61 protein-coding genes, 1 tRNA gene, 1 other RNA gene and 1 pseudogene (1 of these 64 cut by a window edge) are annotated in these 55,252 nt (G+C 68.1%); 36 read left to right on the top strand and 28 right to left on the bottom strand.

Going from position 1 to position 55,252, the window contains the following annotated elements; all coding sequences use genetic code 11:
• The 3 genes and pseudogenes from ACWF9G_RS27270 to ACWF9G_RS27260 form a co-directional block, all read left to right on the top strand.
• Window positions 1-651 (top strand): annotated as a pseudogene (locus tag ACWF9G_RS27270) (DNA-processing protein DprA); its annotated part reaches 90 nt to the left of the window's first position; the annotation flags it as partial.
• A gap of 20 nt (window positions 652-671) precedes the next feature.
• Window positions 672-902, top strand: coding sequence for a DNA-processing protein DprA (locus tag ACWF9G_RS27265; RefSeq protein ID WP_452518797.1), 231 nt, complete (start codon window positions 672-674; stop codon window positions 900-902).
• 29 nt (window positions 903-931) lie between these two features.
• The gene (locus ACWF9G_RS27260; protein ID WP_452518766.1) at window positions 932-1,390 is read left to right on the top strand and encodes a DUF3085 domain-containing protein; all 459 of its coding nucleotides are present in this window, start codon (window positions 932-934) and stop codon (window positions 1,388-1,390) included.
• 604 nt (window positions 1,391-1,994) lie between these two features.
• Here the strand turns inward: ACWF9G_RS27260 and ACWF9G_RS27255 are convergent.
• From ACWF9G_RS27255 to ACWF9G_RS27245, 3 genes are all read right to left on the bottom strand, one after another.
• On the bottom strand, window positions 1,995-2,288 hold the full coding sequence (locus ACWF9G_RS27255) for a hypothetical protein (RefSeq protein WP_452518765.1): 294 nt from the start codon (window positions 2,286-2,288) through the stop codon (window positions 1,995-1,997).
• 63 nt (window positions 2,289-2,351) lie between these two features.
• Window positions 2,352-2,777, bottom strand: a complete 426-nt coding sequence (locus tag ACWF9G_RS27250; protein WP_452518764.1) for a hypothetical protein — start codon at window positions 2,775-2,777, stop codon at window positions 2,352-2,354.
• A 104-nt stretch (window positions 2,778-2,881) separates the two neighbouring features.
• Window positions 2,882-3,199, bottom strand: coding sequence for a hypothetical protein (locus ACWF9G_RS27245; protein ID WP_452518763.1), 318 nt, complete (start codon window positions 3,197-3,199; stop codon window positions 2,882-2,884).
• 54 nt (window positions 3,200-3,253) lie between these two features.
• Here ACWF9G_RS27245 and ACWF9G_RS27240 point away from each other — a divergent pair, with 54 nt between their 5' ends.
• The 3 genes from ACWF9G_RS27240 (at window position 3,254) to ACWF9G_RS27230 (ending at window position 4,321) form a co-directional block, all read left to right on the top strand.
• On the top strand, window positions 3,254-3,523 hold the full coding sequence (locus ACWF9G_RS27240; protein WP_452518761.1) for a DUF6374 family protein: 270 nt from the start codon (window positions 3,254-3,256) through the stop codon (window positions 3,521-3,523).
• A gap of 269 nt (window positions 3,524-3,792) precedes the next feature.
• Window positions 3,793-3,993 carry a hypothetical protein gene (locus ACWF9G_RS27235; RefSeq protein WP_452518759.1) on the top strand — a complete coding sequence of 67 codons (201 nt, stop codon included), beginning with the start codon at window positions 3,793-3,795 and terminating at the stop codon, window positions 3,991-3,993.
• Window positions 3,994-4,060: 67 nt separating this feature from the next.
• Window positions 4,061-4,321: a hypothetical protein gene (locus tag ACWF9G_RS27230; protein WP_452518757.1), complete on the top strand. Its 261-nt coding sequence runs from the start codon at window positions 4,061-4,063 to the stop codon at window positions 4,319-4,321.
• 9 nt (window positions 4,322-4,330) lie between these two features.
• Here the strand turns inward: ACWF9G_RS27230 and ACWF9G_RS27225 are convergent, their stop codons facing one another.
• The 3 genes from ACWF9G_RS27225 to ACWF9G_RS27215 all read right to left on the bottom strand — a co-directional run bounded on the left by ACWF9G_RS27225 (window position 4,331) and on the right by ACWF9G_RS27215 (window position 6,156).
• Entirely contained in the window at window positions 4,331-4,555 is a 225-nt protein-coding gene (locus tag ACWF9G_RS27225) for a hypothetical protein (RefSeq protein WP_452518756.1), read from the bottom strand.
• An 839-nt stretch (window positions 4,556-5,394) separates the two neighbouring features.
• Entirely contained in the window at window positions 5,395-5,682 is a 288-nt protein-coding gene (locus tag ACWF9G_RS27220; RefSeq protein WP_452518754.1) for a hypothetical protein, read from the bottom strand.
• A 159-nt stretch (window positions 5,683-5,841) separates the two neighbouring features.
• A complete protein-coding gene (locus ACWF9G_RS27215) occupies window positions 5,842-6,156 on the bottom strand; it encodes a hypothetical protein (RefSeq protein ID WP_452518753.1) in 315 nt (104 codons plus the stop codon).
• Between the two features lie 528 nt (window positions 6,157-6,684).
• Between ACWF9G_RS27215 and ACWF9G_RS27210 the strand changes: the two genes are divergently transcribed.
• From ACWF9G_RS27210 to ACWF9G_RS27200, 3 genes are all read left to right on the top strand, one after another.
• Window positions 6,685-6,945 carry a hypothetical protein gene (locus ACWF9G_RS27210; protein ID WP_452518751.1) on the top strand — a complete coding sequence of 87 codons (261 nt, stop codon included), beginning with the start codon at window positions 6,685-6,687 and terminating at the stop codon, window positions 6,943-6,945.
• A 69-nt stretch (window positions 6,946-7,014) separates the two neighbouring features.
• Entirely contained in the window at window positions 7,015-8,271 is a 1,257-nt protein-coding gene (locus ACWF9G_RS27205; RefSeq protein ID WP_452518750.1) for a ParB/RepB/Spo0J family partition protein, read from the top strand.
• Window positions 8,214-8,738: a hypothetical protein gene (locus tag ACWF9G_RS27200; RefSeq protein ID WP_452518748.1), complete on the top strand. Its 525-nt coding sequence runs from the start codon at window positions 8,214-8,216 to the stop codon at window positions 8,736-8,738. The genes ACWF9G_RS27205 and ACWF9G_RS27200 overlap by 58 nt, the downstream gene beginning before the upstream one ends.
• A gap of 173 nt (window positions 8,739-8,911) precedes the next feature.
• On the opposite strand, the gene ACWF9G_RS27195 is transcribed toward ACWF9G_RS27200, so the two are convergent.
• Complete coding sequence (locus ACWF9G_RS27195) at window positions 8,912-9,202, bottom strand: hypothetical protein (RefSeq protein ID WP_452518746.1); 291 nt, start codon at window positions 9,200-9,202, stop codon at window positions 8,912-8,914.
• 392 nt (window positions 9,203-9,594) lie between these two features.
• On the opposite strand from ACWF9G_RS27195, the gene ACWF9G_RS27190 reads away from it, so the two are divergent.
• The 9 genes from ACWF9G_RS27190 (at window position 9,595) to ACWF9G_RS27150 (ending at window position 20,510) form a co-directional block, all read left to right on the top strand.
• Entirely contained in the window at window positions 9,595-10,332 is a 738-nt protein-coding gene (locus ACWF9G_RS27190; RefSeq protein ID WP_452518744.1) for a hypothetical protein, read from the top strand.
• Entirely contained in the window at window positions 10,316-10,756 is a 441-nt protein-coding gene (locus ACWF9G_RS27185; RefSeq protein ID WP_452518742.1) for a hypothetical protein, read from the top strand. The genes ACWF9G_RS27190 and ACWF9G_RS27185 overlap by 17 nt, the downstream gene beginning before the upstream one ends.
• 120 nt (window positions 10,757-10,876) lie before the next feature.
• Window positions 10,877-11,446: a single-stranded DNA-binding protein gene (locus tag ACWF9G_RS27180; RefSeq protein ID WP_452518740.1), complete on the top strand. Its 570-nt coding sequence runs from the start codon at window positions 10,877-10,879 to the stop codon at window positions 11,444-11,446.
• A gap of 81 nt (window positions 11,447-11,527) precedes the next feature.
• On the top strand, window positions 11,528-12,694 hold the full coding sequence (locus ACWF9G_RS27175; protein ID WP_452518739.1) for a hypothetical protein: 1,167 nt from the start codon (window positions 11,528-11,530) through the stop codon (window positions 12,692-12,694).
• A 183-nt stretch (window positions 12,695-12,877) separates the two neighbouring features.
• Window positions 12,878-13,018, top strand: a complete 141-nt coding sequence (locus ACWF9G_RS27170) for a hypothetical protein (RefSeq protein ID WP_452518738.1) — start codon at window positions 12,878-12,880, stop codon at window positions 13,016-13,018.
• Window positions 13,019-13,204: 186 nt separating this feature from the next.
• On the top strand, window positions 13,205-14,755 hold the full coding sequence (locus tag ACWF9G_RS27165; protein ID WP_452518736.1) for a hypothetical protein: 1,551 nt from the start codon (window positions 13,205-13,207) through the stop codon (window positions 14,753-14,755).
• Between the two features lie 419 nt (window positions 14,756-15,174).
• Window positions 15,175-15,999, top strand: a complete 825-nt coding sequence (locus tag ACWF9G_RS27160; protein WP_452518734.1) for an MmyB family transcriptional regulator — start codon at window positions 15,175-15,177, stop codon at window positions 15,997-15,999.
• 877 nt (window positions 16,000-16,876) lie between these two features.
• Complete coding sequence (locus ACWF9G_RS27155) at window positions 16,877-17,968, top strand: tyrosine-type recombinase/integrase (protein WP_452518733.1); 1,092 nt, start codon at window positions 16,877-16,879, stop codon at window positions 17,966-17,968.
• 1,411 nt (window positions 17,969-19,379) lie between these two features.
• Window positions 19,380-20,510, top strand: coding sequence for a site-specific integrase (locus ACWF9G_RS27150; protein ID WP_452518731.1), 1,131 nt, complete (start codon window positions 19,380-19,382; stop codon window positions 20,508-20,510).
• Window positions 20,511-20,578: 68 nt separating this feature from the next.
• Here the strand turns inward: ACWF9G_RS27150 and ACWF9G_RS27145 are convergent.
• The 7 genes from ACWF9G_RS27145 to ACWF9G_RS27115 all read right to left on the bottom strand — a co-directional run bounded on the left by ACWF9G_RS27145 (window position 20,579) and on the right by ACWF9G_RS27115 (window position 27,124).
• Window positions 20,579-20,654, bottom strand: a tRNA-Ala gene (locus ACWF9G_RS27145).
• A 183-nt stretch (window positions 20,655-20,837) separates the two neighbouring features.
• Window positions 20,838-21,578 (bottom strand): DsbA family protein, encoded by a 741-nt coding sequence (locus tag ACWF9G_RS27140; RefSeq protein ID WP_452518729.1) that lies wholly within the window; start codon window positions 21,576-21,578, stop codon window positions 20,838-20,840.
• Between the two features lie 70 nt (window positions 21,579-21,648).
• On the bottom strand, window positions 21,649-22,983 hold the full coding sequence (locus tag ACWF9G_RS27135; protein ID WP_452518727.1) for an MFS transporter: 1,335 nt from the start codon (window positions 22,981-22,983) through the stop codon (window positions 21,649-21,651).
• The gene (gene pgm, locus ACWF9G_RS27130; protein ID WP_379309490.1) at window positions 22,980-24,617 is read right to left on the bottom strand and encodes a phosphoglucomutase (alpha-D-glucose-1,6-bisphosphate-dependent); all 1,638 of its coding nucleotides are present in this window, start codon (window positions 24,615-24,617) and stop codon (window positions 22,980-22,982) included. Before pgm ends, ACWF9G_RS27135 begins: the two co-directional genes overlap by 4 nt.
• A gap of 47 nt (window positions 24,618-24,664) precedes the next feature.
• A complete protein-coding gene (gene crcB, locus ACWF9G_RS27125) occupies window positions 24,665-25,054 on the bottom strand; it encodes a fluoride efflux transporter CrcB (RefSeq protein WP_452518725.1) in 390 nt (129 codons plus the stop codon).
• 37 nt (window positions 25,055-25,091) lie between these two features.
• Entirely contained in the window at window positions 25,092-25,514 is a 423-nt protein-coding gene (crcB, locus tag ACWF9G_RS27120) for a fluoride efflux transporter CrcB (RefSeq protein ID WP_379309488.1), read from the bottom strand.
• A 110-nt stretch (window positions 25,515-25,624) separates the two neighbouring features.
• On the bottom strand, window positions 25,625-27,124 hold the full coding sequence (locus ACWF9G_RS27115) for an MFS transporter (protein ID WP_452518723.1): 1,500 nt from the start codon (window positions 27,122-27,124) through the stop codon (window positions 25,625-25,627).
• Window positions 27,125-27,255: 131 nt separating this feature from the next.
• On the opposite strand from ACWF9G_RS27115, the gene ACWF9G_RS27110 reads away from it, so the two are divergent.
• From ACWF9G_RS27110 to ACWF9G_RS27095, 4 genes are all read left to right on the top strand, one after another.
• Window positions 27,256-27,933 carry a TetR/AcrR family transcriptional regulator gene (locus ACWF9G_RS27110; protein WP_189026967.1) on the top strand — a complete coding sequence of 226 codons (678 nt, stop codon included), beginning with the start codon at window positions 27,256-27,258 and terminating at the stop codon, window positions 27,931-27,933.
• A gap of 60 nt (window positions 27,934-27,993) precedes the next feature.
• A complete protein-coding gene (locus tag ACWF9G_RS27105; protein ID WP_452518722.1) occupies window positions 27,994-29,295 on the top strand; it encodes a D-arabinono-1,4-lactone oxidase in 1,302 nt (433 codons plus the stop codon).
• A gap of 132 nt (window positions 29,296-29,427) precedes the next feature.
• Window positions 29,428-29,841 carry an arsenate reductase ArsC gene (locus ACWF9G_RS27100; RefSeq protein ID WP_452518720.1) on the top strand — a complete coding sequence of 138 codons (414 nt, stop codon included), beginning with the start codon at window positions 29,428-29,430 and terminating at the stop codon, window positions 29,839-29,841.
• A 55-nt stretch (window positions 29,842-29,896) separates the two neighbouring features.
• The gene (locus ACWF9G_RS27095; RefSeq protein WP_379309484.1) at window positions 29,897-30,295 is read left to right on the top strand and encodes a VOC family protein; all 399 of its coding nucleotides are present in this window, start codon (window positions 29,897-29,899) and stop codon (window positions 30,293-30,295) included.
• Here the strand turns inward: ACWF9G_RS27095 and ACWF9G_RS27090 are convergent.
• Complete coding sequence (locus ACWF9G_RS27090) at window positions 30,271-30,759, bottom strand: NUDIX hydrolase (protein WP_452518718.1); 489 nt, start codon at window positions 30,757-30,759, stop codon at window positions 30,271-30,273. The genes ACWF9G_RS27095 and ACWF9G_RS27090 overlap by 25 nt on opposite strands.
• Before the next feature lie 122 nt (window positions 30,760-30,881).
• Window positions 30,882-31,577: a DUF6597 domain-containing transcriptional factor gene (locus ACWF9G_RS27085; protein WP_452518717.1), complete on the bottom strand. Its 696-nt coding sequence runs from the start codon at window positions 31,575-31,577 to the stop codon at window positions 30,882-30,884.
• Window positions 31,578-31,688: 111 nt separating this feature from the next.
• On the opposite strand from ACWF9G_RS27085, the gene ACWF9G_RS27080 reads away from it, so the two are divergent.
• Entirely contained in the window at window positions 31,689-32,144 is a 456-nt protein-coding gene (locus tag ACWF9G_RS27080; RefSeq protein ID WP_452518715.1) for a YiiD C-terminal domain-containing protein, read from the top strand.
• A gap of 135 nt (window positions 32,145-32,279) precedes the next feature.
• Entirely contained in the window at window positions 32,280-33,119 is an 840-nt protein-coding gene (locus tag ACWF9G_RS27075) for a DUF1266 domain-containing protein (protein ID WP_452518713.1), read from the top strand.
• Here ACWF9G_RS27075 and ACWF9G_RS27070 read toward each other — a convergent pair.
• Window positions 33,097-33,978 carry a hypothetical protein gene (locus ACWF9G_RS27070; protein WP_452518711.1) on the bottom strand — a complete coding sequence of 294 codons (882 nt, stop codon included), beginning with the start codon at window positions 33,976-33,978 and terminating at the stop codon, window positions 33,097-33,099. The genes ACWF9G_RS27075 and ACWF9G_RS27070 overlap by 23 nt on opposite strands.
• A 126-nt stretch (window positions 33,979-34,104) precedes the next feature.
• Between ACWF9G_RS27070 and ACWF9G_RS27065 the strand changes: the two genes are divergently transcribed.
• Complete coding sequence (locus ACWF9G_RS27065) at window positions 34,105-35,256, top strand: serine hydrolase domain-containing protein (protein ID WP_452518710.1); 1,152 nt, start codon at window positions 34,105-34,107, stop codon at window positions 35,254-35,256.
• A gap of 86 nt (window positions 35,257-35,342) precedes the next feature.
• A complete protein-coding gene (locus tag ACWF9G_RS27060) occupies window positions 35,343-35,555 on the top strand; it encodes a DUF5302 domain-containing protein (RefSeq protein ID WP_452518708.1) in 213 nt (70 codons plus the stop codon).
• Between the two features lie 49 nt (window positions 35,556-35,604).
• Here the strand turns inward: ACWF9G_RS27060 and ssrA are convergent.
• Window positions 35,605-35,976: a transfer-messenger RNA gene (ssrA, locus tag ACWF9G_RS27055) on the bottom strand.
• 225 nt (window positions 35,977-36,201) lie between these two features.
• Here ssrA and ACWF9G_RS27050 point away from each other — a divergent pair.
• The gene (locus ACWF9G_RS27050) at window positions 36,202-37,500 is read left to right on the top strand and encodes an ABC transporter substrate-binding protein (RefSeq protein WP_379309472.1); all 1,299 of its coding nucleotides are present in this window, start codon (window positions 36,202-36,204) and stop codon (window positions 37,498-37,500) included.
• 4 nt (window positions 37,501-37,504) lie between these two features.
• Here the strand turns inward: ACWF9G_RS27050 and ACWF9G_RS27045 are convergent, their stop codons facing one another.
• The 8 genes from ACWF9G_RS27045 to ACWF9G_RS27010 form a co-directional block, all read right to left on the bottom strand.
• Window positions 37,505-38,368: an EamA family transporter gene (locus ACWF9G_RS27045; protein ID WP_452518706.1), complete on the bottom strand. Its 864-nt coding sequence runs from the start codon at window positions 38,366-38,368 to the stop codon at window positions 37,505-37,507.
• Window positions 38,365-38,838 (bottom strand): SsrA-binding protein SmpB, encoded by a 474-nt coding sequence (gene smpB, locus ACWF9G_RS27040; RefSeq protein ID WP_280346910.1) that lies wholly within the window; start codon window positions 38,836-38,838, stop codon window positions 38,365-38,367. The genes ACWF9G_RS27045 and smpB overlap by 4 nt, the downstream gene beginning before the upstream one ends.
• A gap of 55 nt (window positions 38,839-38,893) precedes the next feature.
• The gene (locus ACWF9G_RS27035; RefSeq protein ID WP_452518704.1) at window positions 38,894-39,835 is read right to left on the bottom strand and encodes an acyl-ACP desaturase; all 942 of its coding nucleotides are present in this window, start codon (window positions 39,833-39,835) and stop codon (window positions 38,894-38,896) included.
• Between the two features lie 152 nt (window positions 39,836-39,987).
• Window positions 39,988-40,527 carry a YdcF family protein gene (locus ACWF9G_RS27030; RefSeq protein WP_452518702.1) on the bottom strand — a complete coding sequence of 180 codons (540 nt, stop codon included), beginning with the start codon at window positions 40,525-40,527 and terminating at the stop codon, window positions 39,988-39,990.
• A 278-nt stretch (window positions 40,528-40,805) separates the two neighbouring features.
• Window positions 40,806-41,042 carry a hypothetical protein gene (locus ACWF9G_RS27025; protein ID WP_379309468.1) on the bottom strand — a complete coding sequence of 79 codons (237 nt, stop codon included), beginning with the start codon at window positions 41,040-41,042 and terminating at the stop codon, window positions 40,806-40,808.
• A gap of 162 nt (window positions 41,043-41,204) precedes the next feature.
• A complete protein-coding gene (gene recQ, locus ACWF9G_RS27020) occupies window positions 41,205-43,181 on the bottom strand; it encodes a DNA helicase RecQ (protein ID WP_452518700.1) in 1,977 nt (658 codons plus the stop codon).
• 96 nt (window positions 43,182-43,277) lie between these two features.
• Window positions 43,278-44,063, bottom strand: coding sequence for a histidinol-phosphatase (gene hisN / locus ACWF9G_RS27015; protein ID WP_379309466.1), 786 nt, complete (start codon window positions 44,061-44,063; stop codon window positions 43,278-43,280).
• 156 nt (window positions 44,064-44,219) lie between these two features.
• Complete coding sequence (locus ACWF9G_RS27010) at window positions 44,220-44,810, bottom strand: NADPH-dependent FMN reductase (protein ID WP_452518698.1); 591 nt, start codon at window positions 44,808-44,810, stop codon at window positions 44,220-44,222.
• A gap of 141 nt (window positions 44,811-44,951) precedes the next feature.
• On the opposite strand from ACWF9G_RS27010, the gene ACWF9G_RS27005 reads away from it, so the two are divergent.
• From ACWF9G_RS27005 to ftsX, 6 genes are all read left to right on the top strand, one after another.
• Window positions 44,952-45,809: a helix-turn-helix transcriptional regulator gene (locus ACWF9G_RS27005; RefSeq protein WP_379309464.1), complete on the top strand. Its 858-nt coding sequence runs from the start codon at window positions 44,952-44,954 to the stop codon at window positions 45,807-45,809.
• Window positions 45,810-45,875: 66 nt separating this feature from the next.
• A complete protein-coding gene (gene prfB, locus ACWF9G_RS27000; protein ID WP_379309463.1) occupies window positions 45,876-46,994 on the top strand; it encodes a peptide chain release factor 2 in 1,119 nt (372 codons plus the stop codon).
• Between the two features lie 140 nt (window positions 46,995-47,134).
• Window positions 47,135-47,992 (top strand): mechanosensitive ion channel family protein, encoded by an 858-nt coding sequence (locus ACWF9G_RS26995; protein WP_379309462.1) that lies wholly within the window; start codon window positions 47,135-47,137, stop codon window positions 47,990-47,992.
• On the top strand, window positions 47,979-48,128 hold the full coding sequence (locus tag ACWF9G_RS26990; RefSeq protein ID WP_365034010.1) for a hypothetical protein: 150 nt from the start codon (window positions 47,979-47,981) through the stop codon (window positions 48,126-48,128). Before ACWF9G_RS26995 ends, ACWF9G_RS26990 begins: the two co-directional genes overlap by 14 nt.
• Before the next feature lie 72 nt (window positions 48,129-48,200).
• Window positions 48,201-48,890 carry a cell division ATP-binding protein FtsE gene (gene ftsE / locus ACWF9G_RS26985; protein ID WP_379309461.1) on the top strand — a complete coding sequence of 230 codons (690 nt, stop codon included), beginning with the start codon at window positions 48,201-48,203 and terminating at the stop codon, window positions 48,888-48,890.
• Window positions 48,890-49,792 carry a permease-like cell division protein FtsX gene (gene ftsX / locus ACWF9G_RS26980; protein ID WP_452518695.1) on the top strand — a complete coding sequence of 301 codons (903 nt, stop codon included), beginning with the start codon at window positions 48,890-48,892 and terminating at the stop codon, window positions 49,790-49,792. Before ftsE ends, ftsX begins: the two co-directional genes overlap by 1 nt.
• Here ftsX and ACWF9G_RS26975 read toward each other — a convergent pair.
• Window positions 49,777-50,202 carry a MerR family transcriptional regulator gene (locus tag ACWF9G_RS26975; RefSeq protein ID WP_452518693.1) on the bottom strand — a complete coding sequence of 142 codons (426 nt, stop codon included), beginning with the start codon at window positions 50,200-50,202 and terminating at the stop codon, window positions 49,777-49,779. The genes ftsX and ACWF9G_RS26975 overlap by 16 nt on opposite strands.
• A 60-nt stretch (window positions 50,203-50,262) precedes the next feature.
• On the opposite strand from ACWF9G_RS26975, the gene ACWF9G_RS26970 reads away from it, so the two are divergent.
• Window positions 50,263-51,024 carry an alpha/beta fold hydrolase gene (locus ACWF9G_RS26970; RefSeq protein ID WP_452518691.1) on the top strand — a complete coding sequence of 254 codons (762 nt, stop codon included), beginning with the start codon at window positions 50,263-50,265 and terminating at the stop codon, window positions 51,022-51,024.
• Here the strand turns inward: ACWF9G_RS26970 and ACWF9G_RS26965 are convergent.
• Window positions 51,021-52,439 (bottom strand): glycosyltransferase family 39 protein, encoded by a 1,419-nt coding sequence (locus ACWF9G_RS26965; protein ID WP_452518689.1) that lies wholly within the window; start codon window positions 52,437-52,439, stop codon window positions 51,021-51,023. The genes ACWF9G_RS26970 and ACWF9G_RS26965 overlap by 4 nt on opposite strands.
• 130 nt (window positions 52,440-52,569) lie before the next feature.
• Between ACWF9G_RS26965 and ACWF9G_RS26960 the strand changes: the two genes are divergently transcribed.
• Complete coding sequence (locus tag ACWF9G_RS26960; protein WP_379309456.1) at window positions 52,570-53,964, top strand: acyl-CoA dehydrogenase family protein; 1,395 nt, start codon at window positions 52,570-52,572, stop codon at window positions 53,962-53,964.
• A gap of 31 nt (window positions 53,965-53,995) precedes the next feature.
• Window positions 53,996-55,213, top strand: coding sequence for an acyl-CoA dehydrogenase family protein (locus ACWF9G_RS26955; protein ID WP_189026904.1), 1,218 nt, complete (start codon window positions 53,996-53,998; stop codon window positions 55,211-55,213).
• Window positions 55,214-55,252: the final 39 nt, after the last annotated feature.

Genomic DNA, 55,252 nt, shown 5'->3' with positions numbered 1-55,252 from the left:
GAGGACTCCATCGACCATGGATCCGTACAGTTCCGCCGCCGAGCGCGCCCGACGGTTGGCGTGGGCGATCCTGGCCCGCGCCGCCCTCACCCACCGCGGCACGGTGGCGGTGCTGCTCGCGGCCCATGGACCCGTCGGCGCCGCCGACATCCTCGCCCACGCCACACCCGGTCTGACGGTGCGTGCCGGAGCCGACGTCTGCGACGCGAACAGGATCGGTCCAGGTTGGTCACCCCCGAGGACCCCGAGTGGCCCCGCCGACTCACCGAGTTCGACGACCCCGACACCGATCGCTTCGGGCCGGTGGCGTTGTGGGCGCGCGGAGCCGGATGCCTCAACACCGTCGGTGAGCGCAGCGTGGCGGTCGTCGGGGCGCGGGCCTGTACCGAGCACGGATACGCCGCCACCTGCGAGCTCACCACCACCGCGGCCGGGCAGGGGTGGACGATCGTGACCGGCGGCGCCTACGGCATCGACACCACAGCGCTCGAGGCCACCCTCGCCGTGGACGGGTCTGCGGTCGCGGTCACCGCCAGCGGCTTGAGTCACGCCTATCCCGCCACCAATCGCGACCTGTTCGAGCAGGCCACCCGGCGAGGGCTGCTGGTCTCGGAATACCCGCCGTTCGACTGTCCGACCCGTGATCGGTTTCTGCACCGCAACACAGGGTCATCGCCGCCCTCGGTCGGGCGGGGATGGTGGTGCCCGAGGCCGGGATCCGCAGCGGCACCCTCAACGCCGTCAGCCGGGCCCACCGACTCGACCGACCCGTGTTCACCCTCCCGACCCCGACACCGACCGCCCCCGCGTGGACCGGTTGCGCGGCCATGGTCGACGACGGACGCGCCCGCCTGGCCACCGACACCAGGCAACTGCGGGCCGCACTCGCGGCCGAGCACTGAATCCGTCACCGACAGAAAGGGATCGACCGATGAGCGTACGGATGGGCAGTTTCGAGCTGTTCTTCCCGCTGGGGCAGGTCAGCGTGATCGCCGAGCACGCGATGGCCGCGACCGAGCATTCCTGGCCCGACTGGGCCAGCGACAAATCCGACCCGGTTCCGCCGGCGTTGGTGTGGGCCAAGGACCAGGGCACCTACCTACTGTCCAACGGCGGGCCACGCCTGCTGGCCGACCCCGCCGACCCCGAAGGCTCCTCACAGGTGGTGTACGCGGCCGGCTACGACAGCTACTTCGACTTCTCCGCCACCGCGGTCGGCGGCGACGACTTCGCCGAATACATCTCCCTCACCGAAGACCACGAAGGCACCACGTTGATCGACATGATCCGCCACCACGCCGCTGTCGGCGGCATCCTCATCGTGTCCGTGTATCCAGACGGCTTCTACGGCATCGAGTTCAGCTCAGCCGCTCCATCATTGGACCGATAGCCACCCGACGGGCCCACCGCTTCAGATGTGGCAGTCGTCTCGGCTTCCTGCACGGTGGCGACACGCGCAGCACCGGCCGATTCACGCCGGTCAACGACGGACGCCGCCTTCGCGGGGCCTAACCGCGAAGAACCTCTGCCGGCCGTGGATCGTCAGGCTGCAACCGGGGCCATTCCAGACAGACCATGGCGATGAGGGCCTCGGAGCAGCTGCGGGCGAGGGCGACCTCCATCCGGCAGATCTGCCGGATGCACCGCCCACTTGATCAGCGACTCCACGGGATGACCCGGATCGTACGGGCATACAGTTCCTCTGCCACACCGGATTCCAGCGGGACCCGTCGAAGCCAGGTCTATCCGCGTGACCCGAGGATCGGGCGGATCCGGTCCAGACCGGCAGGCGCATCGGTGATCGTGATCGTGCAACGGACCCGACACAGCCATCGGCGCACCGCGAACCGCACAGATGCCTGCACTGGGATCGGCCTCTCGAACACATCCCCCACCAAGGAGGAAGAATACGTGGCCCGCCTGGAATCCAGCCAGCTCTAGGACACACCTGTCGCGGGCTCGTCCTCGAGCGCAGACCGGCAGCCAGCGGTTCGTCACCTGCCCCAGTCATCATCAGGCAACTCTTGGTGCTCGGCCACCACGCCGCTCTCGGTGCCATCCTGACCGTGTCCGTGTATCCGGACGGCTTCTACGGCGTCGTAGTTCAGCTTGGCCGCCTCACCATTGGACCGATTGTCCTCCAGCGCGTCCGAATCGATACAAACAGCTCCGGCGGTCGCGCGGCGAATCCAGCTGCGGCGGAGTAGATTCCCGACTCGTCGGATCCGGATGAGCCGGTCAGGGCGGGATTCGACATCGCCGACGTGCAGGCCTCTGTCGGGATGCATGCTCCGCACACGTCCTGGTCGGCCGAACCCGCCCCGTCAGGCCCCGGCCGACCGGGACCATCTTCACGGCCGGCGGTGAAAGTGCAACGCACTGCCCGACACCGCAGTGAAACCGAGCGCTTCGAAGAACCGTCGTCGGCCCCACCGCCCCTGGGGATCGGTGTCGAGCACCACCGTCACCTCATCGGCACCCGCCGCCTGGGCTCGTTCGATGAACCCGTGTACAAGTGCCGACCCGACACCGCATCGAGGTTGCAGGAGTCCGACCAACGCGAGATGGCCGGTATATGGGTTGCCGGCGAGGAACCCTTCAGTCTGACCTTCGCGGTGGGCGAGCAGCCGGATCGAGTCCGGTTCACCGATGCCGGTCACCCGCGTCGGTGCGGCGAAGACACTGTCACGTAGCCGGTGGAGCTCGTCGAGGGATGCCAGCAAGCGCGGGAGCACCGCGTGCTCACCATCGATCTGCTCGACCTCGATCCCGTCCACATTGCCCACGCTGCCACACCGGTACGGCCGTACAGAAATACCCGGTGAGCCGAGCTGCCGACCGCCTCGCGCATCCCGCCGTACCGCAGCGCACGGGCCAACCGCTACTCCGCCGGGCTGAGCGCGTGCGCGGGGCACCACTGGTGTAGCTGGAGTTGCCCGTGCCCGTTGCCGGTCACCAGGGTGAAGGTGCACAGGCCCATCCAGGTTCCATCGGCGAGCAAGACCCAGGCATATAGCCATCCGGGAACGTTGTCGGCGAGCCGGAGCCCGCCCAGCTTCACCCGCATCGCCAACTTGTCCTGACGGAAGTGTTTGGGCTTGGTCGCGATCGCCAAATGGGCGGCGACCATCACCTTCTGTGGCGGGTCAATGATCCGCCATGGCGAGGGAGTGAAGGTCACCGGCCAGTTTTCGAACACACCGGCGAACCTACATGGATCGAATATATGTTCGATAACACGTAGGGTGCCCCTATGCCAGAGATGCCTCGCCCCGCTGCGACAGCGGCGACGCTGGCCATGGTCCGCCGCCAGCTTCTCGACACCGCTGCGTTCGGCAATCCCCTTCTGCCCGACCAGCTCGAATACCTCGCGGCACGGATCACAGAAGTGCTGCGCGGCTACGCCACCACCGATACCCGGATCCATCCGCGCCTGCGCCGACCGCTGCAACCGCATTCAGCCTGGACTGTGTGCCCCTACTTCCACGGTCCAAGGCCACACCCCGAGCATCCGACCTCGTAGCGGCGAGTACGGATGCTGGCCGCATATGGTGCCGCTGGCCGGGTCTGTCGGCAACCAGGCAAGCCTGGCCCACAACTGCCATACTGCCCAGATCATCGACACACGCGGGGCCAGCCGATATGAGCCGGCCGCCACCACGGCCCACAACAACAACGGGACAGGACAACCACATCAGTGAAGTCGTCACCCGACCCCAGCGGCGCGCGCAACCCGCGCGAGGGCGACTGGTTCGCTGATCCGGTCCTACGCAGGTCGAGCTGGCGAATCGCATGAGCGGCCCTCATGACGATCCCGATGTGGCTCAAGCTCGGGAATTCCTCGAGATGCTCACCGCCCAGGCGGCGGGACTCGAGACCGATGCTGCGATGGCCACGTCGCCGCTACAACGTGCCGCACGACTATCGGACCTGCGTCACGTGCAAGGCTTCATCAAGGCGTTGCGCCGCCGGTTCCCTGACTTGGCCGACTAGCGACCAGACCGCCACGTCGATCGGCGAATACATCCCAGCGTGATGTTGTGGCCCTACCGTGTTGCCCATGCCGCAATTCGCACTCGGAGAGGAAGTCGGCTGGACGACGCTGCACCGTGGGACCGATGGCTCCCACTGGGACATCCTGGTCGAACTGCAAGGCCAGATCATCGACATCGGCTGTGACCGGGAATCCGGCGAAGTCCGTGACTACCTGATCGAGGCCACGATCCGTGGACGCCCGGTCGGTTCAGTCCGCATCCCCGCCGCCGAAGCCTCTGCGCTCTCGACGCCGCCGACGACCATCTGGTGCGCCGAGTTCACATGACTGGCCCGCCTAGTCGCTGGTGCGTCGGGTGACCTGTTCGTCCTCGCGAAAGTAGAACCGGTCCTGCGGGCCTTCGCCCACAGCCGGAGTCGTACCGGCGGGCAGCTCCACGAGCGGCCCGATGAAGGCATACATCTCGAGTCGACCATCGGCCTCGCTGGTACTCGGCGCGAGGTCGAAGGCGATCTCGCGCACTCGCCGCCAACTGCCACCGCTGAGCGGATCGGCGATCACGTCCCCGAGTCGAACCTCGTTCACGGGTACTGATTCGGTGCCCATCATTCAAGGATTCCACACGATCTGAGCCCGCAACAGAGCCGAGCACCTGCTGACGCCTCTCACGCATGCGCTTGTGAATTGGTCGCCGATCTTGTGCCCATGCGGGCATCTCGAGAGTTCATCTGTGACTGCCTGCACCGTAGAAGTCCGGTCGACCGAGCTCCACATTCCGGTGATGCCCGCGCCGGCGGTCTCGGAAAGCGCGCCCTCCAACGCCGCCCCGACTACCTCACACGCGGGATCGTTCAGGCCGGATCAGGAACGACGTGGATCGACGGTTGCCGGAGCGACTCGCTGTCAGGCCCCAGCTTGCCTGAGGGCCTCACACCCCCGACACCGGCAACCGCCGGACCGCTGATCCGGAAGAACTGTCATCCCGTCCCCGCGGTATGGGTCCCGACCCGTGTGGATCACTGACCCGCTGAAATATTACCCAGGTCCGACCATGCCGAACAGCCGCGATGCGCTTTCGCAAGCAGTCATCGGTCGGCCGCCGGTCCACCCGAGCCGGGAAGACGCGATGTGTTCCATCGGCCGCACCGGACTGCGCGCGTCTGGGCGAGACGATGCGGATTCGAGATCGCCGCCATAGTCCTGAGCTGGCCACCGGCAGTGGTTCACTTCGATTCTCGTTCCGTGTCTCACAGCATGGTGTGCCTCGACCAACCTGGCTCGGCGGCACTGCCGATGACACGCTGAACCGATTCCAAGCCACGCTGGAAGTGGACGGGTTCGACCAGCAGCAAGCAGACCGCGCCGGTCGGTACCCACCGGAGCATTCCTCATCAGCCCTGCTACAGGCGCGGATCGTGCACGAGCCGGAAGTCGTGCAGCGGCTCGTCCTCGCCGCCGGCAGCGGTGAACTCGCGGTCGATGACTTCCCCCGCTGGGATATCGCAGTCTCGGCCGATGACGGCCGCTGACAGGACCAGCGGGGCCGCGTGTGTGTGCCACGGCGTGACACAGTGCGCGTCGCCGCCGACGGTGAGCAGCACCCACAACGGAACCCGTCCATCGGGCAGCATCTGGTAGTCGTGGCCGGTGCCGGGTGCGTCGAGATAGATCGGGTAGTCGTCGCTCATAGTTTCCATTCCTGCCAGATAGTCGGTCGGTGCGCACGCGTCGGCGTCGGACCGTCACGGGTCACCGATGACTGCGAGGTTGCGGCCGTCGAACTTGTTGCATGACGGGCCCCGTGATGACGTTCACGGGCGACCCGTACAGCTCGCCGCGCACCGCTCCTACAACGGTGCCGCACGCAGGTGCGAGGCTGCCCACACGCCGAGTGCGGTCGAGCCGAGGACGTGAAGCAGGTAAGTCGCCGACACCACCACGATGCCGTAGTCGCGCATCCATTCCCCCAGCGGTAGCAGCAACACAGCGTCGACGCCGAGCATCAATCCTGACAGCAGCAGCGACGGGCCAGCCAGCGGCCGCGGCGATGCCAGTCCTGATTGCGCCCCTGACAGCACCTGGTCGGCAACAGCGGCCGACACCGCACGGGTGGCCCCGTCCTCGTCGAAAGCGCCCTGCCGCGCATATGGGTCGGCGACCATCTGTTTCTTCCCCTGGCGACGCGAGCCGGGCTCCCGCGAACTTCCCGGACTGGAATAGCGGTTGGTTCGAACCTGATTGAGCGATCATCCTGACCTGCGGCACCGATCAGCATCGGCAAACACCCCGCCGCGTTCAGTGATCTGTCGGGTATTCGATTCAACGGAATGACCCCGATGGGTCGGGGCCGCCCAGCTGAGGTTCGCGCCGGGCGACCACACCGTTCGCCCGCCTTGCCCCGTGCTCACGGACACGGACACGGAACTGACGCGATGACACCGATCTGCCGGGATCGCTACTTCGATCGGCGATCTTGCCGCGACGGTGCCGCGCCCCGGGCCCGAACGCTGCGTGTACCGGTCAACACGGGGAAAGCCGTCTACACCGTCGGCCCGCCACGGCCGCGACGCCATCGAAGCAACCCACCATCAGCCTCGCCGAACCCGACCAGCGCGGCCACCGCGGAAGCACCCGCAATACATGGCATCCCCTGTCCAGACCCACCACCGACACCACAACAGGAGCACCCCATGTCCGCCTCCCCCACCGTTGTCCCCGACCAGACCGCCGACGTTGTCGTGGAATCGGTGCCCCGCACCGACTTCGCCCTCCGCGAGCACCTCGGCACCGCCGGTGCCATCGCCGACCTCGGCGAGGATCCGGTCATCGACCGCTGGCGCAGCCAGGCCCCGAGCTGGCGCGGCAAGCACTGGACCTACCGACCCGACACCGACGGCGCCCTGCGGTTGTTCCCGATCAACATCGCCCGCGCCACCCGCACCACCCGCTGAGCGCATTTGCCCTGCTTCGTCTCTCTACAACGCTCTGCCCTCCCAAGCGCCCCGTTGAAAGGAATTCTGTTGACCACTGTCGTGACCGACTCCAGCGACCTCGATGTCGCCGAGCCCGCGCCCATCGCTGTCGTCGAGTCGAGCGCCGAGCCCGCCCAGGCGCCGCCGTCCGGTGCGATCGCGCAGAATCTGGATCCGCCGACTCTGGTGATCACCGGCAACAACGTGCGCCCGGCACCGGATCTGGCCGACTATCCGAAAGAGGTCGCCTCGATCCGCCAGTTCGGGGTGCGTAACCCGATCCTGGCCGTCCGCGAAACCGACGGCAGTGTTCACGTTATCGACGGCCAGGTCCGCACGCTGGCCGCGATCGCGACCGGGCAGGAAACGGTGCCGGTGTGGGTGAGTGAGGTCGACTCGAGCATCGGTGACCGGGAACGTCAGATCGAGCGGGTATTGACCCAGATCAACCTCAACGACCGCCGCATCGAGTTGACCGACTCCGCCCGCGCCGCCGGTGTGACGCTCATGCTCGACCTCGGCGCCGGCGTGACCCGCATCGCCGAAGGCTTGCAAGCCTCGGATCGTTCCCGGATCCGCAAGGCGGGGACGATCGGGCGTTCGGACACCGCGCGGCGGTTGCTCGACGACGGCCAGTTCAGCCTCGACCAGCTCGAAACCATCGCCGGATACGAAACCCTCGGCGACACCGACGCCGTCGACACTTTGACCAGCGTGACGCGGTACCAGTTCGACTACCAGGCCCGCCTCATCGCCGATGACCGCCAGACCCGCCGCGACCGACTGCGGGCAGCGCTGCCGTATGCCGCGTTCGGTTTCGGGGTGCTGACCGAGCTGCCCGACATCGGCACCGACCTGATCCCCGACGGTGAACTTCTCACCGGTGACGGGCTGCCGGTCAGCGAAACCGAGATCTATGCCGACGCGAGGCGGTGGCGGGTGTTCCTCGACTTGGTCGACGACGCCGAACTCCTCGACGAGACCACCGGCGAGCTCGTCGATCCCGCCACCGTCGACTGGGACACCCGCGATCTGGGCGCAGACGCCGAACCCGCACCAGGGATGCGGAGCGCGCACGGAGTCACCACCCGCGACGGGTGGATGCCCAACTACTATCTGCCCGCCGCTGCCGTCGCCGTGAGCGGCCTGCAGCAGGTTGATCCCGTCGCTGGCAGGGACGCCGGTGCCGACACCGGCACCGATGCCGGCAGGCCGAGCGGGAACAGAAGCGGGCCGAGCGGGCCCGGGTGGTCGAGCTCAACAAACGTGGCGTCGCTGCCAAGGCCCGCCGCATCGAGTTCCTGACCCAGTTGCTCTCGGCGCGGACCGCCCCGGCCGGGGCCGCGGAGTTGGTCGCGGTGTCGCTGATCCGTGAACCAGGATTGCTGGGGTGGCCAGCGGCGGATCTTGCCCGCGACCTCGTCGGCGCCGACACCGCCGACGATCTGATCGCAAAAGCGACTGCGGCGACACCCGGGCGGGCGTGGGTGCTCGTGTTCGCGCTGGTGCTGGCAGCCCATGAAGCGCGCCTCGACAAGGACTCGTGGCGGCGTCCCAACGGCGCCGCGGCCCGATACCTGCACTTCCTCGCCGAGGCCGCCCGCAAACTCGCCAAGACCAACGGATCCGAGGACTTTCGGCTCGTCGATGTCGAACTCGCCACCGCCGGTGACATCGACTACCTCGACATCGACCTCGACAATCCCCACGCCGACCCGGTGACCACCGAACCCGCCGCCGACGAGGATCAGGACCTGCCGGTCGCGGCCTGACCAGGCGGTCGGTCCCCGGCTCGTCGGTAGAGGCGAGCTGGGGGGCGCGCCTGGTGTCGAGTTCGGAGATGATGCCGTGCCCGCCGTGCGCAACACCCTTCTGCTGCTGTGTTATTCGCGGCGCGATACTCTGCTCGGCCTGTACGGAACCGATGTCGTGCCGGCTCGAATGGTCAGCGGTGCTGCTGGTTCCACCAGTCGATGGCTTCGCCCTCGGCGTCGAGTTGGTCGATCAGGTCCGCGGTGACCTCGACCTGGGATCCGCTCTGGTCGCAGAACACCCACAACTTGCGGGCGGCCTGGGTGTAGTGGTGGATCGCCGCGTCGGTCTCGAACGCATCGGCCTCACCGGCACGGAAGCGGTCGATCGCTTCACCGAGGGTAGCCACGAGCTCAGCGAGGCGGGCCTGATGATAGGCGGCGACCTGTCGCCGGGCAGCGGCGCGTGCGGCTCTATTCTGCACGCCCGCAACGGTACTCGCGACGACTGAGCCCCTCAGCGAAACGACGGCGCGTCCACAACCCGGTGCGCGTGTCGACCAGAGCGCCGACTCCGTCCCGACCGGTCCACCGACATCATCTTCGGCCAGCGACGCGAGAAAGAACGACGAACTCGCCGCCGCAGCCTGAGCCGTCGGCACAACGGGTGACCCAGCGAGCACGGGACTCGATCTGCTCTCCCGGTGCACGGCGCCAGCAGACTGGCCCACCCGCAGTCGACCAACGTCGGAATTGGCGGATCGATAGCGGCTCGATCCGCGCCGTCGGGGCCTATTGCCCTTGCTGCTCACCATGAAACACCTCTAGCGCGACCATCTCAGCTTCCGTCGTCAGCGAAACTCCGAGAAGGACAACGATGCCTCGTCTGCTCATCGATGACCGATTCCGCATCCTGGACCTCTACGCGCGCACCATCGTCGCCGACAATTTGTCCGTCGACGAGGTGCACGCGAAGCTCGAGGAGATCCTCGCCGATCACACGAACACTGATCCGGCCGTCGGGATCGACCGGTTCTGGGCGCGGACCCGAGTCCAATCCGAATCATCCAGCCAGGGGTCGAGCGGCTTCTACACCTGGTATCGGATCCTCCCCGTCAATCCAAATGACGCCGATGCCAACACCCAACTGCTCGCCGCGGCGCTGCGGCGCCGTTGGCCCGCCGCAGCGTTCACCGTCATGCCGACCGGCACAGGATCGGTGTCGATCCGCTGGATCGACGGCCCTGACCACGCGGCCGTAGATGACTACTGCCTGCACGTCGAGGGCCCCGACGGCCCCTTCGAATCCGTCGAGTTCACACGGATCCTCACCCTGCGGGCATGGCAGGCCATCGCCGCTCTGGTCGAGGCCTGGTTGCCGGTCACAGTGCCGTGTACCGAGACCGGCGACATCGATTGGCACGCCGCGGAAACGGTCGAACTCGACCCTGCCGTCTCGGTCGCCGGTCACCGCGTGTGCCGCAGGCCTCGACTGATCTCGCTCACTCTCGGCGAGGTCCTGCGTCATCTGCCCGACGCGTGTGACCTGTCCGCTGTGCACGACGCGTCCATTCAGCCCGCGCATAGCGAGGAGCCCGATGCCGAACAATCTTGACGACTTCGCCACCCGCACCACCGGTGGCCGGTTTTCCCGTGACCTGTTGATCGTCGGTTACGTGGTGACTCACCACTCCGAGGCCCTGCCGGGCGCGGTGGTCACCCGGTTCCCTGAAATCGAGTTCCACCATTGGTTCGGCACCTTCCACACGCCTGTGGCGTTGGTCCTGTCCTACGGGCAGCGGCCCGTAATGATGGCCAGCCCCGATGAATTACTGCGGGCACCCGCGGCCTCGATCACGAGGTTCATCGGTGAACTCGTCCCGGTCTGGTTTCACCAACCGACCCGCCAGCTCGTGCTCGCACCTCACTATCTGCCCCAGCACGACATGGCAACGGCCCAGATACCTGCTGGTGTCTCGGCGCATCTGCCCTATGCCCCGTCCACCGTCAACGACATCTACGACGACACCGTGAAGTAGCACCGGGCCTGCCTGTATCCACGCCTGCGCAACCGAACTCACTCACCACATATCGAGCTGCGATACCGGGCGGACTGCACCACATCCTCCACCCATCCTGACGATCAGAAAGGTCCGACTATGCCCGTCGAGCCGACACTGCCCTTTGTAGGTAACTTGGCCTCCGATATCGAGCTCACCTTCACACCCTCCGGTGTCGCGGTGGCTCATTTCACCGTCGCCTCCACACCGCGGGTCTTCGACCGCAATACCGGACAATGGCGCGACGGTGACCCGTTGTTCCTACGCTGCAACATCTGGCGTGAGGCCGCAGAGAACGCCGCAGAGTCGCTGTCGAAGGGCGCGCGAATCCTATTGATGGGCAGGCTCAAGCAGCGTAGCTACGAAACCCGTGACGGCGACAAACGCACCGTCTACGAAGTCGAGATCGACGAGATCGGGCCCAGCCTGCGCTTCGCCACAGCCAAGGTGACCCGGATCGGTCGCCGCAGCACCGGCAACGCCGACAACGGCTTCAGCCGACCCGACACCACCAGCTCGGCCACAACGCAGGTCGACACCGCAGGCAGCGGTGACCGCGAGCCGTGGGCCGCAAAGGGTTTCACGTCGTCCCATGACACGGACAGTCGGGCCTCGCCTGCGCTGGCCGGTGTCGGCGCCGCCGGTTCCGACAGCGAACCACCGTTCTGACCATCGCACCGACCCCGTCCGCCCTGCAAGTGGTGCGCCGTCACCACAGCCGGGCCATCGATACGACCCAGGAGCCTTGTAATGCCCACGAATTCCACCTACACCCTGTTTATCGGTGATCGTCCTGTCGCGACCGGTCTGTCAGTCGAGCCCGTTCTGGACCAGTTCGACGCGGCCGTGAGGGAGCGGTATGCCGACACATCAGTGGAGCGCGTGAACCACCATCTGTTCGGTGCCACCGTCCACCACAGCGGCCCCCGCTGGACCGACATCGTGATGGCCCCGCACGATCCCACCGATACCGACGCCTACTACAAGCTGTTCGGTCGGCGACTGCAACGGCAGTGGCCCGACGCTGCGTTGAGCCTGCGCCCGGGCGATAGCTGGGACAACAGGGACACCACGATGATCATGAACTGGGTCGACGGCCCCACCTACGCCGATGTCTGGAAACTGGTCGACGCCAACCGACGCCACCCACTCAACCGGAAGTTCTGGCTCAACCGCCACTACTCCGCCCACGGATGGGCCACTGTGGCCGCCGTCGCCGAAACCCACCCCGCCATCAACGTGCCCCGCACCGCCGGCGGTGACATCGACTGGGCCCAGGCATCCCGGATCCGGCCCGAACCCGAAGCCGTGCCAACCCATCAACCTCAAGCCGCCGTCGTCATCGCCGGACTCGCCTACAGTCCGTACGACACTCCCGCGTTCACCCTCGCCGAGATCCTGACATGTCTGGCCGACCAGATCGACCTGTCGGCAGCCACCGCCGACACCGCCGCCTGCCTCGCCACACCGACACCGGGCACGACCTACACCCCCGACCAACTACGCGTCGACCGCGACGAGAACAGCACCGCGCTGATCGTCGGCCACCTGGTGCTGGGAGAAACAACCAACCCCGCCGCGGGCATGCTCGTGCCCGCCTTCGACATTCGTACCGATCCCGTCGAGAGCGGTGATCACTCGCTGATGGCGCTCGTCGAACGCGCCCACCACCGGGTCATAGCCGTCGCGGCCGACGGAACCCTGTCCCTGCGCGATCCCGAATCCGGATCCGATGACCTCACCACCGTCAGCAAGCCGCGGTTCATCCTGCACCCGGTCGACCTCAACCCAGTCACCGGGACCTACCACCTGACCCGCCGCCCGCTCGACTACACCCACTGCGAGATCACCGCACCCCCGGCGATCACCGACACCCTGCCCCACGACCACATCACCATCACCGGCACCTACACCTGACGACCGCGCCTGGTCCAGGAAGGATCCCGGCCGCCAGACACCCGGCACGGCCAGGTAGCCGGACTGCTCCGGCTGGTAAGCCGGTCGGGAGGTGGCGGGTCGGGTCCTCGCGGTCAAGACCGGGGTGTGCGGGGAATGCGGTCGACGATATCGGCGGCTGCCTGTCGGGGAGCGGGTGAATAGGTGGTGGTTCCGGGTGACGGTCTGGGGTGGACCCAGCCGATCGAGGGCTACCAGGCCATCGTGCGCCACGGCTACGGGCCCGCGCCCGGCGGAAACGAATTCCCCACGCCGCCACCAGCCGCGCCCACCCGTCTCCCCTAATGGGCGTGGGGAATTCGTTGCCGCACGCAATGGCGCGTTCCCTCCGCCGTGTCGCCCGCTGTCCTGGTCGGTCGCCCTCGGCTGGGCCCACCCCAGCCCGGCACCCTCTTTTGTCGTAAAAAGCGTTGCGTTCCAGCGCGCCCGGGTGCCGCCGCTATCTCGCGTCTCTCAGTCAGGAGAACAGCCGTGTCCGAAATCGCCCACCACCACTTGGAGCTCCTCGAAGCAACGACCGTCGAACCCACCGTCACCGAACCTGCCATCGTCGATCCGGCGCAGGTCGCGGGAACACGGGCGTTCCTCGACGCGATCTTCCAGATCGAGCTCCAGCTCGACCTCGACCGACGCGCGGCGTTCAAGGCGTTCCCCGCCGCACTCGCGCTGGCGACCGACGCCGACTGGTGGCTGCTGGATTTCATGGTCGAACAGTTCACCCTGCACCCGCGCGAGGCCGCGCTGCGGCGTCTGGACGCGTTGTGGCGCCACGCCGACGAGCTCGGGCGTGAACGGATGCTGGCGTTGGTGCCCGATACCGATCCCGGGCTGCACTCCCACAGCGACCACGACCTCAACCACATCCTCGCCACCCGCGCTCGCCGCAACGGCACCACCATCGACGACGAACGGGCCAAGCTCGAAGTCCAACTCGCCGCCGCCGAACTGCCTCGCCAGTCCATTCGCACCTGGTACAACCCGCTACCTCGCCTGTCTCTGGCACCGACGAATCGCGTCGACGCGTCTCGGTTGAGTCCCGAGCAGATCCGGGCCCGCGTCGCCGCCCGCGGCCGCCGCCGGCCAGCCGAGGTCGAACCGTCCGTCGTGACGACCTATGTTCGGGAGAGCTTGTTCGTCGACACCGAGGTCGCCGACCAAGCACGCCTGCGCCAACGCTGGGCCGAACTTGCCGCCCGCGGAATCACTCCTACCGGATCGGCACCGCGTGGTTGGACGCCGCGGCGCCCTGGTGAACGGCCGCCGCTGCCGGCTGATCTGTCCGAGGCGATCTGGGATCACCAGTACTGCGCCCACGTCGCCGATCAGCGTGACCACGAGCGTGCGCTGGCGGGTGAATCGGTGAAGTCGCCGGAGCACTCCCACTCGTGGGCGGCCGAACGCACCGGACTGCGCTCGCGCGCCGATCGGCGCGAGGCATACCTGTTCCAGGGCAACGGTCTCGACGACTTCCGCACCGCCATGACCCCGATCGCGGGGTGGCGGTGCGTGTCGTGCTTCGTCGAACGCCCCACCTCCGACCAGCGCCCCATCCACGCCCGCGACGGTGTGCTGCGCAGCGACGACGGGCTCTGCGACTACTGCCGCAGCGACGGCCACACCGGCCTGCCCGCACTCGCGCCCGGGTTCACCGGCGCCGATCTCGCCGCCGCCTACTGCGCGTACTTCGCTGAGCACTACCTGGATTCGGCGTGCGCGTTGATCGGCGAGGTTCGCCGCCGCGCCCCGGAGTGGCTGACCGCGGTGGTGGATCGGTTCCTCGCCGCGCACTCCGATCTGCCCGGCGCACCGGCACCGGTCGAAATCGACGCCGAGACCGAACCGGCACCGGTCCCGTCGAAGCGTCGCCGCGAGCGGATCCTGCCGCCCGGACAGCGGCCCGGCAAATGCGAAGGGTGCACGAAATACGTGCCCGTGCATGACGACGGGTTCTGCACGACCTGCCGGGTCTACCTCGGCCTGTACGTGCCCGCGCCCCGCGGGCGTCGCCTCGTGGCCGCCTGACCTATCTCCATCCTGTAGTCGGCTGGGGCACCGCCAGTGCTGGTGCCCCAGCCGCTACGCCTCACCTCACCCACGACCACCGAATCCGGGAGTCCACGATGAGCACACCCAGCTCCGACGTCTACCTCGACCGCTGCCGGTGTCCTCTCCGGCGCGGCGGCCACACGCACCGCATTCGAACGTCCAACCCCACCAGCTCAACCTCAGTCCCCTGCAACTCGCCCTCCACCCGTACACCCCTCCCTCCCGCCATGCCTCGCACCGCAACTCCCGCACCCTCTTTCGCCCTCCGCACACCTCCCACTCCCTCCTCAACGTCCCTACAGCAGGCACACGGATTCCGTCACAGAACTGCAATATTCGATTCACACCATCCGATCTGTGACATCCAACACAAACCTCCCGGGGGGGAGAGAAAATTGACCGAAGGAACCGCACCATCGAACCCCGGCGCCAAGCACAGCCGCCGCCGAGCCGTCGTCCGCCCCCACGTCTCGATCCCGAATCTGGCCCTCACGCTACGATGGATTCGCGACGACCTGAGGCTCACCCAGCGCCAGGCAGCCTCGCAGATCGGGTTCAGCGAAATCCACTTGGGGCGATTCGAGACCGGCAAGTCCAAACCGCCACCGGAATCCCTCGAGCAGATCATCAGCGGATACCGGGTGAACAAGGCGATGGCCGCACATCTTCGAGAGCTCGCCGGGCGGGCGATCCCACTCGCACCGGCCACCGCCCTTAGGGCATATGTCCGGGCCGAGAAGTCCTTGATGCTCAACCTCGATCGGTTCCAAGCCCGTGCGGTTCCGGCGGCGTTCATCGACCCGTTCTGTAACGTGCTGGCCTGCAACGACGTGTTCACCGCCGCGCTTCCCGGCATCGACGACGGCTGGTCGATTCCGCTGTGGATGTTCAGCGACCAGCGCGACGCGGTCGTCGACCCCGAAGCCGAAGGCGCCTGGTCGGTCTCGATCTTGAAAGCCACACTGGGCCGGCATCGCGACTCCGAGCAGGCCCGCGAGCTCGTCACCGGACTGGAGGACAGCCGCTGGGCTCGCCGACTGTGGGCAGCGAGCCTGGCTGTCGCCACAGGGCGAGACGCGAGATCTCCGATGCACGCCCGTGATGCCCGAGGCAACCTCGTCTCCTACCAGCTCGCACTAACCGAGGGCTTGCCCGCTCATCACATCCAGCTCGTCACCGCGACACCTGAGCCCTACACCGGACCGTCTGATATCAGCTAGACCCACGGAGTCGGCCGGTGCGGTGACAGCGTTTCCGCATCGGTCGAGTCCGTGAGTATCCGTAGCATGCCGTTCACAGGTGGTGAACTTCGCTGTAGCAATTTCGCTACAGCAGAGCGAAATTGGTGGCGAATTCACCCGTTTCAGGTTCTCTGGAATCGGAAGAGCCACCGATTGGGCAAGAACAGGCGCCCGATGAAACTTCACGATCCAGCCCGCTTTCGCATCCCGCACCCAGACCATCCAGCTGATGGGAGTGGCGATCCGGGTCGTCGACATTTCTGCAAAGTTGACAGAATTGTCGAGGATTGTCGTCCATCACGGCTCCCACTCATCCGACACTGGGGACACTGCGGTGTCCGCTGAGGACTCGCTCCCGGTGCCGAGGAGGTGGGTGAGCCCAAGGTCGCCGCCGCCCGACTCGGCGTCCATCCCGAGATGCTGCGGCGGTGGGCCCGTCGACACGACGAGTACGCGTGGCTTCCCAAGCCCAAGCGTGTCGGACAGACGTTCCGTTGGACAACGATGCCATCGACTCAGCCATCGTCGCCCTCGACGACACCACCGTCGAGCTCACGGAGGAGGCTCCGTAGACGAACCAAGCCGACCGGCGGTCATCACACCGCTCGGCGCGCCCGACTAGTAGCGCAAACCGGCGATATCAGGTCTACTGGGAAGTGGAAGAGCCACTGATCGGGCATGGAAACAGGTGTCCGATGAGTATTCACAACTGCTGTCTTTCTGTCTGGCCGTCTCATCCTCACAACTACGCGGCGGTCTACATCCTCGAGTCATCGAGCAAGCTCGACATGACGCGGAGAGGTGACAAGTCCGTCCGGATGCGCCCCCATCGAGCCGATGCCGCGCGGAGTCGGCGATGACCGACGCGAATCATGAGATCGCGCGAAAGCTGCTAGAACAGCTAGGTGTTCAGGCGCACGACCTCGTTCCGCGATCTGACCCCGCCCCGGCACCTACCTTCGAGGAGTACATTCCCCGAATCATCTCAACCGTGTCTGCCGGAACGCTACGGACCTACCGGCCGTACTGGCAACGCCTTCAGGACGAGTGGGGATCACGGCGCTTGGACGACCCGACGAGCCTGGAAATGCAGGCACTCGTCGAGCGTATCCGCGCTGCGGCCGTTCATCGCCGCAACTCTCGCGACGGCAGATCCGCGGCCGAGCACATGGTCAGCGCACTGCGATACCTGTATCGCTACGCGGCAAGCGACGGCTACGTCCGAACCTCCAACGCCGCAACAGAGTTGACCAAGCCACGCCGACTCCCCAGCCCACGCGGCGCGATCGCCACCGACCGGCTTCGTGACGTCATCGAGGTGATCACCACCACCGGCGACGACACCGAGCTCGACACACTGCTGCTGCGCCTACATCTGGAAACCGCGTGCCGGACCGGCAGCGCCCTCGCGATCCGGCCAGACGATCTCGATACCAGCCAACGTCTGGTCAAACTCCGCGGCAAAGGCGGAACCATCCATTGGCAGCCGATCTCAACAGCTCTGCTGGCGATGCTTGCCGCCCACTGCTCCCGCGGCGCCGCCCCTGACGAACAGTTGCTCCGATACCGGTACGGGCGCCCGATCACCCGACGCCGCTACGACCACCTGTGGATGCGGGCTGGCCGACACTTGCCGTGGGTCGCGACCCAACAGATCAGCACGCATTGGCTCCGACACACCGTATTGACCTGGGTAGAGAGGAACTTCGGCTACGCAGTTGCCCGCGCCTACGCTGCCCACGCCATCCAGTACACCCCCGGCGGAGCGACCCTGACCTACGTTCGAGCCAGCATCCATGAGGTAGCGGAGGCACTGTCCGCACTCAGCAACGAACTCCACCCACTTGCTGTGGGCCGATCCGCAAACGCCAGGATACTGCCGGCACTGCCGCTGCCAGTGTGGACGCCTCGACAGGGCCCGTCGGCACAGCCCTCGATCGACCCATGACAGCTGCGTATCTCTCCAACCGCCACGACGTGCCTCGACTGCACGCGCGCAGTGGAGCGGTAATACGCCCCGCAGCTTCGCGATGTCCTTCTCCGAGGGCATCGGATACCTGCTCGAACCGTCGCAGCTGCACAGGTTGAGAAGGAAGCGCCGCTGGTCATCCCTGGAAAGGCTGTTCAGCCCCTTCTCGAACAGCTGCCAACGTAAGGGCCACCGCCAGTCATCGTTTACGGGCCGAGCACATCGGTGAAGTCGGCGAAGAGACGGTGAAGCTCAGGCCCGCTGAACCCGGCGTCTCGAGCGAACATCTCGGTTGCGAGCTTGATGACCCTGCAGGGCAGCTTGGTACGAGCGGCTGGCATAAGCGGATCATCGCACCCACAGCATTCTCAGCGCGCCTACTTTATGAGCGCGAGAGGTGGCGGGCGCGGGCTGTGAGCCACACGAAAACCGATGCGAACCCCTTTCACTGCACCGCCGCTTGGCCACCATCGCGTGAACCGTCATCTCCAGAGTGGTTCGGTCGTCCACCTAGGAAGAAGACCCAATCTCCGCGTCGCTGCGGCTCAGCGCAGCGAGCCCGGCTTTGATGTGAGTTACGACGTCTGCGCGCCAGCTCGAACCCGAGCATATCTGCTGAATTTTCGACGCATCCAGCTCTAGCGAAACCGGTGTGCTTCGTGTTTCCTTAAAAGTGGAAGAGCCGCTGATCGGGCAGGAGTTGCCCGATGCTCGTTGTACTAGATTGTTCTGCTCGCAGTCTCTGGCGCGCTGAGTTTCCCCCGAGGTCGGTGTGGAATCACTTCGCCCGGGGGCATCTGCTCGGCCACTACCAGACCACCGGCGTCGACACCCTCGATTCCTGGTTGAGCGATGGCCAACCATCACACCGGCGTTGCGACAGAACCGCTGAACCACTACCTGATCCGATTGTGCCTCGCAAAGTAGTCGGCCCCCGTCGAGTTGGTCGCGGTGTCTGCTGAACCGGCACCCCCAATCCAGCCACCGCTGCGCCGATGGGCGACCACGAAAGTTGCGGCCGCACACATCCAGGTCCACCCGGAGGTCCTCCGTCGGTGGGCTCGTCGACCTGACAAGTACCCATGGCTGCCTCGGCCGAGGCGGATTGGAAAGGACCTGCGATGGGACCTGGATGCCTTGGACGCCGCGCTCGATGCCCAGGACTGCTGATGACCGGCGGCATGTCGTGAGACGCGGTCGCCCAGCCCGGCCGCTCGGGGTACCCGGCAAACCGATGCTGACCGAACTCTTGCCAGGCCACTGGCGTGCCCGGGTCCTGGTCCGCGATGCGTCGGGCCGACGCCGTGACCTCACCCGAACGTCACCACCCCGATTCGACGCCCGGGGCCGATCGGTCCCCGACCGCACTGGACAACGGGCCCTCAACGCGGTGCTTGTCGCCGCAGCCGGTATCCGGGTCGATCTCGGGGGCGAGCTTTCAGCGGAGATGACGGTGCGGGAACTGTGGCTGATCTACCGGGCACACCTCATCGCCCAGAACCGCACGCCGGGCACCCTGATCCGCTACGACGTGGTGGCCGAGCTCTTCACCGCCGCTTTCGGCGCCCGGCGTCTACTCGAGGTGACGACATCGTCGGTCGAGGAGTTCCTGACCGAGCTCGGACAGGCAAAGGGCCCGTCGGGTGTCCGCACCGGCCGCACCGTGCTCTCCGGCATGTTCCGCTACGCGGTGCGAAAGGATGCACTCACCGTCAACCCGGTCCGAGAAGCCCAGGCGCCGAGGAACATCGAGCCCAAGGGACGGACCGGCGGTGCCGGCGAGATCACCGTCGACGAACTGCGGTTCATCCTCGCCGCGGTCCGGAGTTCCCCGCTGCCCTGTCCGCGCAAACTCTCACGGGCCGAACGGAACCGGTCGATACCGATCAGGGCCTATCCCCCGCCGACGGTCGCCCACTATTGCGACAACGCCGACCTGGCCGACCTGGTGACCTTGCTCAGCGCCACTGGCCTGCGCCGTTCCCAGGTTCTCGGGTTGATGTGGCCAGACATCGATCTGGCCGCTCGAACCCTGCGATGCACTGGCAAAGTCGTCCGGGTCAGAGGTCAGGGACTGGTGCGCGTCGTCAGACGCGATGACCCTAAGAACCGCAGCGGAACCATTGCCCTGGCGGATTTCGCGGTGGCCATGCTGACCCGCCGACAGGCCGTGCTCGCCGATCGCCGGGTGATCGACCCACCCAACCCCGCCGTCGCGGTACCGGACCTGGTGTTCCCATCGGTACGGTGGACGTTGCGCGATCCGCAGAACGTCGGCCACGAATGGCAACGCGTGCGAGAGGCGCTGGGAATCGCCGACGACATCACCGCGCACAGTGTCCGCGGGGCGGTCGCCACCATCCTCGACGACGCCGGTTTGTCGGCCCGGGTCACCGCCGACGTGCTCGGCCACGCCGACCCCGCGATGACGCAGCGTCACTACATGGCGCGGGGGCGCACTCACCGCGCCGCAGCGGACGCCCTGAACCGAGCGCTGGCCGGTCCGCAGAATTTGTTGTGACTTAGTTGGGAGAAACGGGTCAGGCCGGGCTCGAAGTAATCTTCGAAACCCGGCCTGACCTGTTGTTATGGTGGAGCTAAGGGGACTCGAACCCCTGACCCCCACACTGCCAGTGTGGTGCGCTACCAGCTGCGCCATAGCCCCGTGTTCTTTTGTTTCAGCGGCTCTCGCTGCTGCCTGAATGAAGTTACACCATGCCGATCAGGGACAACAAATCGGCTGGTAGGAGGCAGAAAAGTGGAGTTTTGGGCGGGGTTGGTGTGGCGTGCGTGGAAGGCGGGGTGCGTGGGGGCGGAGTAGAATGTGCCGAACCTCACGCCGGGTGGGTCAGGGGGCGAGGTTCAGGACCCAGTTCTCGTCGGTCCAGTCGATCTTGGTGGTGCCGTCGTAGATGGCGGGGGTGGCGGCCTTGTTGCCGGTGCGGGCGTCGAGGTCGTCGAGGTTCTGCTTGGCGGCGGCGCGGGCGGCGTCGAGTTGGGTGCCGTTGGTGATGCACGGACCGACGGATTCGGGGGCGCCGGATTCGATGGCGAGGGTGGCCAGGGCTGGGTTACTCAGGTCGGCGCCGCCCTCGTCGGGCTGCTTGGTGGTGAACAGGGCCTCGTGGAACTTGCTGTAGGTGGGGCCCGAACCGGTCTGGGCGACACAGAGATTCGCGGCGATGGCGCGGGTGGAGTAGTCCTTGCTCTTGGACTGAGGGTCGAGGAACGCCACGAAGTGGTAGTTCACGGCCAGCTTGCCCTCGTCGATCTTCTGGGCGAGTTCCTGGCCGAAGGTCGTTTCCATCACGCCGCAGGCGGGGCAGAGCGGGTCCTCGAAGATGTCGACGGTCTTCGGTGCGTCGGGGCGGCCGAGGCGGATGACGCCATCGGGCTGGATCGCGACCAGCACGGCGGGCTCGCGCACGGCGCCGTAGCCGTCGTTGCGTACTTCGGTGGGCGCTGTCTTGTTCCACTTGAACGCGGCGAACACGAGGAGCCCGATCACGACGAGGGCCACCGCGGCCAAGGCGTAGGTGGTGTTGCTGGAAACGGGACGGGGATTGTGCTGGGAACCGGCGCTGCTCACCCGTCCACTTTGCCTCGAGTCACCGGAGGCTCGCCGCCGGGGCCGATAAATACCTCACTGACCTGCGGATCTACCGTTTATGCTGGTCAGAGTCGACCGGGCGCAGCGACGACACCATGCCGGTGCGCACCACGGGGACGCCGTCGGGGCAGCCGTCGCAGGTGCACTGCGGGTCGATGCCGTCACCGGCGTGATCGGGGTGCTCAGGGTCCTCGGGATGTTTGATCCGCGACGGTTCCGGCGTCACCAGCCACACCGCCGCCGACACCGCGAGCACGCCACCGGTGACCGCCATGCCGACCCCGAACGAGGTGTGCTCGGCCACCCAGCCGATCCCGATCGGTCCGAGCACGGTGCCCAGATCCGCCGCCATCTGGAACGCCGCCAGCACCGGTCCGCCACGCGCACGAGCGCCGATGACATCGGCCAGCGCCGCCTGCTGCGCCGGGCTGAACATCCCCGACCCCACCCCGGCGACGAAGGAGGCGGCCAGGAACCAGGGCAGCGAGGGCGCGAACCCGAGCACGCCGGTGCCGACCGCGCAGATCGCCGACCCCGCGATCAGGAACGGTTTGCGGCCGAACCGGTCCGACAGCCGGCCGGACACGAACAGCACGGCGGCATTGCCCGCGGCGAACACGGTCAGCGCCACCCCGGCCATGCCCGATTCCTGCTCCAGAATCTCCACGACCAGCAGCGGGACGAAAGCCATTCGCACACCGAACACCGCGGCGCCGCCGGCGAAACTCGACAGCAGGACCGCGCGATAGGCGGGTTCGGACCAGGCGTGCCGGAAGGTGAATTCCGGTGCGGCCGCGCCCTCCTCGATCGCGAGCACCGGCGATTCGCGCAGGCCGACGAAGACGATGCCGCACACGATCAGCAGGGCGGCCGCGTAGATGAGGAACGGCGCGCGCAGCCCGAGACCGGCCAGGCCGCCGCCGACCAGCGGACCGAGCAGCGAGCCGATCAGGAAGCTGGTGGAGTAGATCCCCGAGACGCGTCCGCGCGCGGCGGGCGGGGACACCCGGATGATCAGCGCCATCGACGACACCGTGAACATCGTCGAGCCGACGCCGCCGAGCGAACGCAGCACCAGCAGTTGCCAATACGTCTGCGCCAGCGCGCACGCACCGGTCGACAACGCGACGATCAGGATGCCCGCCAGATACACCCGCCGCTCGCCCAGCTTCTGCACGAGCCGCCCACTGGCGGGCGCGAACAGCAACCGCATCAGGGCGAACGCGCTGACGATCGCCGAGGCCGCCGCGATCCCGACGCCGAATTCGCGCGCGTACTGCGGCAGGACCGGCGCGACCAGACCGAAGCCGAGAGCGATGACGAAGGCCGCCGCGATCAGTACCCAGATCTCGGCCGGTAGTCGTACCTTCGCCGGAGCGCTCACTCGGCCAGCGCCTGATTCACCATCTCCTCGGCGGCGGCCTGCACCTGGGTCAGATGCTCGGAGCCGAGGAACGATTCGGCGTAGATCTTGTATTTGTCCTCGGTGCCCGACGGGCGGGCGGCGAACCAGGCGTTCTCGGTGGTCACCTTCAGACCGCCCAGCGGTGCGCCGTTGCCGCGCGCGGTGGTGAGGATGCCGGTGATCTCCTCGCCGGCGATCTCGGTGCCGGTGACGGCGTCGGGGGTCAGCGCAGCGAGCTTGGCCTTCTGCGCGCTGGTGGCCGCCGCGTCGATGCGCGCGTAGGCGGGGCTGCCGTACTGGCGTTCCAGCTCGCCGTAGCGGGCCGACGGGGTCTGACCGGTGACGGCGGCGATCTCGGCGGCGAGCAGCGCCAGCAGGATGCCGTCCTTGTCGGTGGTCCACACGGTGCCGTCCATCCGCAGGAACGACGCGCCCGCGCTCTCCTCACCGCCGAATGCCAGGCTGCCGCTGAACAATCCGGGCACGAACCACTTGAACCCGACCGGCACCTCGTAGACATCGCGGCCGAGCACGTTGACGACCCGGTCGATCATCGACGAGCTGACCACCGTCTTGCCGATCTTGGTCAGCGCGTCCCACCACATCCGGTTCGCGACCAGGTATTCGATCGCGACGGCCAGGAAGTGGTTGGGGTTCATCAGGCCACCGTCGGGGGTGACGATGCCGTGCCGGTCGGCGTCGGCGTCGTTGCCGGTGGAGATGTCGTAGTCGTCCTTGATGCCGACCAGGGCGGCCATGGCGTGCCGGGAGGACGGGTCCATCCGGATCTGGCCGTCGCTGTCGAGGGTCATGAAGCGCCAGGTCGGGTCGACGAACGGGTTGACCACTTCCAGTTCGAGATCGAAACGCTGGCCGATCTCCTCCCAGTAGTCCACGCTGGCCCCGCCCATCGGGTCGGCGCCCATCCGGATGCCCGCGCCGCGAATCGCGTCCAGGTTCAAGGCGTTCGGCAGGTCGGCGACGTAGTGGTCGAGGTAGTCGTAGCGCTGGACGTGAGTGCTCAGCGCCTGCGTCAGCGACACCCGCTTCACCGCCGCAAGGCCGCCACGCAGCAGTTCGTTGGCGCGGGCGGCGATGGCGTCGGTGGCCTTGGTGTCGGCCGGGCCGCCGTGCGGCGGGTTGTATTTGAAGCCGCCGTCGCGCGGCGGATTGTGCGACGGGGTGACCACGATGCCGTCGGCCTGATGCTTGGTACCGCCCCGATTGTGGCGCAGCACAGCGTGACTCAGCGCGGGGGTCGGGGTGTAGCGGTCGCGGGCGTCGATCACGGCGGTGACGTCGTTGCCCGCGAGCACCTCGAGCGCGGTGGTCCACGCGGGCTCGGACAGGGCATGGGTGTCGCGCGCGAGATAGACCGGACCGGTGATGCCTCGGGTGGCGCGGTATTCGACGATGGCCTGGGTGATCGCCATGATGTGCGCCTCGTTGAACGCGCAATCCTCGCTGGAGCCGCGGTGACCGGAGGTGCCGAACACGACCTGCTGACCCGGTTCGGCCGGATCGGGCACGCGGCTGTAGTACGCGGTGACCAGGTGGGCGATGTCCACCAGGTCGGTCGGGCGGGCTGGCCGTCCGGCGCGATCGTGGGCCATGGTGGGTGTTCCCTTCCGTGTCGGCTGCGCGCGGCTGGTCATGAGGATCATGCGCACAACCACTGGGTGAGGGACGCGGCGGCGTACACCGCGGCCAGGCTCGCCGCGACGCTGATCACGACATTGCCCACGGCGTACACGTAGGCGCCCTCGGTCACCAGACGGACCGTCTCGTAACCGAACGTGCTGAACGTGGTCAGCGCACCACAGAAGCCGGTTGCCGCGAACGCCAGCAGCGCACTGCCCGCACTCGCGCCGATCAGACCACCGAGCAACGCCGAACCGACAATGTTAACGGTTAGCGTCCCCCATGGCAGCCCCGCCGGAAAGCGCGCGGACACCGCCCGATCGATCAGGTAACGAGCGGGGGCGCCGAGCATTCCGCCTGCCAGCACGAGCGCCGCCGTCATCGGCGGCCTCGCCGCGCGGTAGCCCACATCTCGACCATCGGATGGCACCCTTCCGTCCTCGGATTCACGTGGTCCGCCGTCCGGCGCCTGCCACCCACCGGGTCGCGATCACGGCCACGGCCACGGCACTCAGTCCGGCGAGCACCGACAGGCCGAGATAGGCCACCGCCGTGCCCACCGCACCGGTGTCGATCAGTGTACGAAGCTCGAGGGCGAAGGTGGAGAAAGTCGTGAACCCGCCCAGCACACCGACTCCCAGGAACGGGCGAACCAGTTTCGGCGCCGCCCACAGTTCGGTGACCGCCACCATCAGCACCCCGATCGCGAAGCAGCCGGACACATTGACCGCCAGCGTCGACCACGGGAACTCCCCCGGATGTACCGGCCACCAGTGCCCGGCGGCGAAACGGGCGCTCGCGCCGAGGCCGCCGCCCACCGAGATCGCCGCGAGGACGGCGGGATCGAGCGCCGGGGGCCGCGATGTCATGGCGCTGCCCTCCCCTGCTGATCCGACGGTGGTCGTCGCTCATGGTATCGAGACGCCGAGGAACGCCGATGGCCCGGACCGATTGTCGGTCCGGGCCATCGTCGGGTGGGTCAGTGCGCCAGCACCGGCTCGCCTTCGGCCGGAGCGGGCACCGTGTTCGGCATGAGCACGCCGATCACGATCGCGCCGAGCACGAACGTCGCTGTCGCCCACCAGAAGCTGGTGGTGTAGCTCTCGATCGCGGCCTGCGCCATGGTCAGCGGGCCCGGCTGATGCGCGGCGACGTAGTCGGTCATCGCCGAGGCGGCGATCGTGCTCAGCAGCGCGGTGCCGATGGAACCGCCGACCTGCTGGCTGGTGTTGACCATCGCCGAGGCGACGCCGGCATCCTCGTGGTCCACACCGGCGGTCGAGCCCTGGAACGCGACCGACATCGCACCACCGAGGCCGAGGCCGAGCAGCACCAGCGCGGGCAGGATGTGGGTGGCGTAGCCGGTGTCGAGGCCGATCCGGGTCAGCCAGAGCATGCCCGCCGCGGCGACGAGGAAGCCGCCGCTGATGACGACCTTGGGCCCGACCTTGGGCAGCAGCAGGGAGGGCGCGGTGGTCGAGGAAGCCACCATGCCCGCGACCATCGGCAGGAACGCGACGCCGGTCATGATCGGCGAGTACTGCAGGGTCAGCTGCATGTAGTAGGTGAGGAACAGGAAGATCGCGAACATCCCGATGCCCATGATGAACACGGTCAGATAGGACGCGCCGCGGGTGCGATCGGAGACGATGCGCAGCGGCAGCAGCGGGTGCGCGACCCGGGTCTCGAGCCACCCGAACACCGCGAGCAGCACCGTGCCGCCGATCAGGAAGGCCAGCGTGGAGGGCGCGGTCCAGCCTTCGGACTCGGCCTGCGAGAAGCCGTAGACGATGCCGAACAGGGCCGCGGTGACGGTGATCGTGCCCGGCCAGTCCAGCTTGGGCCGCGCGTTGGAGGTGTGCTTGGCCAGCAGCAGCACGGCACCGACCAGCGCGACGGCGGCGAAGATCAGGTTGACATACATCGCCCAGCGCCACGACGCCCATTCGGTGAGCGCGCCACCGAGCAGCAGGCCGATCGCGCCACCGGCACCGGCGACGGCGCCGAAGATGCCGAAGGCCTTGGCCCGTTCACCGGGTTCGGTGAAGGTGACCGTCAGCAGCGAGAGCGCGGCGGGCGCGAGCAGCGCGCCGAAGACGCCCTGGCCGACGCGGGCGGCGACGAGCATCTCGAAGGTGGTGGCCGCGCCGCCGATGGCGGAGGCCACCGCGAAGCCGATCAGGCCGATGATGAAGGTGTTGCGGCGACCGAACAGGTCGCTGAGCCTGCCGCCGAGCAGCAGCAGGCTGCCGAAGGCGAGGGCATAGCCGGTGATGACCCACTGCCGGTCACCGTCGCCGAAGCCGAGGTCGGCCTGAGCCGCGGGCAGGGCGATGTTCACGATCGTCGCGTCCAGCACGACCATCAGCTGGGCGATGCCGAGCACGGCAAGCACCCACCAGCGCAGGGCGTGCGACCCGCGGCGGCCGGTATCCGCGGCCGCGGGACTCTTCGTCCCGGTCTCGAGTGTGGTGGTCATAACTCCCCTTGTAAGTCGGCTGGGTTCGATGTGAGTGGCATAATCGGAGATACCGCCTCCGCTTCATTCGAAGCTACCAGAGTAACGGAGAAACCACCTCCACTTAATCCAGCGATGGGTAGGATGTACCTGTGAATCACGCCACGACGACTGCCGCACCACCCCGCCGACTGCGCGCCGATGCCGCCCGCAACCAGGCACGTATCGTCGCGGCCGCTCGTGAACTGTTCGCCGATCACGGCCTGGAGATCACCCTCGACGACGTCGCCGAGCGCGCGGGCGTCGGCGTCGGCACCGTCTACCGCCGCTTCGCGAACAAGAAGGAACTCATCGCCGAGGTCTTCGACCAGCACATGGTCGACTTCGCCGACGCGGCCGACGAGGCGATGCGCAATCCTGACCCGTGGCTGGGCCTTGTCCAGTTCTTCGAAGACGCTTGCCAGCACTTGGCCACCAATCGGGGCTTCAGCGAAGTGATGCTCGAGCTCGAGGAGGATCCGGCCCGCTTCGCCGAGCTGCGCGATCGGATCCGCCCTTCGGTCGCGGCGATCGTCGACCGCGCACGCGACGCGGGCGCCGTGCATCCCGATGTCACCACCACCGATTTCTTCGCGCTGATCCACATGGTCAACGCGTTCGCCGAGTTCGCCGGGCCGGTGAATTCCGAAGTCTGGCAACGCTATATGGCCATCACGCTCAACGGCGTCCGCACCGACGCGGTACCGCGTCGACCCCTGCTCGTCGACCCGTTGACCGACGAGGAAGTCGAGCAGGCGAAGGCCGCGGGCTGCCTCGGCCGACGCCGCTGAGCAGTACTTCCACCCCCGTGCAGTAGCGCGCGTCACAGTCGATCCTCTACTGTTGGACGCATGACCAAGAGCACCTGGGTGAACTGGGCGGGCGAGCAGCGCTGCACACCCGCCGTCGTCGCCGCACCGCGCGGCGTCGAGGAACTGGCCGAGATCGTCGCCGAGTCCGCCGCCGCGGGCCGGACCGTGCGCGTCGCGGGATCGGGCCATTCGTTCACCGACACCGTGCTCACCGACGGCACCCTGATCGACCTCGGCGGCCTGGACCGCGTGCTCGAGGTCGACACCGCGACCGGTCGCGTCCGGGTCGAAGCCGGGCTCACCCTGCACGCGGCGAGCCCGCTGCTGCACTCGCACGGCCTGGCCTTCCCCAACCTCGGCGATATCGACACCCAGACCATCGCGGGCGCGACCGCCACCGGCACCCACGGCACCGGCGCCAAGCTGCGCAACATCTCCGCGGCGCTGCATTCGGTGGAGGTGCTGCGCGCCGACGGCACGCGGGTCGAGCTCAACGAGGAGACCGACCCCGACGGCTGGCGGGCGGCGCGAGTGAGTATCGGCGCGCTCGGCATCGTCACCGCGGTGACCCTGCAGCTGGAGCCGTCGTTCGTGCTCGATCTCGTCGAGCGGCCGGTCCCGATCGCCGAGGTGCTCGACAACCTCGACGAACTCGCCGACGGCAGCGATCATTTCGAGTTCTTCGCCTTCGCGCGCGCCGAGGTGGCGATGACCAAGTCGAGCAACCGCTCCACCGAGCCCGAGCAGCCGCGCGGCCGGGCGAGCGCCTGGCTCAACGATGTCCTGCTCTCCAACCACCTCTACGACGGAATGTGCAAGGTGGGCAGGCGGATTCCCGCCGCCGTCCCCGCGATCCACCGGCTCGCGACCAAGGCCGGCAGCAACAACCGCAAGATCGACCGGTCCTACCGGGTCTTCGCCAGCCCGCGCCTGGTCAAGTTCACCGAGATGGAATACGCGATCCCGCGCGAGCACGCCCGCGCCGCGATCACCGAGATCCTCGACGTGACAAAACGATTCGACACACCGATGCCGATCGAGGTGCGCTGGGTCGCCCCCGACGACGCGTTCCTGTCCCCCGCGGGCGGGCGCGACACCTGCTACATCGCGGTGCATCAGTACGAGGGCATGGTGTGGGAGCCGTACTTCCGTGCCTGCGAGGCGGTGTTCGACCGGTACCAGGGCAGGCCGCACTGGGGTAAGCGGCACTTCCAGACCGCCGAGACGTTGCGCACCCGCTACCCCGACTGGGACCGCTTCGACGCGGTGCGCCGCCGCTTCGACCCCACCGGTGTGTTCGCCAACGATTATGTGCACCGGGTGCTCGGGCCGCTGGACTGACGGCGGGCGGCGCGGGCGTCCGCCGGACAACAGAGTGGCCGGTCGACCCCACACCCACCCGTCCGGATGGAATGATGGTCGGCGATACCCGAAGCGCCACAAGCACTTCGCCCCTGCGCCGAAAGGGCGACCATGGCCCACACTCCCAGCGTGCTGTTCGTCTGCGTCCACAATGCGGGCAGGTCACAGATGGCGGCGGGTTTCCTACGGGCGATGGCCGGTGACCGGATCGAGGTGCGGACGGCGGGCAGCGAGCCCGCCACCGAGCTGAATCCCGCCGCCGTCGCGGCGATGGCCGAGATCGGCATCGACATCGCCGGTGAACGGCCCAAGCCGCTCACCGACGACGCCGTCGGTGTGTCCGACGTGGTGGTCACCATGGGCTGCGGCGAGGTGTGCCCGTATTTCCCCGGAATCAGTTACCGCGACTGGGTTCTCGCCGATCCCGCCGGGCAGCCGATGGAGGTGGTCCGCGGCATTCGCGATCACCTGCAGATCCTGATCGGCAACCTCATCGCCGAACTGGTGCCCGTTCCTGCGCGCTGAGATCGGGTCCGATTCGTTCAAGACGACAGCACACGCCCGTGTCTACGCTGCGGATATGACTCCTCAGCTCGATGTCTTCTCGATCGTCGTCTCCGATATGGCCGCCTCGGTGGCCTTCTACCGCAAGCTGGGACTGGTCTTCCCCGACGGTGCGGAAAACGAGGGCCACACCGAGGCGCCGCTCGGCGGTGGACTGCGGCTGGCACTGGACACCGAACAGGTGATCGCCTCGTTCGTCCCCGGCTGGCAGCCGCCGACCGGCCCCGGCCGCACCGGCATCGCGTTCCGCTGCGCCGATCCGGCCGAGGTCGACAAGCTCTGGGGCGAGCTCGTCGACGCCGGCTACCACGGTGAACTCGCGCCGTGGGACGCCGTCTGGGGCCAGCGCTATGCCACGCTCGCCGACCCCGACGGCCAGGGCATCGACCTCTACGCGCCGTTGCCCAGCGAATAGGCCGACCAGCCGCGCGGATCGCGCTGACGCTGCTGATAACGGCCCAGGATCTCGCGCACCTCGTCGCTGACCGGCGGTTCGTCGGTCAGCCTGGTCCACAGGTGCGTGTCGTGTTCGGTCAGCGTCACCGGTCCGTGCGCGGCGACCTCGGCGACGAAGGTGAACTGCCTGGTGCGGGCGCCGCCGCCGGACAGGTAGTCGAATTCGCCCAGGTAGTCACTGATTCCGGTGACCTGCAGGCCGGTTTCCTCCGCGACCTCGCGCGTCACCGCGTCGTCGAGCGCCTCGCCCGGCTCGACCACGCCGCTCGGCAATTCCCAGCGACCGCTCAGAAAGTCCGATCGTCGGCGGCGCAGGATGAGAACCCGGTGGTGGCGTACGACGACGGCGCCGACGACCAGTCGACGGATCTCATCTCGCTCGGCCTCGATACGAAGCGTGGAGTACACGGTTTCGTCGATCATCAGGTCACATCCTCTCGTCGGTGGTTCGGACTTGCCTGGCACATACGACGGGGCGTGCCTTGTGAGCGTAACCCTCCGTCACGACGTTGCCGAATGAGACTTTCCGGGCATCGACGGGTCGATCAGCAGGCCTGCAGGGCACGGACCGAGCATCCGGCCAGGTCACGGAACTCTCTGGACAGGTGCGCCTGGTCGGCGAACCCGGTGACGGCGGCCGTTTCCGCCGCCGGGATACCCGCGCGCACCGCCGCCAACGCGCGCTGAAAACGCAGAATCCGGGCCAACATCTTGGGTCCGTAGCCGAAGGCGGACAGCGAGCGCCGATGCAGCAGCCGGGTGGATATCCCGGCCAGCGCCGCCGTTTCCGAGACCGTCGCGCCCCCGGCGATCGTGTCGACGATCGCGGTGAGTGCTGGATCGGCCGGGCCGGATTCGGCCGCGAATCGCACCGCGATCGATTCCATCGCCGCCACGCGGTCGGGCGCGTTGTCCACGCGATCGACCAGTTCCCTGGCCCGGCGATCGGAGACGATCGCGGCCAGGCCGACGCGCTGATCCAGCAGGTCAACGGCCGGAATCCCCAGCAACGCCGGCGCGGTCCCCGGGGCGAACCGGATTCCGACGAATTCCGTCGCCCGAGCTGGCGGCACGTGGAAGGCGTGGCTGTCGGGGCCGGCCACCATCAAGGTGCCCTCGGTCCAGATCAGATCCATGCAGCCGTCGGGGAACACCGTGACCGGCTCGGCGGGCGGGGGCCCGGTGCGCGCCCAGACGATGGCTCGATCGAGCCGCGCCGCGCGTTCCCGGTACTCCGCCATCCCTCGACGGTAGCCCCGGGCACCGACAGAACGCCGCGCCGAGGTGAGCTACCGCCGATACCCTGGGCTGAGCCGGGACAGCGGAGTCCCGTTCGGGAAAGGACGCGGCCCATGCCCGCAGACGACTTGGTCGACACCGTCAACAGCGCCATCGAACTCACCGTTCCGGCGGCGGCGAAGATGGGCGTGCGCGCGCTCGAGGTGCGCCGTGGATTCGCGGCCACCACCGTGCCGAGCGAGGGCAACGGCAATCATTTCGGCGCCATCTACGCGGGCGTGCAGTTCACCGTCGCCGAGGTGCTCGGCGGCGCGATCACCGCGGCCAGCTTCGATACCAGCGCGTTCTATCCGCTGGTGAAGTCGTTCGACATCTCCTTCCGGGCGATGGCCCGCAGCGACCTGCGCGCCCAGACCTCGCTGAGCGAGGACGAGATCGAACGGATCAGCACCGAGGCCGCGGCCCGCGGGAAGGCAGATTTCGTGCTGGAAGCGGTGGTCACCGATACCGAGGGCACCACCGTCGCCACCTCGCGCGGGGTCTACCAGCTGCGTGCGTTCGGGCGCTGAATCGTTGTACGTGCCGCGCGCCGCGAGCTAGGAGCCCACACCCGGGGCGCCGCGCGACCGCCCACCGGCCGTAGGATCTGGCGGCACAACGTTTCGGCTCGGCGGAGGGGTGGCTCCATGCAACCGGCAGGATCAGTGCGGCGACCGCGTGTCGCGGGATTTCCGGGACCGGACATCGACGACGAACCCGATGTCTGGTCCGGTGCGGCCATCGACGACGACCGGGTCAGGGCACTCGCCGTCGGCGCCTATTACGGGCGCAGCTGGGGTGCGCACTGCGACGGGGTCGCCTTCCTGCCCGAAGAGGACGACAGCACCTCGACCCGGCGTGAGACCGCGATCGAGGGACTGCACGAATCGTGGGGCGTCGACAATGCCGACGACGCGCGGGACACCATCCGCAGGCTGCTCGTCGGCATGCACGCACCGCTGTTCGAACTCGTCCACCCGCTCGCCGTCGCCGCGGCGACCGAGCAGGGCCGGGTCGACCGGTCCGGGCTGGCCGACGAACATCGCGAATTCCTGCACACGCTCTCGGGTTTCCGCGGTTATCGCGGGCCTGCGGGCATCGACCGCGACTACGACGCGTGGCTGCAGGCCATCAAACTCGGCATCACCGACAGCCTCCCGACACCACTGCAGACCGACGCCACCGCATGGGATCTCGCGCGGCTGGTCTTCATCGCCCGCGCCGCCTGCACCGCCGGGTATCTCACCGAGGACGAGGCCTGGGACCACATGCTGACCGGCCTTGACCGGGCGCGTCAGCACTACCGCAACTGGCGCCAGTTCGGCGACGGCTTCCTCACCGGCGCGATCTTCTGGGCTGCCGCGCAGGACCTGTCGGCCGCCAGGACGCAGATCGCCGAACGCAGGCGGATGATCGCCGGTCTGCATCTGCGCCCGTCGAGTCCGTGGCGGCGGGTGGCCCTGCATCACGGTGCGCCGGTGTTCAGCCCGGCATCGCCAGCATGATGCCGACGGCCTGACGCCGGAACGGATCGTCGGCGACCATGCCCAGCTTGCGCCGCTCCACCAGCAGCTGCCATTCGCCGAACAGGTCCGCCGAGGACGGCAGCGACTGCGCGATCGAACCGTCGACGTGCTCGATCTCGCAGGCCAGCCGCAGCGCCTCGGCGACCCGGCCGAAATCGACCGGCTCCCAATCGAGAAAGTCCAGCTCGGTGCCTGCGCCGGACACGCGCAATGTCACCACCTGCCCCGGCACGGTGCGCACTTCGGCGCCGGTCAGCACCGCGACCGGGAACTCGTAGACCGCCCACGCCGAGACGAACAGCAGCCGCAGCGTGGTGATCGCGACCAGTCCCGGTGCGCCCTCGTGCCCGGCCTGGGCCAGTTCGAGCACGTACTCGTCCGGTCGCGCACAGCCGTGCAGGATCTCGATCTCGCGCGCGGAGTTGCCCGCGTGCCGCATCCGCGCCACCGCGGCCGTCACATCGGGTCGCCGCGGGCCGTTCGGGCCGGGAACCGGGGGCGGCGGAACAAGATTCGGGCGCGGCGGGAACACCCGACGCAAGCTGATCAGATCCCGCTCGACCGCCCTGACCAGGACCTGCGCCTGCTCGCGCACCCCGGTCTCCAGGAACACCGGCACCGGATGCCGATCGGTCGGCACCTCCTGCACGCTGACCTGCGCAGATCGGAAGAACAGCAGCATGGCCAGCTGATCGTCGTCGGTGGTCGCGAGCGCGATCCTGGCCAGCTCGGCCACGGCGATATCGAGCGCGGCCTCGTTGTCGGCCCGCAGCGGCGTCGTCACCAACCGCCCGTCCGCATAACGCACGGCGACGCGCGCACCCCATACCTCGATCACAGCCACATCCCTCCTGGCCCGCCCCGCCTGGCTGGATCCTACCGATGGGCTGTTCCGGCGAAACGGGGCGGCGTAGATTCGACTGCGCTGCTCGGGTGAGTTTTCTTCCACGAAGGGATCGCCGTCATGAGCGTGTCGGTTCGGAGAGTGTGTGCGGTACTCGCCGTTGCGTTCGTCTTCGCGACCGCGGCCTGCGGGTCCGACAGCGATACCGGGTCGTCCTCGCCGTCCGAGAGCCCCGAGGCAGCGCGGATCACCGATATCGTGCGCGGCCAGGTGACCGAACTCGGTGTCAGTTCCGCCGTGTACGGCGTCTGGCGGGGCGGGGAGGAGATCGCGCTCGGCGCGTTCGGCGGCTCACCGCTGGGCGTCGCCGCGACTCCTGAGATGAAAGTGCGCGTCGGCCAGCCGATGGAGCCCATGCTCTCCACCGTGCTGTGGCGGCTCGACGGCGACGGCGTGCTGAAGATGGACGAACCCATCGCCCGCTGGCTGCCCGGCTTCCCGCGCGCAGACAAGATCACCCCGCGCATGCTCGCCGACAGCACCTCCGGCATCGCCGACTACGTGACCGAGCCGGAATTCCTGAAGATCTTCGGCGAGAACCCGATCCGCGAATGGACCGCCTCGCAACTGCTCGAGCGCGCCAACGCCCGCCCGCCACTGTTCGAGCCCGGCACCGACTTCGCCTACGCGCACAGCGATCTCGTCGTCCTCGGCGAGGTCCTGCAGACCGCGACCGGAAAGCCGTTGGGCGAGTTGATCGCCGACCACATCCTGATCCCGTTGGGCATGCACGACAGCAAGGTCGTCCTGAACCCCGCGATCGACGAACCCTACCTGCACGGCTACACCAACGAACGCAACGTCTTCGAGGACTCCACCTTCTGGAACCCCACCGCCTTCCTGCACAGCGGCAACATGAACGCCCCCGTCACCGACATCGCCCGCTGGGTCCGCGCCCTCGCGACAGGCGAACGCCTCACCACTGACCAGTTCCAGCAGATGATGGGCCCCTCCACCGCAGGTCTGGGCCCGTTCACCACCGAAAAATACTTCGCCTTCGGCGTAGTCCACCTCGCCGACTGGCTCTACATGAACCCTGCCTACGGCGGCTACAACGGCGTCGCCCTCCACGACACCAAAACCGCCACCACCATCATCGTCTACACCACCCACGGCCCCACCTCCCCCGCCACCAACAACGCCATCCCCATCGGCACCGCCCTCGCCACCCACCTCGTCCCCGACCGCCCACCCGCCGTCCCCGGATCATGAATCCACGGGCCGTATGTCCGGACGGGACACGATTCTGTTGCGCGGCCGTGGCTTCGGAGGGTGCTCGGAGATGGCAGGCTGTGCTGATGGCCGACGAACTAGATCCCACCGCCGAACACTCCGGTGGCGAAGTAATCGAGTCGCAGGAAGAAGCGACCAAGCGGAAGTTCCGCGAAGCACTCGAGCGAAAGAACGGGAACGCCGCTGTCGGCGGAGCCGCCCAGAACGCCGCCAAGGTGCGCGGCACGCAAGCGGCGGCGGGCGGCAAGCGCACCTTCCGCCGCCGGGCTGGCGGCTGATCTACCCGCACGAAAAAGCCCCTCACCTGGGTTCCAGGTGAGGGGCCTCGAGTGGAGCTGCCGGGAATCGAACCCGGGTCCTCCGCCGCGTCTTCAGGGCTTCTCCGTGTGCAGTTCGCTAGGCCTCTACTTGGACCTCCGGGTCTCGCGAACAAGCCCGGATGACGATCCCAGTCGCTGTTTGATGTCCCGTCCGACTCCGCGACCGAGCCGAACGGTAATTCCCTCTAGCTGATGCCAGTACCCGGGTCGAGGGACGAACCCGGACTGACAGAGACGACCTGCTACTTAGGCAGCGAGGGCGTACTCGCGCTGATTGGAATCGGCGCTTAATTGGTTGCAACGACGCTTACGGTGGTCTCTTGCCTGCACCGACACGCTTCCCCTGAATCGACGTACGCAGTCGAAACCGTTCAGCCCCGTACGTGCCCGCACCCTGCGGGCTAGTCATATTAACACTCCCGCCGGCGCGGATCTTCCCGTTATTTCTGCCAGTGGGCGATGTCGCCCCGGTGACCTGGTAGCGAACGTCACCGGCCCGGCTCGGTCAATCCGGTCAGCGGTGCCGGTCGGGGCGGGTACTGTTCTCGATCGGTCGCACCGGGACAGCGAAATCCTTTGGGCGGCTGGAGCAAGGAGTTACCTGATGGCATTCACCAAACCGCGGGCACTGCGCCGTGCCGCGGTGATCCCGTTCGTAGCCGGTCTCGTCCTGGCCGGGGCCTGCTCGTCGAGCGAGCAGGCCGAGGGCCCTGGCGTGACGAGTGCGCCCTGTCCCGGCTCGGCGCACAAGGACCGGGGCTGCATCTATCTCGGCGTGCTCTCCGACCTAGGGGGCGGGCCGTTCGCACCGCTGGGCATCTCGATGAACGAGGGACAGCTGGCGTTCTGGAACCAGGTGAACCAGTCGGGCGGCATCGGCGGCTACGACGTCGACATCACCACCTACAGCCGCAACACCTCCTTCGATCCGCGGGTTCACCGCACCGCCTACCACGAGATCGAACCGCACGTGCTCGCGCTGGCGCAGAGCCTCGGTACCGGGCAGTCGATCGCGCTGCTCAACCAGATGGACACCGACGACATGGTCAGTGTCGCGGCCACCCAGTGGTCGGGCTGGAACTATCGCAGCGCCGACCGCAATCTGGTGCTCAGCGCCGGCTATTCCTATTGCACCGAAGCCGTGATGGGGCTGGACTGGTTCGCCGAGAACCACTACGCGCCACGCAATATCGCCATCGTCGCCTATCGCGGCAACTGGGGCGGCGACTACGCCAGCGGCGCGCTCAAGTGGGCGCTGGCCAACGGATCCACCATCGCCGACCGCATCGACACCGGTCCCAACGGCGAGGTCGGCAACCAGGACAGTCCGGTCGAGGAGGTGCTGGCCGCGTCACCGGATCTGGTCATGCTGGCCACCGGGCCCGCCGAGACCGCGGAGATCGTGGGCAAGCTCGTGAAGGCGGGCTTCACCGGCCGGTTCCTCGGCTCCCTGCCCACCTGGAACGCGGCCCTGCTGCAGACGGCCGCCGCGCCCGCGCTCACCGCGCTGTACAACTACACGACCCCTGTCGACAGCTGGAGCGGTGACAGCGTCGGCGCCCAGCGCGCCCGCGCTGCCGTCGACCACGAACCGGCCAACTTCGGCTACTCGCTGGGCTGGGCGATCTCCTATCCGCTCAAATCCCTGCTCATCGCGGCCGCCGCCGACGGCGAGCTCACCCGCTCCGGCCTGCGCCGCACCATCACCGACCTGAAGACGGACGGGGAGGGCATGGTGGTGGTTCATCCGGCCGGCGCCACCGCACCCGATCTGTCCGCGGAGTGGTCGGTGGTGTTCAAGCCGGACGCGACCGCGCCGATGGGGGCCAGGGCGATCAGCACCGGGTACCAGGGGACCACGCTGGGACGGCTGGGCATCCAGGAACCCTGCACCCGGCTCTAGCCGCTCAGTTCGCGGCGATCATCCCGACCGCCGCGAGCGCGAGCACCATCCCGACCTTCTGCAGCCCGCCGATCCGCTCGCCGAGCAGCACCATCGCCAGCAGGACCGTCGCGGCCGGATACAGCGAGCCGATCACGCTGACCACCGACAGCATCGAGCCGTGGAAGGCGTAGAGCAGCGCCGCGTTGGCGATCACGTCGAGCACGCCGATCGCCAGCGCGAGCCGCAGCGGTTCACCGTGCAGTCCGCGGAATTGGCCCGCGGCCAGCGCCGAGGTCCACACCACCGCTGTCGCCGCGGCGCGCTGCCCGAGCAGCGGCCACAGGCCCGCGCTTGCGCTCGTCTCGTGCAGGAAGAAGAACGCGAAACCGAACGCGGCGCCCGACCCGACGGTGAGCAGCGCGACCCGCCTGCTGAACCGCAGTTCCCGGCCGCCGATGATCTCCTCGGTCGTCTCGTCGGGCGCCTCCCGGCTGACCAGCACCACCGCGACCAGCGCCAGCGCGATCCCCGCGATCGCCGGCGGACCCGGCCGCTCGCCGAGGAAGAACCCCGCGATCACCGGGATGCCCGCGACCAGCACCGCGGTCACCGGCGACACCACGGCCATCGGCCCGTCGGCCAGCGCGGCGTAGAACCACCACACCGCCAGCCCGCTGGCGACGCCCGCGGCCAGGCCCCACAGCATCGATGCGGCGTCCGCGTGCCCGCCGACCAGCGGCGCGATCAGCAGTACCAGCAGCACCGACCACGGGTACGACACGACGACCACCCGCAACGCGGTGACCCGCCGTGCCGCGATCCCGCCGAAGAAGTCACTGACTCCGTACCCCGCCGCCGCCACGAGGGCGAGCACGACGGAGATCAACGCATGCCTTTGACCCGCCGACCGATCTCGCGCGTGACCTCACGCTCGGCCTGCCTGCGGGCCAGGTCCTGGCGCTTGTCGTAGTCCTGCTTGCCCTTGGCGAGGGCGAGCTCCACCTTCACCTTGCCGTCGGAGAAGTACATCGACAGCGGCACCAGCGTCTGGTTACCCTCCCTGGACTTGCCGACCAGGTGCTCGATCTCGCGCTTGTGCAGCAGCAGCTTGCGGGTGCGCCGCGGTGAATGGTTGGTCCACGTGCCGTGGCTGAACTCCGGAATGTGCAGGCCGCGCAGCCACACCTCGCCGTTGTCGACGGTCGCGAAGGCGTCGACAAGGGAGGCCTTGCCTTCGCGCAGGCTCTTCACTTCGGTGCCGACCAGCGCGATCCCCGCCTCATAGATGTCGAGGATCGTGTAGTTGTGCCGCGCCCGGCGGTTGGTCGCGATGACCTTCCGGCCCTTTTCCTTCATGACAGTCAACTCTAAGTGACCGCGCCACCCGTTTATTCCGTGGTCCGTCCCGCCCTCAGCTCGCGACGCGTTCGGCGGCGCGGGCCAGCGCCCGGTCGCGTTGTTCCTCGAACCGGGCCGCCTTGACCTCCAGGTCGACGAGGTAGGCGTGCAGTTCGTCGCGGGCGAGTTCACCGTCGGCGCCGAAATCGGTGCGATCGAAGACCTTCCAGGTGCGCAGGACGGGCTCGAGCACGACGTCGAGGTGCTGGCGCAGGTCGTAGACGCCGTGCTTGGCCAGCAGTACCGCGTTGCGCCGGAAGTTGGGCTGGTTGAGACCGGGCATCTGGAAACGCAGGACGACATCGGTGATGGCACGCATGGCCGCGTCGGGCGTGAGGTCGAGGGCGGCCGCGCACAGCTTGCGGTAGAAGATCATGTGCAGGTTCTCGTCGGTCGCGATGCGCGCGAGCATCCGATCGGCGATCGGGTCGTCGCACAGCCTGCCGGTGTTGCGGTGACTGATCCTGGTCGCCAGTTCCTGGAAGGTGACGTAGGCGACGCCCTTGAGGAACTGTGAGCCCGGCTCCGGCTTGGCGATGCCCGCGGTCATGTGCGCCATCCTGGCCTCTTCCAGCGCGACCGGGTCGACCGCGCGGGTCACCACCAGGTAGTCGCGCATGACGATGCCGTGGCGGTTCTCCTCGGCGGTCCAGCGCCCGACCCAGGTGCCCCAGGCGTTGTCGAAGCCGAAGGTGTCGGCCAGTTCGCGGTGGTAGGAGGGCAGGTTGTCCTCGGTGAGCAGGTTGGTGATCATCGCCGCCTTGGCCACCTCGCTCAGCCGCGACTGCTCCGGGTCCCAGTCGATCCCGCCCATCGCCGCGAAGTTGCGTCCGTCGTCCCACGGCACGTAGTCGTGCGGGTGCCAGTCCTTGGCTTTGGCCAGGTGGTCGTTCAGGTTGGCTTCGGCGGTCGGTTCGAGTTCGGCCAGGATGTCGCTGTCGGACAGGAGCTTCATAGATGTCACCTCGGAGAATGTGCGGGCGGGGACGGCGGCCCCCGCGCCCAACGATGGCGGGTGGGCGGCCGGGCGGCGGTCACATGACGAAAACACTGTGTCCGCTCACAGGAAGCGGCGATGCGGCCTAGGCGCACCGCCGTCTGTGCCCGTCAGGCGGGCGGGAGAACGGGGCCGAACTGGTCGATCCGCAGCGGGAGCGCGGGCCACAGCGTGCGGTCGGGGGTGAGCTCGCCGACGACCAGGACGCCCGCGTCGTCGAATGCGGCCCTTGCCCGGTCTACGTGATCGCCGGAGGTGACCAGCACGGCGGCGCGCAGGTGGTGCTCGGCCATCAGCGCGGCGGTATTGCGGGCGTTGGCCACGGTCGAATCCGCGTGCGGCTCACGCAGAATCCGCGCCGGATCGATGCCGGCGGCCACCAGCCAGTCGGCCATCGCGTCCGCCTCGCTCAGTCCGGCCTGTGGGTTCCCGCCGGTGACGATGATCGGCGACCACGGCGCGAACACCGCTTGCACGAAGCCTGCCCGCAGCCGACGGACCAGTTCCGCGCGCAACGTGCCCTCCGGGGTCAGGCCGTAGCCGAGGATCACCACGGCGGTGTCGCCGCCGTAGCTGCCGGGCAGCTCCGGCGTCAGCACCCGGTGCAGGTCTTGCACCGGGGTCGGCGCCGACGGTTGCGCGGTAACCACTTGTGCTGCGGCACAAACGAATCCGGTCGTTGCCAGAGCCGCGCACACCCCTCGCGTCATCCCGGTGACCCACACCATTCCCGTCGCCTCCTCGAGCCGGGACCGATCAGCTCGATCGGTCGGAGGAGGCCAAGAGTGCGCCGGGAATCGGGCCGCCGGAAGCGCTATGACCTGGGGCTACTACAGGTCACAGCACTCGGCGTCATCCGCTGGTCCGCAGCATCGCAAACATTCCGGATCGGCGCCGGTGCCGGAATATCGTCGCCGCGTGCGGCGGGTCAGCCGCCGGGGCGCAGTGCCAGATAGAGCGCCAGGGCCGCGGCGAAGAGGAGGATCAGGGCGACCGTCGACCAGCGCGGCCTGCCCCGGTGGACTACGGGGTGGTGGCCGCCGAGCAGGCTGGGCGCGACGGTGGGGTCGATTCGCCGGTGCGGCATCGGCGGCAGCGGGCTGTCGGCTCCGCCCTGGCTCGCGCCGCCCGATGTCTCGCTCTCGGAGCCTTCACCGTTCGCCATGGCTCGACAGTATCGCGCGACGCCCGGGTTCGTCGCTCGTTCCTTTCGCGCCCGTACGGGCCGCGGGCGTGCCCCGCACCGGTGCTGTGCAGGGCCGCGGCGAAGGCGAGACGGTCGTCATCGGCGCGTCCGACCGGTTCGCGCACGCCGCAGCACGGACGCCTATTCCTCGTTCAGCGCCGTGAGCACTCCCTCGCCGTAGCGAGCCAGCTTGTTCTCGCCGACGCCGCCGACGGTGCCGAGCTCGGCGAGTGAACCCGGTTTGCGCGCAACGATTTCGCGCAGTGTCGCATCGTGGAACACCACGTAGGCGGGCACGCCCTGTTCCTTCGCGGTGGCCGCCCGCCAGGCCCGCAGACGCTCGAACAAGGGCAGATCGGTGGCGGGCAGGTCGACGGTCGCCTTGGCCGATCTGGCCGCGCGCGCCGGGCGAGCCGCGCGCTCGGGTTCGCGGCGCATCGGCACTTTCCTGCCCTCGAACAGCACCTCATTGCTGGCGTCGGTGAGCGCGAGTACGCCGTACTCGCCGTGCACGGCGAGCAGTCCGCCCGCGAGCAGCTGACGCACCACGCCGCGCCATTCGGTGTCGCGCAGATCGGTGCCGATGCCGAAGACCGACAGTTCGTTGTGCCGGTGCTGGGTGATCTTCGGGTTGGTCTTGCCGAGCAGGATGTCGACGAGGTGGCCGGCGCCGAAGGCCTGTCCCCGTTCACGTTTGAGCCGCAGCACGGTCGAGAGCAGCTTCTGCGCGGGCACCGTGCCGTCCCAGGTCTCCGGCGGGTTCAGGCACACATCGCAGTTGCCGCAGGCCTGGCCGGGCTGACCGAAGTAGTTCAGCAATTGGACGCGTCGGCAGCCCACCGTCTCGCACAGGGCGAGCATCGCGTCCAGGTGCAATTGCAGCTGCCGACGGTGCGCGGCGTCGCCTTCGCTGGAGTCGATCATCTTGCGCTGCTGGACGACATCGGCCAGGCCGTAGACCATCCAGGCCGTGGACGGTAGCCCGTCGCGGCCTGCGCGGCCGGTCTCCTGGTAGTAGCCCTCCACCGACTTGGGCAGGTCGAGGTGGGCGACGAAGCGCACGTCGGGCTTGTCGATGCCCATGCCGAAGGCGATGGTGGCCACCACGATCAGGCCGTCCTCGCGCAGGAACCTGGCCTGGTTCTCGGCGCGGGTCCGGTTGTCCAGGCCCGCGTGATAGGGCACCGCGCGCACCCCGTTCTCGTTGAGCAGGGCGGCGGTCTTCTCCACCGAATTGCGGGACAGGCAGTAGACGATGCCCGCGTCGCCGGGGTGCTCGGCACGGATGAAGTCGAGCAGCTGACGGTCGGCGCGATTCTTCGACTCGATCCGGTACTGGATATTGGGCCGGTCGAAACTGGAGACGAACTGCTTCGCCGCGCCGAGGTCGAGTCGTTCGACAATCTCGGCGCGGGTCTTCTCGGTGGCGGTCGCGGTGAGCGCGATGCGCGGGACATCGGGCCAGCGCTCGTGCAGCAGCGACAGCGCGAGATAGTCGGGCCGGAAGTCGTGGCCCCACTGGGACACACAGTGCGCCTCGTCGATCGCGAACAGCGCCACCGTGCCGCGCTCGAGCAGCCGCAGCGTCGATTCCAGGCGCAAGCGTTCCGGCGCGAGGTAGAGCAGGTCGAGTTCACCGGTGACGAACTGCGCCTCGACCGTGCGCCGCTGATCCGGCGACTGCGTGGAGTTGAGGAATCCGGCGCGCACACCGAGCGCGCTGAGCGCGTCGACCTGGTCCTGCATGAGCGCGATCAGCGGCGAGACGACGACACCGACACCGGATCGCACCAGCGACGGCACCTGGTAGCACAGCGATTTACCGCCGCCGGTCGGCATCAGGACCAGCGCGTCACCGCCGCCGACGACCTGCTCGACGATGGCCGCCTGGTCGCCGCGGAAGCTGTCGTAGCCGAAGACCCGGCGCAGCACCTCCTCGGCCGTCTCCCCGCGCGCCGGGGCAGCGGCCCGTCCCGGCCTGGCCGGGGCGAGGTCGTCGAAGTGGAAGCCGCCGGTGTCGTGGAAATCGTGCTCGGAGACATAGCCACCGTCGGACGGGTACGCGTCGTCGGGCGGGAAGTCGTCGACATCGGGGGCTGTGGCGCCGGAATTGCTCACCGGGCCATCCTACGAGCGCGCGCCGGGCCCGCAGCCCGTCCACCGGACCCGACGACGGCGTTCACCGGTAGTTGCTCACATGTGGATAACCCGGATTCAGCCGCGCAAACAGGCGAGGACCTCGTCCTGGAGCAGGCCGTTGCTCGCCACCGCGTCGCCACCGTGCGGGCCGGATCGCCCGTCCAGGGAGGTGAACGTGCCACCGGCCTCGCGGACCAGGATGTCGAGCGCGGCCAGGTCCCACAGCGACACCTCCGGCTCGGCGGCGATGTCGACCGCGCCCTCGGCGACCAGGCAGTAGTTGAAGAAATCGCCGTAGCCGCGGACCCGCCAGACCGCGTCGGTGAGGTCGACGAACTTCTCCCGCAGCCCCCGCTCGTGCCAGCCGGACAGGCTGGAGAAGGCCAGGCTCGCCGAGCCGAGATCAGGCACCGCCGACACCGAGATCGGCTTCGGCGCCCCGGGGTGCACCTGGACCCACGAGCCCGATCCCGCCGCCGCCCACCAGCGCCTGCCAAGGGCGGGCGCGCTCACCACGCCGACCACCGGAACACCGTCCTCGAGCAGGGAGATCAGGCTGGCCCAGACCGGCACACCGCGGACGAAGTTCTTGGTGCCGTCGATCGGGTCGACCACCCACTGCCTGCCGGTGAACTCGGCGTCGCCGCCGAATTCCTCGCCGAGCACGGCGTCACCGGGGCGTTCCTCGGCGAGCACGCGCCGGATCACCTGTTCGACCGCCAGGTCGGCATCCGAAACCGGGGTCAGGTCCGGCTTCGAGTCGACCTTCAGGTCGACGGCGCCGAAACGCACCCGCGAGATCGCGTCGGCCTCGTCGGCCAGTCGGAGGGCAAGGTCCAGGTCAGCGGAGTAGGCAGCCACTGGGAAAGTGTATTGGGAGCACCGGCGCGCTCGGGGTCGCGGCCCCTTGTGTCCCGCCGATCAGACACCCCTCGATGGCCGCCTACCCGACGGCACCTGATCGACGGGACGGCCACGTCGCCTAATAGCGGTCGGCGGGCGACACCGCGGACTCGGTCAGGCCGCGACCTGGGCGGCTCGTGCGGCCACCAGAGCGCTTGTCCACCAGTGCAACTGGTCGAGCAGCGCCCGTGCCTCCGCCTCGAACCCCGCGGGCTCACGCAGCTCGCCGTTCTCGTCGAAGAGCATGTAGTAGCGCGGGAACGAGACGTAGTTGCGCACGGTGTGGGCGTTGAGTTCGTTGAACACCTGGCGCAGGTGCTCGATCGCCAGCAACCCACCGGAGCCACCGCTGTAGCCGACGAAGCCGATGGACTTGGCGTCCCACTGGGTGTAATGCCAGTCGATGGCCGACTTCAGGGCGGCCGGGTAGCTGCGGTTGTAGTCGGGCGTGACGACGACATAGGCGTCGGCAGCGGCCAGCCGCTCGGTGAGATCGCTCATCCCGGCCGGACGCGGCATGTCGGGGTCAACCGCGGGCGGCACCGGCGGCAGCGCGGCGGGCAGCTCGGCCTCGGCCAGATCGATGACATCGACCTCGAAGCGCTCGTCGACCTGCTGTGCGAACCAATTCGCGACCACCGGGCCGAACCGCCCCTCGCGGACGCTGCCGATAATGATCGCGAGCTTCAGTCGCTGTGCGGACATGGTGTCCTCCTCTGTCGTTGCTCCGGCCCGTCCGGCCGATGCGTCAACATTCGCCCGCCACGAACCTGTCAGGGAGACCACGCTGAGAGTGGTAGTGGCACGGCCACTCTCGGCGCCGGGCGGCTGGGTACCGTCGATCAGGTGAGCGACAACGAACTCGGGCTGTTCCTGCGGACGCGCCGCGAGGCGGTCTCCCCGGCCGAGGTCGGGCTGCCCGCGGGTCAGCGCAGGCGCACCCCGGGACTGCGCCGCGCCGAGGTGGCGATGCTGGCCGGGGTGAGCGTGGAGTACCTGATCCGGCTCGAACAGGGCCGCGACCGGCACCCCTCCCCGCCGGTGCTGTCCGCGCTTGCCGACACGCTGCGGCTGAGCCCCCGCGAACGCGTGCACCTGCACCAGCTCACTAAAGGCATGTCCGGTTTCAGCTGTGGTGCCGCCGAGAACGGCCCCAACCGCACCGTCCGGCCCACGATCCGCGCGATCCTCGACCAGCTCGAACCCGCGCCCGCCGCGATCACCAACCGCTTCACCGAGGTGCTGGCCTGCACCGAGGGCTACCGCACGCTGATGGCGCCCAGCGGCCTGTTCGAGCAGGGCGAGCCGGCCAATGTGGCCCGGTTCGTGTTCACCCATCCCGGTGCGCGCGAGCTGTACCCGGACTGGGATTCCGCGGCCGACAAGCTGGTCGCCTCGCTCAAGCAGGGCCCGTTCCGCGCCGACCCGATGGTCGCCGCACTGGTCGACGAGCTCACCGTCACCGCGGGCAGCGCCTTCACCGATCGGCTGGCATCGCTGCCAGGGTTGCCGCCGTCGGGCGGGATCAACCGGATCAGCCATCCCGAGGCGGGCACCCTGCGCCTGGCCTACGAATCGCTGGATCTGTCCATCGACGACGACCAGTCACTGTATGTCCTGCTGCCCGCCGACGAGGCGAGCGCGACCGCCCTCGACCGACTGGTCGGGCGGCGCCCCGGCGGCCTGCGCGCCATCGCGAGCTGACCCGCGCGTGCCCCGGCGGGTGCGTGTGTTTCACCGTGTCGGAGGCGACCGGTAACCTTGGGAATCGTGCATCCTGACGTTATCGCCGACCTCGCCGAACTCGACACCACGCTCAAGACGGTCGAGTCGGTCCTCGATGTCGAGGAGCTACGCCGTCGCATCGACGAGCTCGAGCACCAGGCGGCCGATCCCGAACTGTGGAACAACCAGGACCACGCCCAGCAGGTGACCAGCGAGCTGTCGCACGCCCAGAGCGAGCTGCGCCGCGTCGAGGAACTGCGCCAGCGCCTGGAAGACCTGCCGGTTCTCTACGAATTGGCCGAGTCCGAAGAGGGCAGCGCCGCCGAGGAAGCCACCGCCGACGCCGACACCGAGCGCGCCGCGCTGCGCGTCGACATCGAGGCGATGGAAGTGCGCACCCTGCTCTCCGGCGAGTACGACAAGCGTGACGCGCTGGTCAACATCCGCTCCGGCGCCGGTGGCGTCGACGCCGCGGACTGGGCCCAGATGCTGATGCGCATGTACATCCGCTGGGCGGAGCGGCACAAGTACGTCGTCGAGGTCTACGACACCTCCTACGCCGAAGAAGCCGGCATCAAGAGCGCCACCTTCGCGGTGAAGTCGCCGTATGCCTACGGCACGCTCTCGGTGGAGATGGGCACGCACCGGCTCGTCCGGATCAGCCCGTTCGACAACCAGGGCCGCCGCCAGACCTCCTTCGCCGAGGTCGAGGTGCTGCCGGTGGTCGAGACCACCGACCACATCGAGATCCCCGAGGGCGAGGTCCGCGTCGACGTGTACCGCTCCTCGGGTCCGGGTGGTCAGAGCGTCAACACCACCGACTCCGCGGTCCGGCTGACCCACATCCCCACCGGCATCGTGGTGACCTGTCAGAACGAGAAGTCGCAGCTGCAGAACAAGATCTCGGCCATGCGCGTGCTGCAGGCCAAGCTGCTCGAGCGCAAGCGCCAGGAAGAGCGCGCGCAGATGGACGCGCTCAAGACCAACGAGGGCGCGTCGTGGGGCAACCAGATGCGCTCCTACGTCCTGCACCCGTACCAGATGGTCAAGGATCTGCGCACCAACTATGAGGTGAACAACCCCTCGGCGGTGCTCGACGGCGACATCGACGGCTTCATCGAATCCGGAATCCGTTGGCGCATGCGGGAACAGGCCGACGCGTAGCCACCTGTTCGCTCGCCCGTCCCGGGCGTGTTCGCGTTTGACCGGGCACCGAGACCTCGCTGTAACCTTTCGGGTGTGTGTTCGAGCCAACCGGAACTGTGTCAGCGCGAGCCCCGTCGACTGTCGGCCGGGGCGATGCGATGAGCGGCGTCCTCGCGATCAACACGGCCCCGGAGATCACCGGATGGCTGCGGTCGAGCGGGCTCGAGATCGTGCTGCTGATCGTCGGCGCGATGCTGTTCGGCCGGTTCGCCGCGTTCGTGCGCGACCGGGTGACCACCAAGATCGACGCCGGTTTCCACTCGAGCGACGCGCTGGTCCGCACCGAAGCGGCCAAGCACCGGCACGCCTTGGCCCAGGTCATCACGTGGGTGGTGCTGACCATCGTCTACGTGCTGGTCGGCATGGAGGTGCTGCGCAGGCTCGGCTTCGCGGTGACGGGTCTGGTCGCCCCGGCGGCGGTGCTCGGCGCCGCGCTCGGTTTCGGCGCCCAGCGGATCGTGCAGGACATCCTGGCCGGGTTCTTCCTCATCACCGAACGCCAATACGGCTTCGGTGACGTGGTACAGATCTCGGTCACCGGCTCCGCCGATGCGGCCGAAGGCACCGTCGAGGACGTGACGCTGCGCATCACCACCCTGCGCAATTCCGACGGCGAGGTGATCACCGTCCCCAACGGGCAGATCGTGAAGGTGACCAACCTGTCCAAGGACTGGGCGCGTGCCGCGATCGACGTGCCGGTGTCGGCGCAGGCCGACATCACCAAGATCAACGAGATCCTGCACGAGGTGTGCACCAAGGCCTACCAGGATCGCCGTCTCAAGCCACTGCTGCTCGACGAACCGTCTGTGATGGGTGTGGAAGATCTCTCGCTCGACGAGATGAACATCCGGATGGTTGCCCGCACATTGCCGGGCAAACAATTCGAAGTGGGGCGCGAACTGCGCGTGCGCGTCGCCGCGGCCCTGCGTAAGGAAGGTATCAGTGAAACCACGTAAGTCGACGGCGATCCTGATGGCCACCTGGGTGTCCACGTTCGTCGTCTACCTGTTCGTCAAGCCCGCCGAGACCGCGAACACCGGCCCGGTGTCGCTGCTCAACGCCGTCCCCACCTGGGTCGATCCGACGCCGTAGGATCGCTCACCGCCTCGCCGACGTCGTCCTGGGCCCGGTCACCGCGGGGGTCGCTGGCTACACTGGCTCCCCGTGATCACCATGCGCAACGTCACCAAGTCGTACCAGACATCGACGCGGCCGGCGCTGGACAACGTCTCCGTCGAGGTGGACAAAGGCGAATTCGTCTTCATCATCGGCCCGTCCGGTTCGGGAAAGTCGACCTTCATGCGGCTGCTGCTCAAGGAGGAAGCGCCGACGTCGGGCGAGATCCGGGTGGCCGATTTCCGGGTCGACCGGTTGCCGGGGCGCAAGGTGCCGAAGTTGCGGCAGCGGATCGGGTGCGTCTTCCAGGACTTCCGGCTGCTCCAGCAGAAGACCGTGGAGCAGAATGTGGCCTTCGCGCTCGAGGTGATCGGCAAACGGCAGCAGTTCATCGAACGCACCGTGCCCGAGGTGCTCGACATGGTCGGGCTCGGCGGCAAGGGCAATCGCTTGCCCTCGGAGCTGTCCGGTGGTGAGCAGCAGCGCGTGGCGATCGCGCGCGCGTTCGTCAACCGGCCGCTGGTGCTGCTCGCCGACGAGCCGACCGGAAACCTCGACCCCGACACCAGCGCCGACATCATGTCGCTGCTGGAACGGATCAACCGCACCGGCACGACCGTGCTGATGGCCACCCACGACAACCACATCGTCGACGCGATGCGCAGGCGGGTGGTGGAGCTCGACCACGGCAGACTCGTGCGCGACGAGGCTACCGGTGTCTACGGGGTGGGGCGATAATGCGACTGAGTTTCCTGTTCACCGAGGTCGCCGACGGTCTGCGCCGCAACATGACGATGACCGTCGCGATGATCCTGACCACCGCGGTGTCGCTGATGATGCTCGGCGGCGGCATGCTGTCGGTGCGGATGGCCGACAAGACCGAGAACTTCTTCATCGGCAGGCTCGAGGTGCGGTTCTACCTCGACGACGCCGTCTCCGACACCGACCCCGACTGCGCCGCCGAGCCGTGCAAGACGCTGCTCGCCGACCTGAAGAACACCTCGGGTGTGGAGAGCGTGCAGTTCCTCAACCGCGCCGACGCGCTGGAGGAGGCCAAGAAGCTGTTCGCCGATCAGCCGGAGATGGTGCAGTACATCGCCGACTCACCGCTGCCTGCCTCGCTGCGGGTGAAGATGACCGACGCCGATCAGTACCAGCACATCTACGACAGCTTCGCGACCAGGCCGGGCGTACGGATCGTCGCCAACGACAAGGAGTTCGTCGACCGGCTGGTCAGCCTGTTCGACGGCCTGCGCAATGCCGCGTTCGGGCTGGCGCTGGTGATGGCGCTGGCGGCGATGCTGCTGGTCTTGAACATGGTGCAGATCGCCGCGTACACGCGGCGCACGGAAGTCGGGATCATGCGTCTGGTTGGCGCGACGCGCTGGTATACCCAGCTGCCGTTCCTCCTGGAGGCGGTGGCGGCCGCGTTCGTCGGCTCGGTACTGGCGATCCTCGGGCTGGTCATCGCCCGCCCGCTGGTGATCGACCGGGCGCTGGGGCCGCTGTTCGACAGCAATGTCTTCCCGCGGATCACCGGTGACGACATCGCCGTTGTCGCGCTGACGATCGCCCCGATCGGCATCGTCTTCGCGGCGGTGACCGCCTATCTCACCCTGCGCTTCTACGTCAGGGAGTAGTCCCGCCACCACGCACCGCGATGGCGGGGACTCGTTGTCGGGTCCCCGCCATCGGCGTCCGCGCCGGCGAGCGAAGCGCCGAGCTGCGCGGTGAGTTCGGTGCGCTGGCGGTCCAGCTCGGCGATGCGCCGGTTCAGCTCGGCGCTTCGCTCGGACATGATCCGCACCGACATCTCACAGGCCTGCACCGGCCCGTCCGGATCGGCGCACGGCATCAGCCGGCCGATGTCCTCGGTGGTGAGGCCGGCCGCGAGCAGCTCACGGATCTTCGCCACGGCCGCCACCGCCGCCTCCGGATAACTGCGATACCCGTTCGAGTCGCGCTGCGGATGCAGCAGACCCTGTTCCTCGTAGTAGCGCAGCAGGCGCGTGCTGACACCGGTGCTCTGCGCGAGTTCGCCGATCAGCATGTGATCGCCCGCACGTTCGCCTTGACCTTCACATCCATGTGAATCCCTAACCTCCGTCGCATGACAACGATTCCCCTGCAGACGACCGTCCACGGATCAGGCCCCGGCATCGTCCTCGCCCACGGCGGTGGCGGTTCGATCGAGAGCAACTACGGCGTCGTCCTGGCCGACCTCGCCGCCGAGCACACTGTGGTCGCCTCCGACTACCCCGCCGACGACACCCCGCTGACCCTCGACGACCTGGCCGACGCTCTGGTGGCGGCCGCGGTCGACGCCGGCGTGCCGACCTTCACGATCGTCGGTTTCTCGCTCGGCACCGCCGTCGCCGTGCGCGCCGCCGCCCGGCACCCGGACCGGGTCACCGGCCTGGTGCTCACCGCCGGGCTGGCCGTACCCGACAACCGGGCCAGGCTGATCGTGCGGGCCTGGCAGGATCTCCTCGACCGGGGCGCACACGAGAGCTTCGCCCGGCTGGTGCTGCTCACCGGGTTTTCCGCCGAGTTCGTCAACGCGCTACCCGCCGCCGCGATCGAGGAGATGGTCGCGCAGACCGCCGCCGCGATCCCGGGCGGCACCCGGCAGCAGGCAGCGCTGATCGAGACGGTCGACACGACGGGCGATCTGCCGGGCATCACGGTGCCGACGCTGATCGTGAACACCACCGCCGATCTGCTCGTCGACCCGGCCAACTCCCGCGCGCTGGCCGCCGCGATTCCCGGCGCCGAGTACACCGAGATCGACGCCGGTCATGTGGTCATGGCCGAGCAGCCCGACGCATGGCGCAAGGTCCTGCTCGAATTCCTGGAGCGACAGGGTCTTTAACCGAGGGTGCGCAGCTGGGGCCACACCTGCGACCACGGCCGGATCGGCTCGCGGCAGACGAACAGCGGTTCGCCCTGTTCGTCGTTGTCGATCCCGAGTCCGTTGTCGAGCACGCCCGCCGATTCGACGATCGAGCACAAGCCGGTGAGCCGATCACGGTCGATACCGACGGTGAGCACCGTGGTCGCGGTGTCCGGCGGCGGACCCCACCACCAGTAGGCGTTGTGGCCCGAATACGGTGTGGGCAGACCGTATTCGGCGCCGTAGCGCTCGACGGCACCGGCTTCGCCGTAGTTCGCGGTGAGGACGGCGGCGCCCGGCGGGCGGGCTGCCGCCACCTGCGCGACGAACCGGGGCCAGCCGATCGTCTCCCCCGCGTCGTAGTTCACCGCGAGGACGGGAGAGCCGGGCAACTGCGCGACCGGCAGCACGGGCAGAAACAACACCGCCGACATCGCGGCATTCAATGCGATCACCGAACCCGCTGCCGCCCAGCGCTTTCCCTGATCACCGAGCGCCTCTGCGAGTCCGACCGACCCCGCCGCGAGCAGCACCGGATACATCCCGCCGAGGTAGTACGCCTTACCGCCCGCCGCCAGAAACAGCACGAACAGCACCCCGTAGGCGATCGGAAACGCCCGGTACCGCGAGTGCCACAACCGCCACAGCCCGTAGCCCCACAGCGGCACCAGCAGCGGGCCGAACAACCCGAACTGCGAGAGCACGAACATGATCGGCGAATCGGAGGTCCCCGACGAACCGCCCGCGATCGCCCTGCTCAAAGCCCACTGCGGCCAGCCGTTGGCCGCCTGCCACCACAGGTACGGCGCCGCGATCAACGCCGCGATCGCGACAGCCGCCGCGAAATACCTGGTGGCGAACACTTTTCGCTGCGGGGTCAGCAGCACCGCGACCGCGAGCGCACCGACGGGCACGACCACCAGCACCTTGTTCTGCACGCCGAGCCCGACCACCGCGCCGACCGCGAGCCACCACCGCGGATCGGCACCGCGCAGCAACTTCAGCACCAGCAGACAGATCAGCGACCACGCCGCCAGATCGAACACCGTCGTCCCGAACAGGTGCCCCGCCGCCTGCGCCATGGCCGCGCTCGCCACGGCACCGGCGGCCAGCGCCCGCGCGCCACGTCCCCCACCCAGCTCTGTGGCCATCAGCCCCGCGCACACCACGACGAAGGTCGCGGCGGCGATCGCGGGCAGCCGCAATACCCACAGCGCATCGGGGTCGATCGCGGCCATCAGCCGGGCCAGCGCGGGCGTCAGCGGCGGCTGGTCGGGATATCCCCAGTCCAGCCGGCGGCCCGCGGCCAGGAAGTACAACTCGTCACGGTGGTAGCCGTAGCGCGTCGTGGTGATCAACAGAACCAGGGCGAAAACCGACGCGATCACGGTCACTCGTCCAGACTGACACGAAATCACCGATTGCCGGTCCGTCGACGAGCTTCTTACTCCAGAGTAAGATAGACTTACCGAGGAGTAAGATAGCTGGGGTCACAAGCGCCCCGACAGCCGAGGAAATCAGGTGATGATGAGCACTCGAGACAGCGCGACGAAGCGACGTCCGAACGACACGTCCGCGGTCGGTCTCAGCCAGCCCAAGCGGGACTGGATGGGCGCCGCGATGCGCGCTTTGACGACCATTACCGGGTCGGAGCTCGCCGAGAAGTACAACCTGCGCAAGCCCATCGAACGCGTCACCTACGAGGGCACCAAGACCGGTTTCCGCACCCTGGGCGCGGCTACTCGTACCTTCGCCAAGGTCACCGGCGGCGGCCAGCCCAAGCGACTGCCCGACAACGAGGCCAAGTCCAAGGACTACTTCGACCTCACCCCGTCCGACGAGCAGCAGATGATCGTCGAGACCGTGAAGGACTTCGCCGGCGAGATCCTGCGCCCGGCCGCCTACGAGGCCGACAACGCGGCCAAGGCGCCGCGTGACCTGCTCGAGCGCGCCGCCGAACTCGGCATCACCCTGATCAACGTGCCCGAGGAACTGGAAGGCGCGGCCAGCGAGCGCGGCGCCGTCACCAATTCCCTGGTGGCCGAGGCCCTCGCCCACGGCGACATGGGTCTGGCGCTGCCGATCCTGGCGCCCAGCGGCGTGGCCGTCGCCCTGTCGCAGTGGGGCACCGACGCGCAGCAGCAGACCTACCTGCCCGCCTTCACCGGCGAGAACGTGCCGCAGGCGTCCGTGGTGATCAACGAGCCGCGCGCGCTGTTCGATCCGTTCGCGCTGCAGACCAAGGCCACCCGCTCCCCCAGCGGCTTCCGCCTCAACGGCGTGAAGAGCCTGGTCCCGGCCGCCGCCGATGCCGAGCTGTTCATCGTGGCCGCCGAACTCGACGGGCGCCCCGCGCTGTTCATCGTCGAGTCCGACACCGCGGGCCTGTCGGTCGAGGCCGACCCGAGCATGGGTCTGCGCGCCGCGGGCCTGGGTCGCCTCATCCTGGACAACGTGGCCGTCGGCGCCGACGCCGTGCTCGGTGACGGTGACGCCAAGGCGCGCGCCGAGGAGTACACCGACGCCGTGCAGCTGGCCCGGCTCGGCTGGTCGTCGCTGGCGATCGGCACCGGCCAGGCCGTGCTCGACTACGTGATCCCCTATGTGAACGAGCGCGAAGCGTTCGGCGAGCCCATCTCGCACCGTCAGGCGGTCGCGTTCATGGTCGCCAACATGGCGATCGAGCTCGACGGTCTCCGGCTCGTGACCCTGCGGGGTGCGTCACGCGCGGAGCAGGGGCTGTCGTTCGCCCGCGAGGCGGCGCTGGCGCGCAAGCTCGCCACCGACAAGGGCATGCAGATCGGCCTGGACGGCGTGCAGCTGCTCGGCGGCCACGGCTTCACCAAGGAACACCCGGTCGAGCGGTGGTACCGCGACCTGCGAGCCGTCGGCGTTGCCGAGGGCGTGGTGCTGGTCTAGTCGGTCCGTCTTCGATACCCAGGAGAATTCCATGATCAACCTCGAACTCCCCAAGAAGCTGAAGGCGAGCGCCAACCAGGCCCACCAGGTCGCCTCACAGATCTTCCGTCCCATCTCCCGCAAGTACGACCTCGCCGAGCACGCGTACCCGGTCGAGCTCGACACCATGGCCGCCATGGTCGAGGGGCTCGCCGACTCCGGCACCCAGAAGATCGGCGGCGCCGCGGGCGGCCGCAACGACGAGGCAGGCGAGACCGACATCCTCGCCAATGCCAACGGCGGCAACATGTCCGCGCTGCTCAACGCGCTCGAGACCTCGTGGGGCGACGTCGGCCTGATGCTGACCATCCCCTACCAGGGTCTGGGCAACGCCGCGATCGCCGCGGTCGCCACCGACGAGCAGCTGGCCCGCTTCGGCAAGGTGTGGGCCTCGATGGCCATCACCGAGCCGTCCTTCGGTTCCGACTCCGCCGCGGTCACCACCACCGCCGTCCTCGACGGTGACGAGTGGGTCCTCAACGGCGAGAAGATCTTCGTCACCGCCGGTGAGCGTTCCACCCACATCGTGGTGTGGGCCTCGGTCGACAAGAGCCTCGGCCGTGCGGCGATCAAGTCGTTCGTCGTCCCGCGCGACGCTCCGGGTCTGTCGGTGGCGCGGCTCGAGCACAAGCTCGGCATCAAGGCCTCCGACACCGCCGTGCTGCTGCTGCAGGACTGCCGCATCCCGGCCGACAACATCCTCGGCTCGCCGGAAGTCAACGTGGAGAAGGGTTTTGCCGGGGTCATGCAGACCTTCGACAACACCCGCCCGCTGGTCGCCGCCATGGCCATCGGCGTCGCCCGCGCCGCGCTCGAGGAACTGCGCACGATCCTCACCGAGGCCGGTGTCGAGATCTCCTACGACACCCCCGCGATGAACCAGCACGCCGCCGCGGCCGAATTCCTGCGCATGGAAGCCGATTACGAGTCGGCCTACCTGCTGGCCCTGCGCGCCGCCTGGATGGCCGACAACAAGAAGCCCAACTCCCTCGAGGCTTCCATGTCCAAGGCCAAGGCAGGCCGCACCGGCACCGACGTCACCCTCAAGGCCGTCGAACTCGCGGGCACCCTGGGCTACTCCCAGCGCCTGCTCCTGGAGAAGTGGGGCCGCGACTCGAAGATTCTGGACATCTTCGAAGGCACCCAGCAGATCCAGCAGCTGATCGTGGCTCGCCGCGTCCTCGGAAAGACCAGCGCCGAGCTCAAGTGAGCTGGTAGACAACGCGAAAACCGGTGCGAGCCTCGACGG

Source organism: Nocardia sp. NPDC055029, assembly GCF_053608525.1.
Note: the sequence above shows the minus strand (reverse complement) of the source record. Positions and strands in the feature narration are given on the sequence as shown.

Bases quoted from the DNA above. Each gene is read 5' to 3' on its own strand.
- ACWF9G_RS27260 (WP_452518766.1), top strand. From the start codon at position 932: ATGAGCGTACGGATGGGCAGTTTCGAGCTGTTCTTCCCGCTGGGGCAG.
- ACWF9G_RS27255 (WP_452518765.1), bottom strand. From the start codon at position 2,288: ATGCATCCCGACAGAGGCCTGCACGTCGGCGATGTCGAATCCCGCCCT.
- ACWF9G_RS27240 (WP_452518761.1), top strand. From the start codon at position 3,254: ATGCCAGAGATGCCTCGCCCCGCTGCGACAGCGGCGACGCTGGCCATG.
- ACWF9G_RS27235 (WP_452518759.1), top strand. From the start codon at position 3,793: ATGAGCGGCCCTCATGACGATCCCGATGTGGCTCAAGCTCGGGAATTC.
- ACWF9G_RS27230 (WP_452518757.1), top strand. From the start codon at position 4,061: ATGCCGCAATTCGCACTCGGAGAGGAAGTCGGCTGGACGACGCTGCAC.
- ACWF9G_RS27220 (WP_452518754.1), bottom strand. From the start codon at position 5,682: ATGAGCGACGACTACCCGATCTATCTCGACGCACCCGGCACCGGCCAC.
- ACWF9G_RS27215 (WP_452518753.1), bottom strand. From the start codon at position 6,156: ATGGTCGCCGACCCATATGCGCGGCAGGGCGCTTTCGACGAGGACGGG.
- ACWF9G_RS27210 (WP_452518751.1), top strand. From the start codon at position 6,685: ATGTCCGCCTCCCCCACCGTTGTCCCCGACCAGACCGCCGACGTTGTC.
- ACWF9G_RS27190 (WP_452518744.1), top strand. From the start codon at position 9,595: ATGCCTCGTCTGCTCATCGATGACCGATTCCGCATCCTGGACCTCTAC.
- ACWF9G_RS27185 (WP_452518742.1), top strand. From the start codon at position 10,316: ATGCCGAACAATCTTGACGACTTCGCCACCCGCACCACCGGTGGCCGG.
- ACWF9G_RS27180 (WP_452518740.1), top strand. From the start codon at position 10,877: ATGCCCGTCGAGCCGACACTGCCCTTTGTAGGTAACTTGGCCTCCGAT.
- ACWF9G_RS27175 (WP_452518739.1), top strand. From the start codon at position 11,528: ATGCCCACGAATTCCACCTACACCCTGTTTATCGGTGATCGTCCTGTC.
- ACWF9G_RS27155 (WP_452518733.1), top strand. From the start codon at position 16,877: ATGACCGACGCGAATCATGAGATCGCGCGAAAGCTGCTAGAACAGCTA.
- pgm (WP_379309490.1), bottom strand. From the start codon at position 24,617: ATGGCCCACGATCGCGCCGGACGGCCAGCCCGCCCGACCGACCTGGTG.
- crcB (WP_379309488.1), bottom strand. From the start codon at position 25,514: ATGACATCGCGGCCCCCGGCGCTCGATCCCGCCGTCCTCGCGGCGATC.
- ACWF9G_RS27115 (WP_452518723.1), bottom strand. From the start codon at position 27,124: ATGACCACCACACTCGAGACCGGGACGAAGAGTCCCGCGGCCGCGGAT.
- ACWF9G_RS27105 (WP_452518722.1), top strand. From the start codon at position 27,994: ATGACCAAGAGCACCTGGGTGAACTGGGCGGGCGAGCAGCGCTGCACA.
- ACWF9G_RS27100 (WP_452518720.1), top strand. From the start codon at position 29,428: ATGGCCCACACTCCCAGCGTGCTGTTCGTCTGCGTCCACAATGCGGGC.
- ACWF9G_RS27095 (WP_379309484.1), top strand. From the start codon at position 29,897: ATGACTCCTCAGCTCGATGTCTTCTCGATCGTCGTCTCCGATATGGCC.
- ACWF9G_RS27090 (WP_452518718.1), bottom strand. From the start codon at position 30,759: ATGATCGACGAAACCGTGTACTCCACGCTTCGTATCGAGGCCGAGCGA.
- ACWF9G_RS27085 (WP_452518717.1), bottom strand. From the start codon at position 31,577: ATGGCGGAGTACCGGGAACGCGCGGCGCGGCTCGATCGAGCCATCGTC.
- ACWF9G_RS27080 (WP_452518715.1), top strand. From the start codon at position 31,689: ATGCCCGCAGACGACTTGGTCGACACCGTCAACAGCGCCATCGAACTC.
- ACWF9G_RS27065 (WP_452518710.1), top strand. From the start codon at position 34,105: ATGAGCGTGTCGGTTCGGAGAGTGTGTGCGGTACTCGCCGTTGCGTTC.
- ACWF9G_RS27060 (WP_452518708.1), top strand. From the start codon at position 35,343: ATGGCCGACGAACTAGATCCCACCGCCGAACACTCCGGTGGCGAAGTA.
- ACWF9G_RS27050 (WP_379309472.1), top strand. From the start codon at position 36,202: ATGGCATTCACCAAACCGCGGGCACTGCGCCGTGCCGCGGTGATCCCG.
- smpB (WP_280346910.1), bottom strand. From the start codon at position 38,838: ATGAAGGAAAAGGGCCGGAAGGTCATCGCGACCAACCGCCGGGCGCGG.
- ACWF9G_RS27035 (WP_452518704.1), bottom strand. From the start codon at position 39,835: ATGAAGCTCCTGTCCGACAGCGACATCCTGGCCGAACTCGAACCGACC.
- ACWF9G_RS27025 (WP_379309468.1), bottom strand. From the start codon at position 41,042: ATGGCGAACGGTGAAGGCTCCGAGAGCGAGACATCGGGCGGCGCGAGC.
- ACWF9G_RS27010 (WP_452518698.1), bottom strand. From the start codon at position 44,810: ATGTCCGCACAGCGACTGAAGCTCGCGATCATTATCGGCAGCGTCCGC.
- ACWF9G_RS26995 (WP_379309462.1), top strand. From the start codon at position 47,135: ATGAGCGGCGTCCTCGCGATCAACACGGCCCCGGAGATCACCGGATGG.
- ftsX (WP_452518695.1), top strand. From the start codon at position 48,890: ATGCGACTGAGTTTCCTGTTCACCGAGGTCGCCGACGGTCTGCGCCGC.
- ACWF9G_RS26975 (WP_452518693.1), bottom strand. From the start codon at position 50,202: ATGCTGATCGGCGAACTCGCGCAGAGCACCGGTGTCAGCACGCGCCTG.
- ACWF9G_RS26970 (WP_452518691.1), top strand. From the start codon at position 50,263: ATGACAACGATTCCCCTGCAGACGACCGTCCACGGATCAGGCCCCGGC.
- ACWF9G_RS26960 (WP_379309456.1), top strand. From the start codon at position 52,570: ATGATGAGCACTCGAGACAGCGCGACGAAGCGACGTCCGAACGACACG.
- ACWF9G_RS26955 (WP_189026904.1), top strand. From the start codon at position 53,996: ATGATCAACCTCGAACTCCCCAAGAAGCTGAAGGCGAGCGCCAACCAG.